Here is a 55962-nt window from a genome sequence, read left to right as displayed (position 1 = left end):
CTTGGCCAGCTCGGCCTCGCGACGATCGCTGATGGCGATCTCGGTCGGGCACTTCATGTCCACGCCGCCGTCGTCGCTCGGGAAGGTGTGGCACGGCAGGTTCTCTACCGCACCGCCAGACTCCACCCCACGGATCGCGGTACACCAGCCGAACTCTTTGAACGAGCGGTTGATGTTGGCGGCCATGGCGTAGGCGGCGTTGGTCCAGGTGTAGTTACCGTGGTTCGCGCCGTCGGTTTCTTCCTCAAAGTCGAACTCGTCAACCGGATTGGTTCGGATGCCATACGGCAGGCGCGCCAGGAATCGCGGCATTACCAGGCCCAGATAGCGGGCATCTTCCGATTCACGCAGGCTGCGCCAGGCGGCGTATTCGGTATTTTGGAAGATCTTGGTCAAATCGCGTGGGTTGGACAGCTCCTGCCAGGACTCCATCTGCATCACGCTCGGTGCGGTACCGGCGATGAACGGGCAGTGGGAGGCGGCACTGATTTTCGCCATTTCGCCCAGCAACTCTACGTCTTGTGGGCTGTGGTCGAAGTAGTAATCGCCCACCAGGCAACCGAAGGGTTCGCCGCCGAACTGACCGTACTCTTCCTCGTACACTTTCTTGAAGATGGGGCTCTGGTCCCAGCCCACACCTTTATGGCGCTTCAGCGTGCGGCCCAGCTCCTGCTTGGAAATGCTCATAAAGCGGATTTTCAGCATTTCATCGGTTTCGGAGTTGTTGACCAGATAGTGCAGGCCATGCCAGGCGCCTTCCAGCTTCTGGAATTCGGCGTGGTGGATAATTTGGTTAACCTGTTGCGACAGTTTTTCGTCGATTTCGGCGATCAGCGCCTGAATGGTGCGATAGGCGTCAGAGGAGACCGTCACGGTGTTTTCCAGCGCCTGCTGCGCCAGGGTTTTTACCGCATTTTCTACCGCTTCCTTGGCCTGATCGGTCTTGGGACGAAACTCTTTGTTCAGCAGCGCGCTGAATTCATCGCTGGAGAAAGCTTCGCTGGTCTGCAGCGCTTTTTGTTGCTGAGGCGAGTTGCTCATCGATTAGTCCTCACGCTGATTGTTGTCGTCCGTGGCGGCCGGTTTCGGCGCATCGGTCAGGGATTGCAGTAAGGCCGGGTTTTGCAGGATTTTGGAGATCAGTTCTTCAGCGCCGTTTTTACCGTCCATATAAGACAACAGGTTGGAAAGCTGGGTGCGGGCGTCCAGCAGGTTGTCCAGCGCGTCCACCTTGCGGGCAATCGCCGCAGGGGAGAAGTCTTCCATGCTTTCAAACGTCAGATCGATATTCAGCTTGCCTTCGCCGGTCAGGGTGTTGTCGACCTGATAGGCAACGCGCGGTTTCAGCGATTTCATGCGTTCATCGAAGTTGTCGATGTCGATCTCCAGGAACTTGCGCTCATCAACGCTCGCCTGTGGATCAACCGATTTCCCCACCAGGTCTGCCATCACGCCCATCACGAACGGCAACTGGATTTTGCGCTCTGCGCCATAAATTTCGACATCGTATTCAATCTGTACGCGCGGTGCGCGGTTGCGGGCGATAAATTTCTGCCCGCTACGGGATTTCGAGTTTGGCATGATTTACTCCATCTAATGGCGATTGGGAACGCGCCTCTTCCGGCTTGGAGAGTCAGGTTCAAATGCGGTTATGAGTATCGTTAAGAGAACAAAGGGGTCGGCGGCTAGTTGTTCTCCTCGTTATCGGGGCGACCTAGAATGGTCTCCAGTTGGTTAAGACCATCGGGTGCCAAATCGCGGATTATTTGCATAAAGTCCAGTGCAATCAGCCGCTGTACCCGGTCGATCATCAGCGGCGCCGGGTGGCTGGGCTCATGAAGACGAAAATAGTGTTTTACCTTGTCCAGCATCAGTTGGGCGTCGTCGCGTGACTGAATTTGCGCACTGCGCCAGTTGAGCGTGGCGGCCGGGGCCGCTGCGGCAGCGCTGGTCGGTGGTACGGCGGCGTCATTTGGCTGTTCGGCTGACTCGCTGGCCGGGGCGCTGTCCTGGCCGAACTGAGCGACCAGGGCGAAAATTTTTGTCAGGTTGTGCATTTCCGGCAGGGCGCTTTCGCCTAAATGGCGAGTGACCGTAGTACGGATGGCCGCGAGGGTTTCGGCGATGCGTATCACTAATTGCGCCTCCGGGCGCTCCGGCTGAGACAGTTCATCCTGCAGGCGCGCACGGCCGCCAGGAAAGGTCGGGCACTCGAGCTTACTGCCGTCGAGCAGGGCCCCGGCGTCGCGCAGCGAGATTTCACCGGTAGCCCCTTTCAGCAGCGGCGCGGCGCGCACGCTGGTGGTCAGCGCGGCCTTGTCGCCGAGATCGGCCAGCACGTTGATGCGAAACAGCGGGTCAGCCTCGCCGTCGAACTCCAGCAACGGCAGCAGCGTGTCCCAGTAGCGCTCCAGCGCCTGGTGGATCAGCATCAGACCGTCGGCGTAACCTTGCAATCCGCGCAGTTGCGTCCAGGCGCGGGTCAGGCACAGCATCACCCGTAAATCTTTGGTACGCATCAGCAACGTGGTCGCGAGCCGTTCCACCTGCACCCAGTCCGGTGCTTCTGCCGGAATGATAGTGCTGCCGAACTGCTGCTCGCTCTTACCGGTCGCAGCCTGCTCCATCGCCAGAAAATCGGTGTCATATTCCAGGTTTTCGCCGCAGGGATTTTCTGCGTCAACCGGGGCTAACAGGGTGTCGATAGCCATAAAATTTCCTTCAACAGGCGAGATTAATCAAACATCTGCGGATATTGACCGCCACGACCGGGGCGCGCCCAGCCATTGGGTTCAAACAGCAGAGAGAACAGTTGCACGGTAAGGTTACCGCTGTGCACATGGGTATAGAGTGGATGTCCATCGGCCTGGTTGGTCCACCAGAAACTGGTGTATTGCGCCGGGTCGAAACAGTCGGCCGCCTGTTGCCAGCCCAGGCCGGGCACGTCCGGATGCTGGAAGCCAATAATCGACAGGATCTCGGAGTCGGCCTCCGCCGGTGGGGTCGGCAGGGCAGGGATCTCCAGCAGCGAACGGTCGAGCTGCTCGGCGGAGAAACCGTTGCGCACGCCATTGAGCAGCCGGTGGCCGAGCTGGTTGTACCATTCCGCCGCCATGTTCAACTGCTGAGTTCGCCAGTCTTGCTGGCAGAACAGGCGCAGGGCGCAGATCGGGTAATGACGTCCCACCCGGTCACGAGCGGGCAACAGGCAGCCCATCTGGACATACTGACTGCCGAGCGTGGCCGGAATGACGAAGTTCCACACGGGCGCATTGCTGAAAGGATTTCCGTTCGGGCCCGGTGGATTGCGCTGCAGATTCACCAGGCCGTTATGGAACCAGTGGGCCCAATTGTTAACCACCATATCCGGCAGACGACGCTGCAGGAAGTCACCGGCGGAAGGGATCTTGCCATACCAGCCAATGCTTGTGGTCGGGATCAGGTCATTGCTCATCATCTTGTCCTTCGGGCCTACGGGCAGGAGAATGCCGGTAACTGGAACGGATTACGGATACTGTTGGGAGTGAACTCCAGCGTTACGCGGTGGCCATCCAGGTTAAAGGTGGCCTGACGACCGAGGCTGCTGCTGCCGGCGGAAGTCTGCGCCATATCCACCAAACGGTTCAGCGCCCAGGGGCCGCTGGTGACCAGGCTGGCGGTGGAGCCGTTGGCCAGCGCCAGCTGCAGGTGCACCTGATTGGTATTACGGGTACCCGGCCAACTGATCACCAGAGGAACCTGCGGCCCGTGGCTGTATTTGAACAGTTGCCCGTCGATATCCAGCGTCAGGTTGAGGATGTCGTTATCCATCCGTACCGGTCGAACGGTCACGCGGTAAGACGGCGTGGCGGTGCCGTTGGCGAAGAAGGCGTCACGAATGCGTTGCGCCTGCTGGAATGAACGCAGGATGCCTTCGCCACCGGGCAGCGTTTTGCCGTCTACGCCGGGAGTGAAACGCCAGTTGGCACGGGTGGTGTCGACCTTGCCCTGCAAATTGTCACGGAAGAAGCTGTCCATCAGCCCGCTGTTCGGCGCAAACATGCGCGCCAAATCGTCTGGCGTCACTTCCTGACGTGCCCGGGCGACCAGAGGATAACGCCCGGCAATCGCCTGGCGGCAGAAGCTGCCGACTTCGACGCTGATGCGTTTCTTGACGTTTTCCATCTCTTTGCGTTGCGTGTCGCTGCTGGCACCAATCGCCAGCGACAGCAGCATCTGTTTGAACGGCACCGGTAAACGACCGGACTCGGCCTGCAAGCGCGGGATGATATCGCTGGGCGGTGCCGACATGCCGCTGTTGGCCGCGCCCTGAACCGCGGTCAGGTAGCTGTACAACTCATCAACCTGTTTCAGCACGCTGTCGAACGGGATCGCCTTGTTGCCTTCTCCCTGACTTTGCGCCAGCTCCAGTAATGCGGCGAAATGCGCCATCACCAGTTGTTCCGGCTGGGCAGAGACATCGCCGTCGGCGTTGGCCGGTCGATTGGTGAACAGGGCTTCCAGTTGGTGGTTGGCACTCTGGCTCAGCCTGTCTTCGGTTTTATCCAGCAGCGAACGGGAATCAGCAGTGCTTTTCTCGTCGCGCAGGGTGACATTTTTGCTGACGTTAACCAGCAGGTTACGCATCGGCGAAGGGTTGCCAGACAACAAGCGTGCGCTGCTGATGCGCTGACTCAGGTTTCCGATATTGGCCAACTGAATATCACCCAGCAGTTCATCCCAGGCGCTGATAAAGTCCTGCATGTACAGTTGGCGAATGGTTTTGATCAAATCGGCGTTTTTCTGATCCGGGGTTTTGCTGTTCAGTACCCAAACATCTTCCTGACGCAGGGTATCGGTCACCGGATCAATATTGTCGTTGAAGGTTTTCCAATAGCCCCGTGAGGTAAACAGACCTGGCACCCCGTCGGTCACCGGCTTGCCGCTTTTGCGCGAAAAGGCCAGTTCGGTCTGCGGGCCGGCCAGGTCAACCAAGCTGACCGGTTTAATCTCGGTTTGCTTAAGCAGCAGGCGTTTCAGACGGCCGTACACCCGCTGCGACAGGGGAGCACGGTTTAGCGCGGCCTGGGCCTGTTCCACCATAGGTTCATCTTTGGCGTAAGGCGAAGCCTGGATCTGCTCGTCGAGCAATTGGCTCAGATGCCATTCAATCTGCTGCAGCTGCTTCTGGGTGCTGCCCTGCGGCAGGTTGCGTTGCAGGTTGAGCATTACCCAGGCGCGCAGGAATTTGCCGTCATACTGTTTCGGCAGATACAGCATCTGGTAGGCCTTCAGCGCTTCGTAGCTAAAATCGGCATCGCCGTGGTTGTCGTTGCGCAGCGTCGTGGCGATCTGCTGTGCCACCTGTGGCAGCAGCAACTCCTTTAGCGTTTTCTGATACAGCGAGTCGCTGGCATCACTGACCTGATCGCCACGGTACAGCCCCATGCGATAGGTGAACGGGGGATCTTCCAGCGAAAAATTCTGACTGTCCGGCAAATGCAGCACGCTGTTGAGGAACGGCAGCAGCGAAAGCATATCGCCATTGCCCAACTGCGTCAGACCCAGTCCCTGGCGTTCTACGCCGGGTACCTTGGCGGCCACTTCAGCCAGATAAGCCTTGTTGTTGCTGTAGCTGGTGAACCAGAAAATCGCCAGGATCGCCAGGCAGGCCGCCAGCAGGATATAGCCCGCCCAATGCACAGCGCGGTTACGGTATTCCCACCAGCGGTTGCTGCCCGCCAACCCGGACTCCTGGAAAATCACCGATTCCAGCGTGTCTTTCAGGAAGAAGCTTTGCCCCTTGCCAGCCGGGATGGGTGCGGCCGGATCCACATGGTTCCAGGCCGGGTTGGCGTGTGGTTGGCTGTTCGCCGTTGGCAATTGCAGGTAACGGTTCAGTTCGCCCATCACCCGATCGAACGGCAGACCTTCCTGGGTGCCGCTGGTGAAGTAAATACCGCGCGGGGTGAAGCGGGTTTCAAAACTGGAGGTGGCAAACACCTGTTCCAGATACTGGCCCAGCAGCGGACGCAGGGCCGCGAATTCCTGCGGGAACAGGTAGCTTTCGGCCCGCTGGCGACCATCATGCTCAACCAGCAAGGTCTCAGGCAGCGCGGCATCCAGTCGCTGCTGCAGCAAAGCATACTGTTGTTCGAAGGTGGCATTCAGATTGAAATCTGGCTGACGCGATGCTTCATAGGGGAAGGTGAACCCCCAGATTTGCTCGCGCTGCGCTTTATCAAAGCCGTTGAAATAGGCCATAAAGCCATTTAGCAGGTCGGTCTTGGTGACCAACACATAAACCGGGAAATGGATCCCCAACTGTTCATGCAGCTCAATCAGGCGTTTACGCAGTGAGCTGGCCTGCGCGGCGCGGGCTTCGCTACTTTCGCTCAACAGGTCGGCGATGCTGATGGTCACCATCACGCCGTTGATCGGCTGACGGGTACGGTATTTTTTCAGCAGGCCGACGAAGCTTTTCCACTCGTCGGCGTCTTCCTCGCGCTGACTTTCCTGCGTGGTATAACGACCCGCGGTATCAAGCAGCACGGCGTCATTGGTGAACCACCAGTCGCAGTTACGGGTACCGCCCACACCGCGCAGGGCAGACTTGCCGAAGCGATCCGCCAGCGGAAAATGCAGGCCGGAGTTGACCAGCGCGGTGGTTTTACCGGCACCCGGCGCACCGATGATCACATACCACGGCAGCTGGTAGAGATATTGGCTGCTGAAGTGGGTCATCCAGCGGTGTTTGCTGTCCCCCTGACCCGGTGCGAAGCGGGCTTTCTTCAACAATTGCGCCGCTTCATCAAAGCGCTGGGCCAACTGCTCATCCTGTTTGGCTACCGGCTTGCCGTTTTCTGCCGGAACTTCTTCGGCGGCACGCAGGTTACTCAGCATGCGGCGGTTGAACCAGGCACTGTAGATGCGTGGAATAATGCGGCACAGGAACCAGATCAGATAGATAGCGCCGATGGTTAACTGACGGTTGAGTGCCGGCTCCAGCGGCCGATAATCGCCGATAGCCACCAACGGGCCGATCATCCAGATGATGAACGCCAGCGCGGTAATGCCGGCAAAGCCCCATAGCAGGCGGCTGGTGATGATGGAGAATAACGTACTGAGCATTACTTTCCGTTTCCTTGCGGCAAGCCGTTGATTTCCGCCTGGGTATTTTCTGGCGCAACCAACAGCGTAATTTCTACCCGGCGATTCAGCGCGCGGTTCACTTTGCTATTGTTCGGTGCGACCGGGTTACTTTCACCGCGGCCTTCCGCCTTCACCCGTTGCGGGTTGTCGAGGTGTTTCTGCAGTTGGGCGCTGACCGCGTCGGCGCGTGCCAGTGACAACTCCCAGTTGGAAGCGAAGCGTGCGCTGCGGATCGGCAGATTATCGCTGTAGCCGGTGACCAGGATCTTGCCGCTGACGCCGTTCATCGCCGCGGCAATGCGGTCAATGACCGGGATATAGTTGCCGCGCACCGTTGTCGCAGCGGAGTCAAACAGGCCATCCCCTTTCAGGATCACCACGCTCTGCTGAGCTTCGTCACGCACCACCACCAGACCTTCGGCGATTTCTTTGCGCAGGAAGCTTTTCAGGCTCAGCGTCGGTGGCGCCGCCGGTGCCGGATTACTGATGGCCACCTGTGGCAGGTTGGTCTGATAAATGGCTGCCAACACCGGACTGGTGCTATCGCCCAGCCGCCAGTTGAGGCCGATAAACAGCAATGACGCCAGAAAACCGGTCAGTGCTACGCAGGCCCACAATGGCACCAGAGGGCGCCACAATTTTTGCTGTACCGGCAGATCCAGTGCGTTGGGGGACAGCGGCGGGGCGTAACCGCCGCGTACCGAACGGATCAGTTGCAGCAGGCGTTGCTTCATGGTTTCCAACTGTGAGCGGCCGTTCTCCATCACTCGATAGCGGCCTTCGAACCCCAGCAGCAGGCAGAAGTTAATCAATTCCAGCAGTTGGATGTGTTCGCGTGGGCTTTGCGACAGCTTGGCCAGCAGTTGGAAGAACTTCTCTCCACCCCAGGTTTCGTTGTGGAAAGTCACTAACAGCCCGCTGCCGGACCAGACGCTGCTGCTGCCCCAGGGCGTTAGCGCGGCGGCTTCGTCCAGCGCGGTACACAGGCAATAACGTGCGCCGATAATCACTTCATACGGCAGGTTGGCGCGCTGACCCTGGAGTTCGAAGTGGCGAACTTTATCGATCAGTTGCTGGCGCAGCTGCGCCGGATTGGCGTGGGTGGCCGATTGGCGGATTTGCGAAATGGCGTTCAGCAAAGGGTTCGCGGCTTCTACCAACGGGTTGCCTGCCGGCGTCATGTTATTTTCCTGAGTCATAGGTTACCGGTCCGTATGGCTGCGAATCGCCCAGAATTCCATATCCAGACCCGGGAAGTCGCCGGCCAGGTGCAGAGCGAAGGCGCTGGATTTTTCCATCTGCTTCCACAGGTCACTGCCTTTTTCCAATTCGAAATAGGTATAACCCGCGTGATAGGGGATCTGGCGTGGTGCCGCCGGCATGGTGCGCAGCCCGATGCCTGGCAGTTGCAACTGCACCAGATCGCGAATACGCGTTACCGGGGCAATCTTCATTTGCGCCGGGAAGTGAGTCAGCAGCACTTCGGCGGCGACATCGGCACGTACCGCCAGCACGAAGCCGAAGTCGCGCATCATTTTGGTGTCTTGTACGGTGGCAATGTTCAGACCATGCGAGCGTTCGACCAGCGTCAGTTGGATGGCGTTGTCTTCCAGTACCACCGACAGCCCCTGGCGCAGCAACAGCATCAATTTGCCGAAACACAGCGCCAGGTTGTCATGGTCGTACACCGGCAGCCGGGCTTCCGGTGTGCGCTGCGCCGAGAAGCTGGCTAGCTCGGTGGCGAACTGCAGCCAGTCGGCGAACAGGCGTTCCGGGTGCAGGTGGTCGAGATGGTAAGCGTGGCTCACCTGGCCGAGATGGCGGTTAATCAGTTGCAGCAGCATGAAATCGACCATCTCGGAACTGCCGCCGCGCCCCGGTTGCAGCAGGCGCTGACTCATCTGCTGGCTACGCTGTTGCAGCAGGCCTTGCAGATCGTTGATAAAGGTTTTCAGCACCGGGCTTCCCTGACAGTTCAGCATCGGCGGAATTTGCACCTGATCGAGACGCAGGCTGGCGTCACCGCGTTTTTCCAGCACCCGGGTTACGCCGAGGGCCGTCCATTCGGCATTGAGTTCGCTTTCCAGCATCAGACGCAGACGCAGCTGACCAAACTGCAATGCCGCGCTGCCGACCGATACGGCGTTCAGGTCGTCGACTTCGTTTTCATAGGCCAGATAACGCGCCAGCGCGTCCGGTGCTTCCTGAAAAATCACGTCTTCACGGCCCGCGCGGTAGGTCGGCAACGCCAGAACCACGTTCTCGCCGGTCTTGTTTTCGGCAATGGCCAGCGGAGCAGGTGCCTGTTGGGCACCGGAAAAACGAAAGGGCGTGCCGTCCGGCATGATGCCACTGGCGGCGTTAAGCGCAATTTTGCCCTGACGCAGCAGGGTTTGATCCAAATCCAGCTGGAGGAAGCCCCAGAAATAGCCCTGGTGGGCCTGGCCCCAATTACGCATGTAGCTTTCGAGATAGTTTTCCGCCTGCTGGAAATGATGAGGGCGTAAAAACATCCCTTCAGTCCAGACGACCTTATGAGCATCTTTCATCGTCACACCTATGGTTACTTCGCTTGGGCACTGCGGCGGGTCAGTCGGGATCTTTCACGGTGCGCAGGCCATTAATGCCTGCCACGATGTGGGCTTCCAGCTCATCCGGCGAGAATTGCCACACCTTGTAGAAATTGGTCTCGGTGGGTTCCGGCAGCGGCAGTGAAATGCGCCAGGCTTTGCCATCGAGGTTCTGATATTCGGCGATGATGCCGATATAACGAGTTTCGAGCGTGCTTTGGCCGCCGAGTTTCTTCCCCCTTTGGCCCGGGGTCAGGAAGAACTGGTCGCTGTCCAGCAGGCTGGCACCGAGCACGCTTTTGGCGTCGCTCTGCAGGCTGAAGAAGTCAGCGTCCATAAATTCCGCATCGGAACGTAGCAGCAGTACCCGAATCTTTATCGGCGCCGGTCGTTGGCCTGCCGCGGCGTTCACCTGGCTGTCGGCATCGAAGACCAGGCTATAACGCGAGGGCACGCTCTTGGCAGAAGACATGCAGCCGTTGAGCACCAATGCGCCCAACAGCAGGAACACTATCCCGCACCAGCGGGAGGTGGTGGGTGTTGTTATCATGGTGAGTCTCGTCAACCAGGGGGAAACTACTGAAGGATCCAGGTGGCAGAACCGCTGTCTTTACAGGCTTTGCTGTCACCGCCGACTTTCACGCAGTCCTGCCGGGTAGCACGATTACGACGCGGTAAATCTTTACGCAGCGTCGATTTGTAGCGTGAAATCGGCACGCCGGCGTTGGCCTGGATGTAGCCCATCAGGTTTCCACCTTCGGCCTCGGTGATCGCCAGCCAATTGTTTTCGACTTCCCCCAGTGCATAAAACGCGGTGGCATTGTCCAGGCTGCCGACGGCGCTGCCGCTGTAACCCGGGCTACTCATGATGCTGGCCGCATACAGGCTGCGGTATTCCTTGCCGATGGGTTTGAACCGTTGCGGGGCCTTGATGGCTGCGCGGTGCTGAAGTTTTACGCCGTCCACTTCACTGCTGATCATGGCGTTGATATCGAGAGCCGGCGGCGGCGGTGGCGGGGTGGAACAACCGGCGAGCGTCAGGGCGACTAGCAGCGTTAGGGCAATCCGTGTTTTCACAATATCCTCTTTGATCTTTTTATGGGCAGAAATGACATGAAGGGCTGTGTAATAAAAACGTCTGTTTCAGGGGGCAAATAGCAATATCTCTGAACGACTGGGCGCGGTGTAGATGCCCAACGCAGTCGTGGAGTTTTGCAGATGGAGATTGGTTTTGAGAATGACGGGCTGAGGATGCCACTGTGTAAGCCGTAGCTCCTCGCTGGCGGGTTGCCGTAGTTCAGGCTCAGGGCGCAGACGCGGGGAAACCCCCATGTCGGTTAGCACCAAAATGGAGACATCCGGGTGATGTTGTTCCTGCCAATGGCAAGAACGATAAGGCACGCTTGGACGCAATGTTTTTATGAGTTTCATTGTGTGTGTCAGGCTTCCTGTAGATATCAGCGAACAGTTGGCTGTGTCGCTCAAAAACAATCCCGTTTTTCGGTTTAATAGATATCAGGCTACTTCACAATCTTGATGTTTTGGTTGCTTGTACGTCGTGGTTTTGTAGCGACGGTGGTCAGGTTTTCAAGACTCAAAAATTCCAGTGAATTTCCCCACCCGGAAGGTCCTTAAACCGCGGCTAAACAGGGTTGAGGGAATTGAGTAATGATAAGGTAATTCGTACTGTTACTGGCTTTAGGCATGGCTACCGCACGAGAGTTGACGCGCGATCCCGATAGCGTATCTGTCACGATTTGAGACATGGACTGACGAAAAACTTAACAAAGTTTACACATAAACAAAGATTCTGCAGTCTACAATAGCCCTGAAAATTTGCAAAATAACCTTCTGGATCAATGTTTAAATCGTTACCTCGCTCACGAATTGTTTTTAATCTATATAAAACATTGAGTTAAGATATATTTGTTGCTGGTGTGGCTTTTAATGGTTCATTGGTAATACCATGAAATAATTATGTAACACTTAAGCCAATGTACTTAAATAACAACTATTTTTTAACGAAAAAAAAGTGACAGGCTGTTTTATGTGCTTACCATTTGCAGGGTAAAGATGATCACATATATAAATAAGCGGAATGTAATTTAGGAGGATTCCTATTTGTCTGGGCGCGAAGCCACTCGCGCTGGGGCGCTTGGCTTGGTTGTTAAAACAGCAGAGTGGATGATTAACGGTGAAAAGAAGGAAGATTTAGCTGGCTGAGAGTGTCGCATAACCATGCCAGCGCAGGATCGCGTTTAACCTGTCGGCCGGCGACACATTCGATAGGGAAGGCAGACATAGCCAATTCACTGGGGAGCGGCAGGAACTGAATTCGTGAAGGATCGGCAAATTGCCGGGCAACGCTGGTGGCAAGGGTGGCTATCAGATCGCTACCCGCCACCACGGCAGGCAGCGCGATAATATGTGAAAACGTCGCGGCGACCCGCCGCGCCAGCCCCATTTCAGTCAACCTCTGATCGATGAGCCCGCGTGCCGAACCGTCGTCCGACGGCGTATAAAGCGCATGGGGCAGGCTAATGTATTGCTGCAAACTCCAGCTTTCGGCCGCTAGCTGTGGGTGATGTCGGCTGGCGATACAGGTGAAACTCTCGTTAAATAACGGCTGCACCAGCATGCCTTCCGGCACTTCAATATGCCCACCCAGGGCCACATCTATCTCTCCACGTTCAAGCTGTTGCACCACCGTACGCCGATCCAGCCGTGATACGCGGATATCAATACCGGGTGCAGCCTGACGCAGCCGACTGATGATGGTGGGTAACAGTGTGATATCCGCATAATCACCGGCTGCGAACCTGAATCGGCGCTGGCTGGCCGTTGCCGGATCAAAACGGGTTGGCGGCGTTAATGCCTGATGGATCTGTTCCAACACCGGTTGTATCTGCAGCATCAGTTGGTGAGCTCGGGCGGTGGGCAGCATGCCGCCGCCGCTGCGGACGAACAAGGGATCGCCAAACAGGGTACGCAGTCGGGACAGTGCATTACTTACCGAGGGTTGAGCGCGGTTCAGGCGTTGGCCGGCGACGGTGACATTGCGCGTTTGGTACACCGCCTCAAACACCACCAGAAGATTAAGATCGACGTTGGATAAATTCATATTATGAATACTCTATATACAGATAATCCATTTCCAGAATCATACCGCGTTGTTTAGGCTGAGAGCACGCTGATTCAATAACAACATAGGTGTGGCGATGGACAGGGTATTAGTGACGGGTATAGAGCCGTTTGACGGCGACGCGATTAATCCTTCATGGCAGGTCGCGCAAGCTCTGGCCGGGGAACAGGTGGCGGGTGCGGAGGTGGTGGTACGTCAATTGGCGTGCGTGCTGGGTTTGTCCAACCAGCAGCTCATTGCCGCGATTGAAGAGTTGCGCCCAAAGGTGGTTATCTGCCTGGGGCTGGCGGGGGGGCGCGGAGAAATCTCCATTGAGCGGGTGGCCATCAACCTGATCGATGCCCGTATTCCTGATAATGCCAGTAAACAACCGATAGATATTCCGGTGGTGGAGGGCGGCCCGGTGGGATATTTTTCCACGCTGCCGGTGAAGGCGATTGTGCATAATCTACGTCAGTCAGGCATTCCCGCGGCGGTTTCGCACACGGCGGGGACCTACAACTGCAACCAGCTTTTTTACGCACTGAGTCACCATATCGCCAGCCATAATCTGGCGATCAAGGGCGGTTTTATCCATATTCCCTACAGCCATGAGCTGGCGGTCAATCATCCGGGAAAACCAAGTATGGCGTTAGCGACGATGGTCGCGGCGGTGCGCAGTATTGTGCATACCGCGCTGACGGTGGGGGAAGATTTAACTGTCACCGGAGGGGCGCTGCATTGAGGGCCGGTAAAGTGTTCAGTGTTTCATGGTAGGGGCCTGCGCCCGCTAGCCTAATCAATGGGGTAAATCGGGTCGAACTCATTTTCGACCCGTAGCGGTTTTAGCGTTATTCGTCGCCGACGCGGATCACCAGCTTGCCGAAGTTCTTGCCTTGCAGCAGGCCGATAAACGCCTGTGGCGCATTCTCCAGTCCGCTGACCAGATCTTCGCGGAATTTGATTTTCCCTTGCTCGACCCACTCGCCCATTTGCTGCAGGAATTCGCCAAAGCCTTCTGCATAGTCATCAAAAATAATGAAGCCCTGCATGCGGATGCGTTTACGTAGAATCAGCCCCTGCAGCATTGGCAGGCGATCCGGGCCGGCAGGCAAGTCGGTGGCGTTGTAGTGGGCGATAATGCCGCACACCGGAATACGCGCCTGGGTATTGAGCAGCGGGATCACCGCATCAAACACCGCACCGCCGACGTTCTCGTAGTAAATGTCGATACCTTGCGGGCAGGCTGCGGCCAGCTGCTCGGCAAAATCAGGCGCCCGGTGATCGACACAGGCATCGAAGCCCAGCTCTTCTACCACATAGCGGCATTTCTCTTTACCGCCGGCCACGCCGACCACGCGGCAACCCTTCAGTTTGGCGACCTGTCCGACGACCGATCCGACGGCGCCGCTGGCGGCAGCAACGACCAGGGTTTCACCGGGTTTCGGCTGACCAATATCCAACAGGCCCATATAGGCGGTGAAGCCCGGCATGCCCAGGACGCCGAGCAGGCGGGAAGGGTGTTTCTGGTCCGGACCGAGATTACGCAAGCCACTGCCGTCAGATAAAGCATAATCCTGCCAGCCGTCATAGCCTAACACCCAGTCACCGGGTTTGAAGTCGGGATGCTGTGACGTAACAACACGCGATACCGTGCCGCCAACCATCACTTCACCGATCTCTACCGGTGGCGCGTAAGAAGGGGCATCGCTCATCCGGCCGCGCATGTAGGGATCCAGTGACAGATAGACGGTACGTAACAGTACCTGGCCAGCAGCGGGTTGCGGCGTCGCCACTTTTTCCAGGCGGAAATTGTCTGCGGTAGGCTCACCATGCGGGCGTGAGGCAAGTAAAAAACGGCGGTTGTGTTGCATAGACTGGGACATCAGACATTCCTTATGCGGATGGAATCACAAGTCTAGTCAATCATTGACCAGAGGAAATAGCCGAATGTGCTCAGCGTTAAAGAGGAATGATCAGTACGTCGATATGGCTGGTATTGATAAAGCGTGCTGCAGAGCAGGAAACCTTGTTCATCATGCTGTCGCTATGATTGCCGCAAACCACCAGATCATAGGTCTGTCGATGGCTGGCGTAGTTGAGGCTGTCACCCAACTCGCCGTGGACGATTAACGTATCAGCTATTGGATAATCGGCCCGCAGGCGTAATTCTTCCATAAACAGCAGCGTTTCTTCCTCCATCAAGGCACGCAGATCGCCTAACATCGGCCCAGCGAAGTTATTGTACATTTCTGGATTGGCGATCATGCTCAGCAGGGTTATTTTGCCGTTGTAGGGGCGCACGATGGAGACGGCTTTTTCAACCAGGCGATGGCTGTCTGCCGCTACGGCGACGGTAACCAAAACGTTTTGATATCCCATCTTCCACTCCTGTTTCCTGTTGTTAGGGGAAAGGGTAGAACCTGGCGAAACTAATAAATGTGTTTTGTATCACGCGCGTCAATAAATCATGGGGCATTGCCGTTATTTAGCCATAAATGATAAACAGGCACGCGCGTGTAATTAAAGAAAATTATAGCACCTGTGCCCACAGCGTTTTGGGTACCTTGCCCAAATCGAACAGTTTTCCGGCAACCAGCTCGGCACGACGGTGATCGGCAGCACGGTACATGTTGCTGATTTCAATGTCATTATCAATGGAGTAGTTAAGTTTGTCGTACACTTTCTCAACGCTGTCCAGGCTGGTGCATTTCCGGAATGTCATCAGGTAATCCAGGGTATCAGTCATGATTAAAATATAACCTGTTAATAGTTGTAGTTGGACGAAGAAACATCACCCTTGTCATCAAGACAGTAGCAAAAGAGTGTGATGTGCGACCTGAAAATTAATTTCAAATAAATAAATTTCAATACGGTAATAGATGGCTGAGTACAGGGTGACCCTGCGCTGCGAATAATAATATGCCCGTGGATTGTCGGCAATGCCTGGCTGTCGATCGGCATACAAAATAGGGAAAGTCTCAGGCTTAAAAAGTCCGGGCGGCAAGGCTGGCGGACACCTTTCCCCCGATTCGTGCAAATGCGGCATGCCTTGCCCCTGGGATCATAGAGAAGGGGGGATGCCAACCCGAGCTTTTTCATTCCCATTAGTGCCAACCTGACAACTCTTCTTCAGCATGAGTGAGCGACTGCCTGGCTGCAACGCGAAATCCACTGGGTATATATGAAACCCGTATAAAATAAAACGAAACTACGTTTTATTTTATACGGGGGATTTTCATGACCGATAAACATGAAGTGAGGTTTCAATCATTATTTAGCTAACGATAAAAAATGATTAAAGTTTTAATTAATACTGCCGATAAATCGTTGTGGGATGGTTTTAGCCAAAAAAAACATCCGAAACCTGCCGCTTTCATTCCATGATCATGAAACATATGGTTACCTCTGCTTTCTTGTTCACAACCTCAGCGAGACATTGTTAACCTGATTGGATCATTAGCTGAAAATTAAAACAGCGAGTGACTCGAATTTTAAGTCAAATCCGAAACAATAAAACCATATAGTTTACGTGAGTTACTTTTCAATGCGGATAGTTTATTCGTCGGAAAATGGTTATTTATACTGTCTTTATCGGCTACGAACAGATTTTTGTTCTGTTATTTTAGTTTGGTGATGCTTTTGTTCGAATTGATCTAAAAACGATATTATTTTGGCTTATATACATTGTTTTTTAGACGTTTTTTTACTTGCGGTGATTTTGCGAGCAAAAATAAGGTCAAAAAAAACACCATAAATGCGATATTTGGCTTAATTATTTTTTATTTTTGTGACGCAGATCACATTGTATTTAAAATTGCCTCTCACTTACATTGTGTGTGCTAATGGTTCGGGGGTAGAGTTGCGCTGCATTAGGAATAATCTTATTAATTTTGTAAAAATAGTTTCACGGTGATTAAACACTGCTGAAGCAAAATGCTGTACATCCATACACGTTGGTTTACGCACGTATCAAATACTGAATGACGGTCCGAATTTAGTGATGTTGAAAAATTTATAACGGTCGTTATTCAGGGATTCATTTGCCAACTTAGGGAACAAACCCAGGTCACGGGCGATAATAATTATCACCCAGCGTATGTTTTTAAACATAGTCTGTCGGGATGGGGAATATGGGTACGTCTGAATTACTTAAGCATATTTATGACATCAATTTGTCATATTTACTTTTAGCACAGCGTCTGATTAATGATGAAAAAGCATCGGCTATGTTCCGTCTGGGCATCGACGAAACCATGGCTGATGCGCTCGCTCAACTCACGTTGCCACAAATGGTCAAACTGGCTGAGACCAATCAGTTGGTCTGCCAATTCCGTTTTAACGATCACCATACCATTGAGCGCCTGACGAAAGAGTCGCGCGTGGACGATCTGCAGCAAATCCATACCGGCATTTTGCTATCAAGCCACTTACTGCAAGAACTATCGGCTAAAGACGGTAGTGCGACGAAGAAAAGAGCTTGAAGATGGCAGAGAAAAGTATTGTTCAGGAAGCCAAGGACATTCAACTGGCAATGGAGCTGATCACGCTGGGCGCCCGTTTGCAGATGCTGGAAAGCGAAACTCAGCTCAGCCGCGGGCGTTTGATCAAACTGTATAAAGAATTGCGCGGCAGTCCACCGCCGAAAGGGATGTTGCCGTTCTCGACCGACTGGTTTATGACCTGGGAACAGAACATCCATTCATCGATGTTTTATAACGCCTACAGTTTCCTGATGAAGAGTGGGTACTGCACTGGCGTTGAGGCGGTGATTAAAGCCTATCGTTTGTATCTGGAACAGTGTCCGCACCAACCGGGGGAACCGCCGTTGTTGGCGTTGACCCGTGCCTGGACACTGGTGCGTTTCGTCGATAGCGGTATGCTGCAGCTCTCTGCCTGCAACTGCTGTGGCGGCACTTTTATCACCCATGCGCACCAGCCGTTGAACAGTTTTGTATGCAGTTTATGCCAGCCCCCATCCCGCGCAGTAAAAAGACGTAAACTTTCGCCGCAACTGGCCGATATTATTCCTCAACTGCTGGACGAGCAGGTTAAACGCGCGATTTGAGCCGGCGACAGCGCCGGTTTATCCAGACTTAAATCGATTTGTGACACGCAAGGTTCGGCATACCGAACTCATCGACGCAGCCCAGACTGCTGCGTCGGTGCGTCTCAAACGCGCGCTTATCCCACCTTCCATCCACATTGTTAATTTAAGGAATGCGTGTGCTAGTTATTTTGGGTTATCTCGTGGTATTGGGTGCGGTCTTTGGGGGCTACCTGATTGTGGGGGGCCATCTGGGCGCGCTTTATCAGCCGGCAGAATTTTTGATTATCGGCGGCGCGGGTATCGGTGCTTTTATCGTGGGCAACAACGGTAAGGCGATAAAATCCACGCTGCGTGCCATCCCCAAGCTGATGCGTCGTTCGAAATACAGTAAAGATTTATATATGGACCTGATGGCGCTGCTCTTCCTGCTGCTGGCCAAATCTCGTCAGCAGGGCATGCTGTCCCTCGAATTCGATATTGATAATCCGCAAGAAAGTGAAATTTTCTCTAATTATCCGCGCATTCTTGCCGATAACACCCTCGTGGAGTTTATTACCGATTACTTACGGCTGATGGTGAGCGGCAACATGAATGCGTTTGAGATCGAAGCGTTGATGGACGAAGAGATCGAAACCTTTGAACAGGAAAGCGAAGTCCCGGCAGGCAGCCTGGCGATGGTCGGTGATTCGTTGCCGGCTTTCGGCATTGTTGCGGCGGTGATGGGGGTGGTGCATGCGCTGGCCTCGGCCGATCGCCCGGCGGCCGAGTTGGGGGCGTTGATCGCCAACGCCATGGTCGGTACCTTCCTCGGTATTTTGCTGGCCTACGGTTTTATCTCGCCGTTGGCCACCCTGCTGCGGCAGAAAAGCGCTGAAAACGTCAAAATGATGCAGTGCATCAAGGTCACTTTACTGTCCAGCCTGAATGGTTACGCACCGCAGATTGCCGTCGAATTCGGCCGTAAAACCCTGTACACCACCGAGCGTCCGTCCTTCGTCGAGCTGGAAGAACATGTGCGCCGGGTGAAAGCGCCGGCACAGCAGGCGACGGAAGAAGAACAGGCATGAAGCAGAATCACCCGGTTGTTTTGGTCAGAAAACGCAAGTCGCATCAGGCCGGCCATCATGGTGGCTCGTGGAAGATTGCCTATGCCGATTTTATGACGGCGATGATGGCGTTCTTCCTGGTGATGTGGCTGCTGGCGATCGCCAGTCCGCAGGAACTGACGCAAATTGCCGAATACTTCCGCACGCCGCTAAAAGTGGCGCTGACCAGTGGCGACAAGAGCAGCTCGGAAAGCAGCCCGATCCCCGGCGGCGGCGATGACCCGACTCAGCAAGACGGACTGGTGAAAAGGCAGATTGATACGCTGGAGAAGCGCGACGAGGAACTGCGCTTGAACAAGCTGCGGGAAAAACTCGATGAGCTGATTGAGTCCGATCCGCGGTTGAAAGCGCTGCGTCCGCATCTGCTGATCAACATGATGGATGAAGGTCTGCGCATTCAGATCATCGATAGTCAGAACCGCCCGATGTTCAAAACCGGCAGTGCGCAGGTTGAAAGCTATATGCGTGACATCCTGCGGGCGATTGCCCCGATCCTCAATGATCTGCCGAATAAAATCAGCCTGTCCGGCCACACCGACGACATTCCTTATGCCACGGGAGAGCGGGGTTACAGCAACTGGGAGCTTTCGGCCGATCGCGCCAATGCTTCACGGCGTGAGCTGATTGCCGGTGGGCTGTCGGAAGGGAAGGTGCTGCGGGTGGTGGGCATGGCTGCCACCATGAGCCTGAAACAGCACGGCGCCGATGACGCCATCAATCGCCGCATCACCGTGCTGGTGCTGAACAAGCAAACCCAGCAGGGCATTGAACACGAAAATGGCGAAAGCAACGCAATCGAGGTCGCTCAGCCGGTCGAACTAAAATCGCTGGCCCCGGCGGCGACGGCTCCGGCCACCCTCATTGCACCGGAGCAGCCGGCGGCTGACCCAGTACCGACTAACAGCGACTCACAGCAGAGGTGATCCCGTGAGCATGGATATTAGTGCGTTTTATCAGACCTTTTTTGATGAAGCAGACGAGTTGCTGGCCGATATGGAGCAACACCTGCTGGAGTTGGATCCGCTGGCACCGGACATTGAGCCGCTGAACGCCATTTTCCGCGCAGCGCACTCTATAAAGGGCGGGGCGGCTACCTTTGGTTTTACGGTACTGCAGGAAACCACCCATCTGCTGGAGAACCTGCTCGATGGTGCGCGGCGTCAGGAAATGAGCCTGAGCACCGAGATTATCAACCTGTTTCTGGAAACCAAAGACATTATGCAGGAGCAACTGGACGCCTATAAGACGTCACAAAAACCTGACGCCGACAGTTTTGAATACATCTGCCAGGCGTTGCGGCAGCTGGCGTTGGACGCACAGCAACAGGATGCCCCCGCAGCGCATCCGGCCACGGAACATGCCGTCGCGGTACCTGCGGCGATCGAAGGCGGGATGCGAATTTGCCTGAGTGGCCTCAAATCCAGCGAAGTCCCGCTGATGCTCGAAGAGCTGGGGAATCTGGGCGAGGTGAAAAACCCGCAGCAGACCGAAAACAGCCTGGAAGTGACGCTGCTGACCTCCGCCAGCGAAGATGACATCAGCGCGGTACTCTGCTTTGTTCTGGAGCCGGAGCAAATCAGTTTCGCTACGCCGTCGCAGGCCGAAGTCGCGCCTGCCGCACCGCTACAGTCAGCGCCTGTCGTCGCCGCACCATCAGCGCCTGTCGTCGCCGCACCATCAGCGCCTGCCGCCGCGACAGCACCGGTGGTCAAACCGGCACCTGCGGCTGTCGAAGTCGCCAAACCACGGGCCAAGGCCAGCGAATCCACCAGTATCCGCGTCGCGGTAGAGAAAGTGGACCAGTTAATTAATCTGGTCGGTGAGCTGGTGATCACCCAATCGATGCTGGCGCAGCGTTCGGGCAGCCTGGATCCGGTGAATCACGGCGACCTGCTCAACAGCATGAGCCAGTTGGAACGCAATGCGCGCGACCTGCAAGAGTCGGTGATGTCGATTCGTATGATGCCGATGGAGTACGTGTTCAGCCGCTTCCCGCGGTTGGTGCGCGATCTGGCCGGCAAGCTGAATAAACAGGTGGAGTTGCAGCTGCAGGGCAGTTCTACCGAACTGGACAAGAGCCTGATCGAACGCATCATCGACCCCTTGACCCACCTGGTGCGCAACAGCCTGGATCACGGTATTGAAGATCCCGATACGCGCGTCGCCGCCGGCAAATCGGCAGTGGGTAATCTGATCCTGTCGGCGGAACACCAGGGCGGCAATATCTGCATCGAGGTGACCGACGACGGCGCCGGTCTGAACCGCGAGAAAATTCTCGCCAAGGCGGCCTCGCAGGGGCTGGCGGTCAGTGACAGCATGAGCGATGAAGACGTTGGTATGTTGATCTTTGCTCCGGGCTTTTCCACTGCCGAACAGGTCACCGATGTGTCCGGGCGTGGCGTCGGCATGGACGTGGTGAAGCGAAATATTCAGGAGATGGGTGGGCATGTAGAAATCCATTCTCAGGCAGGCAAGGGGACCGCGATCCGCATCCTGCTGCCGTTGACGCTGGCGATCCTCGACGGTATGTCGGTCAAGGTGAACGACGAAGTGTTTATTCTGCCGCTCAACGCGGTGATGGAATCACTGCAGCCGCAGGCCGAAGACCTGCATCCATTGGCCGGTGGCGAGCGAGTGTTGCAGGTGCGCGGTGAATATCTGCCGCTGGTGGAACTGTTCCGGGTGTTCGAAGTGGCAGGCGCCAAAACCGATGCCACTCAGGGCATTGTGGTGATCCTGCAAAGTGCCGGTCGTCGCTATGCGTTGCTGGTAGATCAATTGGTCGGTCAGCATCAGGTCGTGGTGAAGAATCTGGAAAGCAACTATCGCAAAGTGCCGGGTATTTCCGCCGCCACTATTCTCGGCGATGGCAGCGTGGCGCTGATTGTCGATGTCTCGGCGCTGCAAACGCTGAACCGTGAACAGCGTCAGACCGACGCGGCCGCATAATAATTAATCTATTGATTTGAAGGGTGAATGACATGGCAGGACTGGCAACCGTCAGCAAACTGGCTGGCGAAACGGTAGGGCAAGAATTCCTGATTTTTACCTTGGGCAATGAGGAATATGGCATTGATATCCTCAAGGTGCAGGAGATCCGCGGATACGATCAGGTTACCCGCATCGCCAACACTCCGGCCTTTATCAAGGGCGTCACCAACCTGCGCGGCGTGATTGTGCCGATTATCGACCTGCGGGTGAAGTTTGCTCAGCAGGATGTGTCTTACGATGAAAACACCGTGGTGATCGTGCTGAACTTTGGCCAACGGGTGGTGGGTATTGTGGTTGACGGCGTATCCGACGTGCTGTCGCTGACCACCGAGCAGATCCGTCCGGCACCGGAATTTGCCGTGACGCTGGCGACCGAATACCTGACCGGCCTGGGTTCGTTGGGTGACCGTATGTTGATTCTGGTGGATATCGAAAAGCTGCTGAGCAGCGAAGAGATGTCCCTGGTCGACAGCGTGGCAAAAAGCGCCTGATCCGCCGATAGCATTCAGCGTAGGGGCGCTGTATACCGCGCCTTTAAGGCGGCTAACATTGCCCGTTATTAGGGAGAGCGTGCCGAAGGGGTCGTAGCAGCTTTAGCTGCCGACCAATTTGCCGGGAGCAAATTGGAACGACTTCCAGTCGGCCCGTAGGGTGGGACACATGGACGTGTCCCATAATGGCCCCTCGGTGCGCTAGGCCCGGGTATCTCAGGCTCAAAGGCAACCTTTGCATCAAAACCCTACATAAAAATAGTTACCTCCCCGCATAAAGTTCTTCCCCGCTGCGCCGATAACTCTGTCAGTCAACGTAATCAGGGCCTGTCCGCGCGGGCGTTTATCAAGGGAAAACATGTTTAATCGTATGAAGGTGGTCACCAGCCTGTTACTGGTGCTGGTGTTATTTGGCGCCTTGCAGCTGGTTTCAGGCGGGCTCTTCTTCTCCTCACTGAAGAATGATAAAGAAAACTTCACCGTATTGCAGACCATTCGTCAGCAACAGTCCGAGCTGAACGAAAGCTGGGTCAACCTGCTGCAGGCGCGCAACACGCTAAACCGTGCCGGTATCCGCCACATGATGGATACCAATAATATTGGCAGCGGTGCTACCGTCGCCGAGCTGCTGGCGCGAGCCAAAAGCAACCTGGTGGTGGCGGAACAACACTATGCCGCCTATGACAAAATCCCTCTCAATGCCCGCCAGGACTTGCAGTCGGCCGAAAAGCTCAAACAGCAATACGGCATTCTTCACGGTGCCTTGACCGAACTGACGGTGTTATTGGGCGAGGGCAAAATCAACGCCTTCTTTGACCAGCCGACGCAAAGCTATCAGGACGCCTTCGAAGATATCTACAACACCTATCTGGCGCAAAACGACAAGCTTTACCAGAGCGCAGTGGAAGACAGTAACCACTCCTTCAACTTCGCTATCTGGACGCTGGCGGTGGTGCTGTTGACGGTACTGGCAGTGATTGTTCTGGTGTGGAGCGGTATTCATCACATTCTGGTGCGTCCGCTGAACCGCATGATCGAACACATCAAAATGATTGCCGCCGGCGATTTAACCCAGCCGATTGCAGTGACCAGCCGCAATGAAATGGGCGTACTGGCCGCCAGCCTCAAGCATATGCAAAACGAACTGATCGACACCGTTAGCGGTGTGCGTCAGGGGGCCGACGCTATTTATAGCGGCGCATCTGAAATTGCCGCCGGCAACAACGACCTCTCTTCACGTACTGAACAGCAGGCCGCCTCGCTGGAGGAAACCGCTGCCAGCATGGAGCAACTGACCGCTACGGTGAAACAGAACGCCGAAAATGCTCGTCAGGCCAGCCAACTGGCGTTGAGCGCCTCCGAAACCGCGCAGAAAGGCGGCAAGGTGGTAGCCAATGTGGTGCAAACCATGCATGACATCGCCGGTAGTTCGCAGAAAATTGCCGACATTACCGGCGTGATCGACGGTATTGCCTTCCAGACCAACATCCTGGCATTGAACGCGGCGGTAGAAGCGGCACGCGCCGGTGAACAGGGCCGTGGTTTTGCGGTGGTAGCAGGCGAAGTGCGCAATCTGGCACAGCGCAGTGCCCAGGCGGCGAAGGAAATCAAAGGATTGATCGAAGACTCCGTCAATCGCGTCGATATGGGCTCGGTACTGGTAGAAAGCGCCGGTGAAACCATGGGCGATATCGTCAATGCCGTCACCCGCGTTACCGACATCATGGGTGAGATTGCCTCGGCGTCCGACGAACAAAGCCGTGGTATCGATCAGGTCGGCCAGGCGGTAGCGGAAATGGACCGCGTCACCCAGCAGAACGCCTCGTTGGTGGAAGAGTCCGCCTCTGCGGCGGCGGCGCTGGAAGAGCAGGCCAGCATGCTGACCCAGTCCGTGGCGGTATTCCGTCTGAAAGCGGCAGGCCAGGACGAATTCAAAATGCCCGTCAGCAGCAAGGCAACAGTGACCCCGGTACTCAATCATAAAAAAATGAACGCCAGCGATCCGCAGGATAACTGGGAAACGTTCTAACCGGCATTGGGCCTCCTGCCTTTCAGGGGGAGGCCGATTCCCCGTTGGCCGATTGGCACAAGGCAGGAGAAACCCCGTTTCCCCGCCTGGCCAGAAATCTGAGCTGGCCACCGGCCGGCTGCAAGGAGGTTCACAGTGTTTAACCGAATCCGCGTCTCTACCAGTCTGTTTCTGTTGTTGATGACTTTTTGTGTTATGCAGTTGGCCACCAGCGGCCTGTCGTACACCGCTTTTCGTTCCGATAACCACAACCTGAATCTGATCACCCTCGGCAGCCAGCAGCGAGATGCCCTCAGCCTGAGCTGGGTATCACTGTTACAGGCTCGCAATACGCTCAATCGCGCCGGAACCCGCGCGGCGCTCAAGCTGCCGCAGGATCAGGTCAATGCGCTGATGGGCAACGCACGCAGTTCACTGCAAAAAGCCGACCTCTATTTCAACCAGTTCCTGGCGGTACCGCGTAACAGCGAACAGGAACAACAGCTGACGGCAACCACCAAGGCCAGCTATGACCGGCTGCGCAATACCCTTCGCGAGCTGATTGGCTTCCTGGAGAACGATAACCTGCAGGCGTTTATGGACCAGCCGACGCAGAAAACCCAGGACCTGTTTGAAGCCGATTTTGTCCAGTATCTGCAACTGGTGAGCGCCAACGTCAGTGAAGCCAATGCGGCGAATCAACGCTCCTTCACCCTGTCCGGCTGGCTGGTGGCCGGTGCGGTACTGATGCTGATCGTAGTCACCGGCAGTGCCATGTGGTGGCTGCGTAACATGTTGGTACGGCCGCTGAATATCATGCGCAGTCATTTTGACCGCATTGCCACCGGCGATCTGGCCACGCCGATCCAGGTTTATGGCCGTAATGAAATCAGTCAATTGTTCGCCAGCCTGCAGCGTATGCAGCAGTCACTGATTGGCACCGTGGGTGCGGTACGCGACGGGGCGGAATCGATCCTGATTGGCCTGCAGGAAATTTCCGAGGGCAATAACGATCTCTCTTCCCGTACCGAGCAGCAGGCGGCCTCGCTGGAGGAAACCGCTGCCAGCATGGAGCAGTTGACCGCCACGGTGAAACAGAATGCCGATAATGCACGCCAGGCTTCACAACTGGCGCGTGACGCTTCTACCACCGCGGCCAAGGGCGGCGAGCTGGCGGGCGACGTTGTTACCACCATGCATGACATTGCCAACAGTTCGCAGAAGATTGGCGCTATTACCAGCGTGATCGACGGCATTGCCTTCCAGACCAATATCCTGGCGTTGAACGCGGCGGTTGAAGCGGCGCGTGCCGGTGAGCAGGGAAGAGGTTTTGCGGTGGTGGCCGGTGAAGTACGCAACCTGGCGCAGCGAAGTGCGCAGGCGGCGAAAGAAATCAAAGGGCTGATCGACGAGTCGGTCAGCCGCGTCAAGCAAGGGTCGGTGCTGGTGGAAAACTCCGGTGCCACCATGCAGGACATCGTGCGTTCGGTCACCCGGGTGACCGACATTATGGGAGAGATCGCCTCGGCGTCTGATGAGCAGAGCCGCGGCATCGAACAGGTGACACAGGCGGTCACCCAGATGGATCAGGTTACACAACAAAATGCCGCATTGGTGGAGGAGGCAGCCTCGGCGGCCGTCGCGCTGGAAGAACAGGCGATTACCCTGGCCGACGCGGTGTCGGTATTCCGCCTGGCGGACGATAACTTCACCGCCCCGGCCAACTCTCAAAACGCAGTTTCACCCGTGGTAAAGGAAGCCCCAGATTGTCAAACCGCATAAGCAGCCCGTTTTTATTGAGTGAGATGGTATGAAGCCGGCACCCTCGACTCCTAACCGAGACCCTGCGACCTTATTGACGCAGATGGTACAGCGTCTGCCGTTGCTGGATGTGCATTTCCGTCGCATCAGCCAGCTGATTTACCAGCGCGCCGGTATCGTGCTGGCAGAGCACAAACGCGAGATGGTTTACAACCGTTTGGTACGACGTCTGCGACTATTGGGCCTGAACGATTTTGGTGACTATCTGGCGCTATTGGAAAGCGATCCGAACAGTGCCGAATGGCAGGCGTTTATCAATGCGCTGACCACCAACCTGACGGCTTTTTTCCGCGAAGCGCATCACTTCCCGATCCTGGCGGAGCATGCGCGATCGCGGCCTAACGGTTATTGCGTGTGGAGCACTGCGGCATCGACCGGCGAAGAGCCTTATTCGATCGCTATCACGCTCAGTGAAGTGCTGGGGCAACGCGCTACCGGTTGCCAGGTGTGGGCCAGCGACATCGATACCCAGGTGCTGGAAAAGGCCGAAGCGGGCGTTTATCGCCAGGAAGACTTGCGCACCCTGACGCCGACGCAGATGCAGCGTTATTTCCTGCGCGGCACCGGGCCGCATCAGGGGTTGGTGCGGGTGCGGCCGGAACTGGCGGGGCGGGTGAACTTTCAGTCGCTCAATCTATTGGCCCCTGAATGGGCACTGCCGGGGCAATTTGACGCCATTTTCTGTCGCAACGTGATGATCTATTTCGACAAGGCGACACAGGAGCGCATTCTGCGTCGCTTCGTGCCCTTGCTTAAACCTGGGGGCCTGATGTTTGCCGGCCATTCAGAGAACTTCAGCCAGATCAGCCGGGATTTCTACTTGCGTGGGCAGACCGTGTATGGCCTGACCAAGGAGAGGTAATGAATAAAATCAGAGTATTGTGCGTGGACGATTCGGCCCTGATGCGGCAGTTAATGACCGAAATCGTCAACAGTCACCCCGATATGGAGATGGTGGCGAGTGCGCCGGATCCGCTGGTGGCACGCGATCTGATCAAAAAATTTAACCCACAGGTGCTGACGCTGGACGTCGAAATGCCGCGCATGGATGGCCTCGATTTCCTTGAGAAACTGATGCGTCTGCGGCCGATGCCGGTGGTGATGGTGTCGTCACTGACGGGCAAGGGTTCAGAAATTACGCTGCGTGCGCTTGAGCTGGGGGCGGTCGATTTCGTCACCAAACCGCAGTTGGGTATTCGTGAAGGCATGCTGGCCTACAGCGAACTGATTGCCGAAAAAATCCGCACGGCGGCCAAGGCGCGGTTACCACAGCGCTCCAGCAGCCCGGCCCCGGCGATCCTCAGTCATGCACCGCTGTTGAGCAGTGAAAAACTGATCGCCATCGGCGCCTCTACCGGTGGTACCGAAGCGATCCGTCAGGTGCTGCAACCGTTGCCGGCCACCAGTCCGGCGCTGTTGATTACCCAGCACATGCCGCCGGGCTTTACCCGTTCGTTTGCCGAACGACTGAACAAACTGTGCCAGATCACGGTGAAAGAGGCCGAAGACGGCGAACGCGTGCTGCCGGGCCATGCCTATATCGCACCGGGCGATCGCCATCTGGAGTTGTCCCGCAGCGGAGCGAATTACCAGGTGAAACTGCACGATGGCCCGGCGGTCAATCGCCACCGGCCTTCGGTGGACGTGCTGTTCCGCTCGGTCGCGCAGTACGCCGGACGCAATGCCGTGGGCGTGATCCTGACCGGCATGGGCAATGACGGCGCGATGGGCATGCTGGAAATGCATCGCGCCGGGGCTTATACCCTGGCGCAGAACGAAGCCAGTTGCGTGGTATTCGGTATGCCGCGTGAGGCGATTGCTACCGGTGGCGTCAATGAAGTGGTGGAGCTGGAGCGCATGAGCCAACGCATGCTGGCGCAAATTGCCGGTGGCCAGGCATTACGTATTTGATTTTGAGTCCTTAATTATACCCGTCGCCTTTCAAGCTGCAGCGTTGTTACCTGCACTCGCTCACCCCAGTCACTTACTTAAGTAAGCTCCTGAGGATGAACGAGCTGGGCGCCTAGCTGCAACTCGAAATTCATAGGGTATATAGAGGAGTTATAGCGAACAGCTGCCGTCAGGCTGGCTGTTGTTTGGGATCGTTTAATGGGAGTGAAAATGGCAGATAAAAGCCTCAAGTTTCTGGTGGTCGATGATTTTTCCACTATGCGTCGCATCGTCAGAAACTTGCTGAAAGAGTTGGGATTCAACAACGTTGAAGAAGCCGAGGACGGCGCGGACGCACTGAACAAACTTCGTGCCGGGGATTTCGACTTTGTGGTCTCCGACTGGAACATGCCGAACATGGACGGCCTGGAGCTGTTGCAAACCATTCGTGCCGACGGCGCGTTGGCGAGCATGCCGGTATTGATGGTCACGGCGGAAGCCAAGAAAGAAAACATTATCGCGGCGGCGCAGGCCGGTGCCAGCGGTTACGTGGTGAAACCTTTTACGGCGGCAACGCTGGAAGAAAAGCTCAACAAGATCTTTGAAAAACTGGGCATGTAAGGAGAGGGGCGATGAGAGACATTCCAATGCCTGCCAGCGATGCGGCAACGGCGGGAGAGATTATCTCCCGCATTGGCCAACTGACGCGCATGTTGCGCGACAGCATGCGCGAACTGGGGCTTGATCAGGCGATCGCCCAGGCGGCAGAGGCAATCCCGGATGCACGCGATCGTCTGGATTACGTGGTCACCATGACGGCGCAGGCAGCGGAACGGGCGTTGAACTGTGTGGAAGCCGCGCAACCGCGCCAGGCATCGCTGGAATCAGAGGCCAAGGCGTTAAAAGGCCGCTGGGACGACTGGTTCGCCGATCCGATTGAGCTGGACGATGCGCGCGAACTGGTCACCGACACCCGTCAATACCTGGAGCAGGTGCCGGAGCATACGTCATTCACCAATGCCCAGTTGCTGGAAATCATGATGGCGCAGGACTTCCAGGACCTGACCGGTCAGGTGATCAAACGCATGATGGACGTGGTGCAGGAGATTGAAAAGCAGTTGCTGATGGTGCTGATGGAAAATATCCCAGAACAGCCGGCGAAAGAGAAAAAGCCGAACGACAACCTGCTTAATGGCCCACAGCTCGACCAGAACGGTGCCGGTGTGATCGCCAACCAGGCGCAGGTGGACGACCTGCTCGACAGCCTGGGTTTCTGAGGTTCTCTGGGGCGCGGCTTTGCTGCGTCCCAGGTATCAGAAAGGGTCCTAACGCTTGGTCATTCACTCATCCCGCAAATAACCCGCCTTTTTCCCCGCTGTTCCATCAATGAAATCCGCGATTTTTTGGCATGCTGGCGGCAATTTTATTCCCTCCCGGCACAGGAAGCGCATCCGTGGCTGAAGACAGCGATCTGGAAAAGAGCGAGGCCCCCACACCCCACCGGGTGGAAAAGGCGCGCGAAGATGGCCAGATCCCACGTTCGCGCGAGTTGACGTCGGTGTTGATGCTGGTGGCGGGCTTATCGATTATCTGGGTGGCTGGCAGCAATATGTCGCAACAGTTGGCGATGATGCTGACGCAGGGCCTGAATTTCGATCACAGCATGGTCAGCAACGATAAACAGATGCTGCGCCAGTTGGGGATGCTGTTACGCCAGGCGGTATGGGCGCTGTTACCGGTGATGGCAGGATTGACGCTGGTGGCCATCACCGCGCCGATGCTGCTCGGCGGCCTGCTGCTCAGTGGCAAATCGCTCAAGTTCGATTTAAAGCGCATGAATCCGCTGTCCGGTCTGAAACGGATCTTTTCCAGCCAGGTATTGGCGGAGCTGCTGAAGGGCATCCTGAAGGCGACGCTGGTGGGTTGGGTCACCGGTTTATATCTGTGGCACAACTGGGCGGCGATGCTGCATCTGGTGACGCAACAGCCGCTCGACGCGCTCGCTAATGCGCTGCAGATGATCATCTTTTGCGGTTTGCTGGTGGTGCTGGCACTAACGCCGATGGTGGCGTTTGACGTGTTTTATCAGCTGTGGAGCCACTTCAAAAAGTTGAAGATGACCAAGCAGGACATCCGCGACGAATTCAAGGACCAGGAGGGCGATCCGCACGTCAAAGGGCGTATTCGCCAACAGCAGCGTGCCATCGCCAGGCGGCGCATGATGGCCGATGTGCCCAAGGCCGACGTTATCGTCACCAACCCAACCCATTACGCCGTCGCACTGCAGTACAACGACAAAAAAATGAGCGCGCCGAAGGTGTTGGCCAAGGGCGCCGGCGAAATTGCGCTGCGTATCCGCGAGCTGGGTATGGAGCACCGCATCCCGATGCTGGAGGCACCGCCGCTGGCGCGTGCGCTGTATCGACACAGCGAGATTGGACAACACATTCCCGCCACCCTGTATGCCGCCGTGGCCGAAGTTCTGGCCTGGGTTTACCAGCTAAGACGCTGGCGGCGCGAAGGTGGGCTGATCCCGAAAAAACCTGAACGTTTACCGGTGCCGGAAGCACTGGATTTTGCTGGAGAAAGTGACACTAATGGCTAATTTGGCCGCCCTGCTTCGTTTGCCGGGCAGTTTTAAAGATACGCAGTGGCAGGTATTGGCCGGCCCGATACTGATTCTGATGATCCTGTCGATGATGGTGCTGCCGTTGCCGGCATTTATCCTCGATCTGTTGTTCACCTTCAATATTGCCTTGTCGATCATGGTGCTGCTGGTGGCGATGTTTACCCAGCGCACGCTGGAATTTGCCGCATTCCCCACCATCTTGCTGTTCTCGACCTTACTGCGCCTGTCGCTCAACGTGGCGTCGACGCGCATCATCCTGATGGAAGGGCATACCGGTTCCGCCGCTGCCGGGCGTGTGGTGGAAGCCTTCGGCCACTTCCTGGTGGGTGGTAACTTCGCCATCGGTATTGTGGTGTTTATCATTCTGGTGCTGATCAACTTTATGGTTATCACCAAGGGTGCCGGACGTATCGCCGAAGTAGGCGCGCGTTTTGTACTGGACGGCATGCCGGGCAAGCAGATGGCGATCGATGCCGATCTCAACGCCGGCTTGATCGGTGAAGAAGAAGCGAAAAAACGCCGTTCTGAAGTCACGCAGGAGGCCGACTTCTACGGCTCGATGGACGGTGCCAGTAAGTTCGTTCGTGGCGATGCGGTCGCCGGCCTGATGATCATGATACTGAACGTGGTCGGTGGTTTGTTGGTCGGGGTGATCCAGCACGGGATGGAAGTGGGGACGGCAGCGGAAACCTATACCTTGCTGACTATCGGTGACGGCCTGGTGGCGCAGATCCCGGCGTTGGTTATTTCGACCGCGGCCGGCGTTATCGTGACCCGCGTGGCGACCGATCAGGATGTCGGCGAGCAAATGGTCGGCCAGCTGTTCAACAATCCGCGCGTAATGTTACTCAGCGCCGCCGTGCTCGGCCTGCTTGGCATGGTGCCGGGGATGCCGAACCTGGTCTTCCTGCTGTTCACCGCCGCTCTGTTGGGGTTGGCCTGGTGGCTGCGTGGGCGCGATCAGCAAGCTCCCAAAGAGCAGGAAGCGCCGATAACGCAGGACAACCCGCAGGCGGTAGAAGCCAGTTGGTCTGATGTGCAGTTGGAAGATCCGCTGGGGATGGAAGTTGGTTACCGATTGATCCCGATGGTAGATTTTCAGCAGAACGGCGAACTGCTTGGCCGTATCCGCGGCATCCGTAAAAAGTTCGCGCAGGAGATGGGTTACCTGCCGCCGGTGGTACATATTCGCGACAACCTCGAATTACCGCCAGCCAGTTACCGCATCCTGATGAAGGGAGTAGAAATCGGCAGCGGCGAAGCCCAACCGGGACGTTGGCTGGCGATTAACCCAGGCAACGCGGTGGGTGAATTGGCGGGGGATAAAACCACCGACCCGGCGTTTGGGCTGGAAGCGGTATGGATTGACAGCGCGCTGCGTGAGCAGGCGCAGATCCAGGGCTTTACCGTGGTAGAAGCCAGCACCGTGGTGGCAACCCATCTGAATCATCTGATTGGTCAATTCGCCAGCGAGCTGTTTGGTCGACAGGAAACGCAGCAGCTGTTGGATCGCGTAGCGCAGGACATGCCGAAACTGACCGAAGATTTCGTGCCGGGCGTGGTGACGCTGACCACGTTGCACAAGGTGTTGCAGAACCTGCTGACTGAACGGGTTTCGATCCGCGATATGCGCACCATTATTGAAACTCTGGCGGAGCATGCACCGACGCAAACCGACCCCTATGAACTGACCACCGTGGTGCGGGTCGCGTTAGGACGGGCGATCACCCAGCAGTGGTTCCCGGGCAACGGTGAAATTCAGGTCATTGGTCTGGATACCCAGCTTGAACGCTTGCTCTTGCAGGCGTTGCAGGGCGGTGGCGGTCTGGAGCCAGGGCTGGCGGATCGCTTATTGGAGCAGGCCAAACAGGCGTTGCAACGTCAGGAAATGCTAAGTGCGCCGCCGGTGCTGTTGGTGAACCATGCGCTGCGGGCCTTGCTGGCACGTTTCCTGCGCCGTAGTTTGCCGCAACTGGTGGTGCTGTCGAATCTGGAAATCAACGACGACCGTCAAATCCGCATGACCTCGACCATTGGGGCAGCATAATGAAATACAGCATGGCGATAATCTGCCTGTTGGCTCCACTGAGCCTGCAGGCGGCGTCCGGTTCCTGGGTAGCCGACAGCGTGGGTGCCACGCTGGAACATGGCGGGGAGCGGGGGGAATCACCGGGGCTGCGTGCACCTAACGAGTTACCGAATGCCAATGCGCGTATTACCAGCGTCAGTTGGCGTTACCGGTTGCTGGCCACCGAACCGGCCGGTATGCAGGTGCAGCTTTGCAGCTTGACCCGTTGCATTGCGCTGAGCGGCGGCAGTGGCAGCAGCACCGGGTTACAGGGCGAACCGGCCAACGCCGAGCTGCGTTTTGTCTACTATGTGCAGGCGCGGGGCAGTTTGAACCCACCGCTGCGGGTGATCAGCAATCAGGTGATTGTCAATTACCAGTAACGGTCTAGGCGAGGATCGCCAGACCGTTGCGGTCGACCAGCGAAAGAAGCTTCATGGCGGCGGAGTTGGGCACGGCTTCGCCACGCTCCCATTTTTGCACCGCCTTTTTGCTGACGTTCAGATGCAAGGCAAACACCGGCTGGCTGACGTTTTCACGCTCGCGCAGGGCGCGGATGTCCGCTGGAGTATATTGTTTGACCGGGCGTAAACACAGCATGTCGAAGGTGCGCATGGTGCTGGCATCAACAAATCCTGCCTGATGCAGTTCTTGGACCTCTTGATGGATCTCAGCAAGGATCTTGCTCATAGGTCAGTCTCCTCAACCTCTTGTCATTAACCAACTGATAAAGCCTGAAAGGCGAATAGTCCAGATAAAGTGCGGCAAGGCGCTTCAACGCCACCAATTCATCACTGGCAATGTTGTCCATTTCATTTTTGGCAAATCCGCGCATGAAAAAAAACCGGTCCTCATCTCGAAAGGCGATCAGCACCCGGTAACCGCCGCGTTTACCGCTACCGGCACGAGCGATTCGTTTCTTATAAACGCAACTGCCCAAATTGGCATCGTACAGTTGGTTTTGTATTTCTCGCGCAGCTTTGATCACCGTGGCGTCGCTAATACGTTCGTGAGTAGCGAATGCCTGGAATGTTCTGGTGAGGTAAATATCAGTCATTCACACTCCCTGTGAAAATATCCCCTTTACGGGTATAGATCAAGTGATTTAAAAACCAACACAGGGTGGGGGAACGGCATGGGAGAGGACAGGCGGAAATGCCAGGTTTGCGTAGTGTTACGAATACAAAATCAGAGGGCTGGATAAAGTGGCAATAGAAGTGCGAGTTGTCTCGCAATGGGGGAGACACACCCGGCGGAACGGTGACATGACCGGGTGAGGTTTGGTTGATCTAAACGCCGATTTTTCGCCCCAGCAGGCTGGCGTTACGCGACTGGCCATCGGGGCCGTACAGCGATTTGTTTTGCTTGCTCAGGATCGCCAGCGCCTGGGCGTTGTGATCGATCTGCTGATTGAGCAGCATGCCGTTATGCTGGTTTTTTTCCCGCAGCAGTTGGCTGAGCGACTGCACCCGTTGCCAGGCGTCTGCCAGGCGCGGATGAGCGGAATAGGGGGCTTGTTGCCCCAATGCACTTTCCAATTTCAGTCGCTGCTGTTCCAGGTAGTTTACCGTAGCCAGCAGTTGGCTCTTGGCGTCGGTGGCACGTTGCAGTGCCACGCCGGGCAATTGGCCGGAGCACAGCAAATGATGTTCTTCCGCTAGCACCGTATCCAGCGCTTGCAGGGTTTCCAGCAGCTTATTAATCAGTTGCGCCAGATTTTCCATTACGATAAATCACCTTTCAAAGAGTTCCGGATGTTTAACCTGGCGGTCAAACCTTTGGCGATGGGTTGCCGTTCGACATCCACTGGGCATCGCTTTGCACGTCCTGCAGCAATGCATCGGCAATTTTGCCGGCATCCATTTTCAGTTCGCCGTTGCGGATCGCCTGTTTGATGGCGTCCACCCGGTTCATATCAATATCCTGCGTTCCCGGTTGCATCAGGCGCGCTTGCGCGTCGCTCAATTTTACCTGGGTGCCGCTGACGGTGCTTTCCGTCTGGGCGGTTTTACGTGGCTGAAGTTGATTCTCCGCCGGCGTCTCACGCGCTTGCACTGTGGGAACGGGTTGCAGCCGCTGGGTGCGATCGATACTCATGGTCAATCTCCATCAATGCCGTCACCTGGCAGGCAATGGCTGATATTTTTTGTGGCCCTGGCGGCCAATAAAATACGGTTTCAGACTGCTGACAAAGCCCGTTATTAGGGAAAGCGTGCTGATGGGGTCGTAGCGGCTTGCCGCCGGAGCGCCCCTCAGTGCGCTAAGCCCGAGTATCTCGGGTTAAAAAGCAACTTTGTCATCAAACTCGCTTATGTTTTTCTTATCGGCAGGTTTACAGAAACCTTTACCTTTTTATAGGGTGATGCGAATCGCCCCGTCGTCACCGACAATGCCGTTAACAATTTGCCCGGAGGCCATGCGCACGCGGACGCTATCTTCTGTGGCGGCGTTGTTCATCGCCTTGCCCGAGCCGCTGATGTTAAATCCGTCCCCCTGTGCGGTCACCTGCACTGCCTGACCGGCCTTGACAGCCCAGGCGCGACGCAGCATGGCCAGGTTCAGTGGCTGGCCAGGGCTGATATTACGCAGGCTGACGGCCCCAAGTGCTTTGCCGGCCTCGGTCAGCGTGCGGGGTGGCAGAGTGTCGAGCCGACCGGTCTTCAACTTTATATCCGCCGCCGTCAGCTTGCTGCCAGCACTGATGCCGCGTGCCGACACCAGGTATTTGCCGATCACCTGAACCTGCGTCTGGATGAAACGCCGTTCCTGACCACAGCGCGCCGAAATACTGATGTTGCCCCAACGGCGGGCATTGGAGGCGAGAGACAGCTGTGGAAATTCGCACGCTGGCCACAGGGCCGCTGGCGTGCGCACCAACACTTTAACCTGTACCGGACTGCCGCTGAATTGACTGGTGACGAAGCTTTCAATCTGCGTCGCCAGATCCTCGGCCCGTGCGTTCAGGCTGCACAGCAGCGCTGCCAACAGCAGCATTCTACCTTTCATCTTCGCTTCCACCACAACCATCAGGATACGCGTAAGTGTACCCGGACTGCGTTCAGGCTAAGCAGATAAATAGCGACGCATTTTGCTCTTATTCCCACGATAGGCTGGCACAAGGGGCGTTTATGCTGTCGGCTCCAAATTCTAACCTCGCGGAGGGAGCATGATCGACAAACTGGACGCTGCTCTGCGCTTTGGTCAAGAGGCGCTGAACCTGCGCGCCCAGCGGCAGGAAATTTTGGCCGCCAACATCGCCAACGCAGACACCCCGGGCTATCAGGCGCGGGACATCGATTTCGCCGGCCAATTGAATAAGGTGCTGGAACAGGGCCGCGTCAGCGGCAGTGGCATTGCGCTGAACATGACGTCTGCGCGCCACATTCCGGCGCAGAACATGCAGCCGCCGCAGCTCGACTTGCTGTTCCGCGTGCCGGATCAGCCGTCCATGGACGGCAACACGGTGGACATGGATCGCGAACGTACCAACTTCGCCGATAACAGCCTGAAATATCAGACCGATCTGACGCTGATCAACGGTCAGATCAAAGGGATGATGTCAGTGTTACAACAAGGATAAGGCGCATGTCGCTACTGAATATTTTTGATATCTCCGGCTCGGCGCTGTCCGCACAGTCGCAACGCCTGAACGTCAGCGCCAGCAACATGGCCAACGCCGACAGCGTCAGCGGCCCGGACGGCCAGCCTTATCGTGCCAAACAGGTGGTGTTTGAAGTCGCCACCGCGCCCGGGCAGCCAACCGGCGGCGTACGCGTAGCACAGGTGGTCGACGACCCCGCTCCGGAGCGCCTGGTTTATCAGCCGGGCAACCCGCTGGCGGACGGCAAAGGCTATGTCCGGATGCCGAACGTGGATGTGGTGGGCGAAATGGTCAACACCATTTCCGCCTCCCGCAGCTATCAGGCCAACGTCGAGGTGCTCAACACCACCAAGTCGATGATGATGAAAACCCTGACGCTGGGTCAATAACCGGAGCTTGCCATGGCCATTGCCGCAACCACCACTGAATCGCTGGATAACAGCGTCATCGGTGCCAACGCCAAAAATAACACCAGCCAGGATCTGAACAACAGCTTCCTGACGCTGCTGGTGGCGCAGTTGAAGAATCAGGATCCGACCAACCCGATGCAGAACAATGAGCTGACCAGCCAATTGGCGCAGATCAACACCGTTCAGGGCATCGAGAAACTCAATACCACGCTGGGCTCGATTTCCGGCCAGATCAACAGCAATCAGTCACTGCAGGCCAGCGCCCTGATCGGTCACGGCGTGATGGTCCCCGGCAGCAATATCCTGGCCGGCAGCAAAGACGGCAAGGTCAGCACCACGCCGTTTGGTCTGGAACTGGAGCGTGCGGCCGATTCGGTGACCGCCACCATTACCGACGCCACCGGTAAAGCGGTGCGCACTATCGAACTCGGCGGCCTGACCGCCGGGGTGCATTCGTTTAGCTGGGACGGTTCGATGACGGACGGCACCGCCGCACCTGACGGAGCCTACAGCTTCACCATCAACGCCAAGGGCAACGGTGAGCAGTTGGTGGCGCGCAGCCTGCACTTTGGCATGGTCAACGGCGTTATCCGCGATGCGAACGGCGCGAAGCTGGATCTGGGCCTGGCGGGCAGTACCACGCTGGAAGAAGTCCGCCAAATTCTTTAATACGATTTTTTATTTCACTCATTCACAGGGCGTTATCGGACGATAGCCTAAACATTATTCGGAGAATGACATGGCCTTTTCTCAGGCAGTAAGCGGCTTGAACGCAGCAGCAACCAACCTGGACGTGATCGGTAATAACATCGCTAACTCCGCCACTTCCGGTTTTAAATCAGGCACCGTTTCCTTTGCCGACATGTTTGCCGGTTCGCAGGTCGGGCTGGGTGTCAAGGTTGCGGGCATCACCCAAAACTTTAAGGGCGGCACCACCACCGGGACCAGCCGTGCGCTGGACGTGGCGATTTCCGGCAACGGTTTCTTCCGCATGCAGGACCAGGACGGTGGCGTTTTCTACAGCCGTAACGGCCAGTTCAAACTGGATGAAAACCGCAACCTGACCAATATGCAGGGCCTGCAGTTGACCGGTTATCCGGCTGCCGGTACGCCGCCGACCATTCAACAGGGCGCCAACCCGGTGCCGCTCAGTATTCCTGAAGGCATGATGAACGCCAAGGCGTCGACATCAGGCACCATGGTAGCCAACCTGAAGTCCACCCATAAGGTACCGGACAACAAGACCTTCGATCCGGCCAAGCAGGATTCTTATAACTACGTCAACACCATCACCGCCTACGACTCATTGGGCAATGCACATAACATCAATGCCTATTTCGTGAAGACTGACGAAAACAAGTGGCAGGTGTATACCCAGGATGGCTCCGCTGCGCCTGTCGATGCCGGCACCATGACCTTCGATACCAGCGGCAACCTGACAGGTACCACCAGTAAACAAGGCACCGCCGCCGAGTTCAGCATGCTGGTCCCGATGTCCGCCAAGGACGGTGCTCCGGCGCAGAACCTCAGCCTGAGCTTTGCCAAGAGCATGCAGCAGAGCGTTAGCGCAGATTCGGTCAGCAAGGTGTCGCAAGACGGCTATGGCGCCGGTGAGTACACCAATTTCCAGATTAACAACGACGGTACGGTCGTGGGCATCTATTCCAACCAGCAGACTCAGGTGCTGGGGCAGATTGTGATGGCCAACTTCTCCAACCCGGAAGGCCTGTCCTCGCAGGGCGATAACGTCTGGCAGGAAACCGGCGCATCGGGCCAGCCGCGTGTAGGTATTGCGGGTGGTGGTGGCTTCGGCAAGTTGACCAGCGGGGCGCTGGAAGCCTCCAACGTCGATCTGAGCCAGGAGTTGGTGAATATGATCGTCGCCCAGCGTAACTACCAGTCGAATGCCCAGACCATTAAAACGCAGGATTCGATCCTGCAGACGCTGGTCAGCCTGCGCTAATAGGATTGATTTATGGATCACGCGATTTATACCGCGATGGGCGCGGCGCGGCAGACGCTGGAGCAGCAATCGGTTACTGCCAACAACCTGGCTAATGCCTCGACGCCGGGTTTCCGTGCTCAGCTTTCGGCGCTGCGTGCGGTGCCGGTAGACGGGCCAAGCCTGCTGACGCGCACGCTGGTTACCGCGTCAACGCCGGGTGCCGACATGAGCCAGGGGGCGCTGAACTATACCGCGCGCCCGCTGGACGTGGCGTTGCAACAGGACGGTTTTCTGGCGGTCAGCCTGCCGGATGGCGGCGAAGCCTACACCCGCAACGGTAATCTTCAGATCTCCTCCACCGGGCAGTTGACGGTGCAGGGCAGGCCGGTAATGGGCGATGGCGGGCCGATTGAGGTGCCGCCGTCGGCGGAGATCACCATTGCCGCCGACGGTACCATCTCGGCACTGAATGCGGGCGATCCGCCGAATACCCTCGCACAGATTGGTCGGCTGAAACTGGTCAAGGCCGACGCGCGCGAAGTGATGCGCGGCGATGACGGTCTGTTCCGTCTGACGCCGGAAACCCAGCAGCAGCGTGGTAATCAGTTGCCAAACGACCCATTGGTACGGGTCATGCCGGGCGTGCTGGAAGGCAGCAATGTCAAACCGATGGAAACCATGGTTGACATGATCGCCAACGCTCGCCGGTTTGAAATGCAGATGAAAGTCATCCACAGCGTGGATGAAAATGAACAGCGCGCCAACTCGTTGTTATCACTGAGTTAAGCAGCAAGGAAATAACCCATGATCCCATCTTTATGGATTGCCAAAACCGGTCTGGATGCGCAGCAGACCAACATGGACGTGATTGCCAACAACCTGGCCAACGTTAGCACCAACGGCTTCAAACGCCAGCGCGCGGTATTTGAAGACCTGTTGTATCAGACCATGCGCCAGCCGGGGGCTCAGTCCTCCGAGCAGACTACGCTGCCGTCCGGTTTGCAGATTGGTACCGGTGTGCGTCCGGTGGCAACCGAGCGCCTGCACAGCCAGGGCAATCTGTCGCAGACCAATAACAGCAAAGACATCGCCATCAAGGGGCAAGGCTTTTTCCAGGTGATGATGCCGGACGGCACCCTGGCTTACACCCGCGACGGTTCGTTCCAGAGAGATCAGAATGGCCAACTGGTGACGGCCAGCGGCTTCCAGGTGCAGCCGGCAATCATCATTCCGGCCAATGCCCTGAGTATCACCGTGGGTCGCGACGGCATTGTCAGCGTCACCCAGCAGGGCCAGACCGCGGCCCAGCAGGTGGGCCAGCTGACGCTGACCACCTTTATCAACGACAGCGGCCTGGAAAGTATGGGCGAGAATCTGTACCAGGAGACCGAAAGCTCCGGCGCACCGAACGAAAGCACACCTGGCTTAAACGGCGCCGGCCTGCTGTATCAGGGCTATGTGGAAACCTCCAACGTTAACGTGGCGGAAGAGTTGGTCAATATGATCCAGACCCAGCGTGCTTATGAGATCAACAGCAAAGCGGTATCGACTTCCGATCAGATGCTGCAAAAACTGACGCAACTGTAATTGACGGGCGCGGCAGCGCCCGTCAGACAGCGAACAACCCTCAAAACAGGGTTGGGAAGGTCAGGATTTGCTAACAAAAACTTAAGGAAAATCAAATCATTGATTTTCGGCTGATAACCACAAAGTGGGGAAAAACCACGCTTTTTCCCCACTTTGTCAACACATTCACGGGCGCGGCAGCGCCCGTAACCCTATTTTGTGAAACAAAGGCGATACCCGTGGTAACCACAACTCTGATGGCAAACGTGCCGCCGCAAGGCAAACGCTGGTTGACGGCGATGGTGATGCTGACGCTGGGCGGCTGTGCTTATATTCCGCATAAACCTCTGGTGGATGGCACGACCACGGCGCAACCGGCTCCGGCGGGCGCACCGGTACCCAACGGCTCGATTTTCCAGACGGTACAACCGATGAACTACGGCTATCAGCCTCTGTTTGAAGATCGCCGCCCGCGTAACGTGGGTGACACTCTGACCATCGCGCTGCAAGAAAACGTCAGCGCCAGCAAAAGTTCTTCCGCCAATGCCAGCCGCAATGGTGCCAGCAAGTTTGGCGTTGCCACGGCGCCGCGCTATCTCGATGGCCTGCTGGGCAATGCGCGTGCCGATATGGAGATGTCCGGCGACAGCACCTTCGGCGGCAAGGGCGGAGCCAATGCCAACAATACCTTTAACGGCACCATTACCGTCACGGTCAATCAGGTGCTGGTTAACGGCAACCTGCACGTGGTGGGCGAAAAACAGATCGCCATCAATCAGGGCACCGAGTTCATTCGTTTCTCCGGGGTAGTGAATCCGCGCACCATCAGCGGCAGTAACTCGGTCACTTCCACTCAGGTGGCAGATGCGCGCATTGAATACGTCGGTAACGGCTATATCAACGAGGCGCAGACCATGGGTTGGTTGCAACGCTTCTTCTTAAATGTCTCACCGTTCTAAGGATTGACCGATGCTGAAAAAAATACTGCTTACGCTGTGGATTGGGCTGGTGTGTTTACCGGCAACGGCGGAGCGCATTCGCGATCTGGTCACGGTGCAGGGCGTGCGTGATAACGCGCTGATCGGTTACGGGCTGGTGGTGGGGCTGGATGGTTCCGGTGACCAAACCATGCAGACGCCGTTCACCACCCAGAGCCTGAGCAATATGCTGTCGCAGTTGGGGATCACCGTGCCGCCGGGCACCAATATGCAGCTGAAAAACGTGGCGGCGGTGATGGTGACCGCCAGGCTGCCGCCGTTTTCGCGTACCGGACAGAATATTGACGTGGTGGTGTCTTCAATGGGCAACGCCAAGAGCCTGCGCGGCGGTACCTTGCTGATGACGCCGCTGAAAGGCGTTGATAACCAGGTTTACGCGCTGGCGCAGGGCAACGTGCTGGTGGGCGGTGCCGGTGCCTCGGCCGGCGGCAGCAGCGTACAGGTCAACCAACTGGCCGGTGGCCGCATCAGTAACGGGGCCACCATTGAACGCGAACTGCCAACCACTTTCGGTGCCGGTGGCGTGATTAATCTGCAACTGAACGATGAGGATTTCACCCTGGCGCAGCAGATCAGCGATGCCATCAACCGCCAGCGCGGTGGTGGCACCGCCTCACCGTTGGACGCCCGCACTATTCAGGTATTGGTGCCGCAGGGCAACAGTTCACAGGTGCGTTTCCTGGCGGAGATCCAGAACATTAACGTCAGCGTCGGGGCGATGGATGCCAAAGTGATCATCAACTCACGTACCGGGTCGGTGGTGATGAACCGCGATGTGATCCTGGATTCTTGTGCGGTGGCACAGGGCAATCTGTCGGTGGTGGTCGATCGGCAAAATACCGTCAGCCAACCAACGACGCCGTTTGGCGGCGGGCAGACCGTGGTGACGCCAAATACCCAGATTTCGGTGCAGCAGCAGGGCGGTTCGCTGCAGAAGGTTAATGCCAGCGCCAATCTGAACAACGTGATCCGCGCGCTGAATGCTCTGGGGGCGACACCGATCGATCTGATGTCGATCCTGCAGGCAATGCAAAGTGCCGGCTGTCTGCGTGCCAAGTTGGAAATCATCTGATGGCCGGCGATCTGATGGCGATGTCGGGTGCCGCTTATGATGCGCAGGCGCTAAACGGGCTTAAGCGTGACGCGGCGAGCGATCCGCAGGGCAATCTGAAACAGGTGGCGCAACAGGTTGAAGGCATGTTCGTGCAGATGATGCTGAAAAGTATGCGTGCCGCGCTACCCAAGGACGGGGTGCTGAGCAGCGATCAGTCGCGGCTCTATACCTCAATGTATGACCAGCAGATTGCCCAGCAGATGTCACAGAAGGGGCTGGGGATGGCCGACATGATGGTTAAGCAGATGAGCAATGCCAACGCGGTGCCGAGTGAGACGGCGGGCATGTCGCCAATGGCGCTGGACCTTCTTTATCAGGACAGCGAGGTGCTGCAAACGCTGCCAAATCAGGCGCTGGAGCAAATGATCCGTCGTGCGGTACCGAAAGCGCCTGCCGCGTCGCCGCTGTCGCTCAATAACGGCAACTTTGTCGCCAGGTTGTCCATTCCGGCACGGGTTGCCAGCCAGCAGAGCGGCATTCCGCATCAGTTGATTGTGGCCCAGGCCGCGCTGGAGTCGGGCTGGGGCCAGCGTGAGATCCCGACCGCCAACGGTTCGCCGAGCTACAACCTGTTTGGCATCAAGGCCGGCAGCAGCTGGAACGGGCCGGTTACCGAGGTCACCACCACCGAGTTTGAGCAGGGGGCCGCGAAGAAGATCAAGGCACAGTTCCGGGTGTACGGCTCTTACGTTGAAGCCATTGCCGACTACGTCAAGCTGTTGACCAATAACCCACGCTACGCCGAAGTGGCCAATGCGCGCAGCCCCGAACAGGCGGCACATGCGTTGCAGAAGGCCGGTTACGCTACCGATCCGCAATACGCCAACAAGCTGGTCAGCGTGATCCAGCAGATGAAAAACACCGGCGAGCAGGTGGTTAAGGCTTATACCCATGACCTGAAGGATCTGTTCTAAATCCCCGTCATTCTTGACGCTGCAGCTGTGTTGGCTGCACAAGCTCACCCCGGTCACTTGGCAGACCAAGCTTCCGGGGACTCCCTTGCTGGCCGCCGTGCTGCAACGCCAATTATTTTGGGGATTTGCGAATGTCATAAATCATGAATAGGGCTAGCAATTTGCTATCAAGTTTCCCTGCTTTTTGCCGATAACCAACACAGGCTGGGCGAGTGGGTTCAGCAGATTAATTGACTTCTGTGGGCCAGCGGCGCCGCAGCAAAAGGAACTTTTATGTCCAATAGCTTAATCAATACCGCGATGAGCGGGCTGAATGCGGCTCAGGTGGCGCTCAGCACCGTCAGTAACAACATCTCCAATTACAACGTGGCGGGCTATAACCGCCAAACGGCAATTCTGGCGCAGAATGGCGGTATGAGTACCATGAATGGCTTTATTGGCAACGGCGTTACCGTCACCAGCGTCAACCGCGAATATAATCAGTTCATTACCAACCAGCTGCGTGGCGCGCAGAGCCAGGCCGGGGCGCAGAACGCCTATTTCGAGAAAATTTCGCAGATCGATAATCTACTGGCCAGTAAAACCAATACCCTGTCGACCAACATGCAGGACTTCTTCAGTAACCTGGAGAATCTGGTCAGCAACGCCGGTGATGACGCAGCGCGTCAAACGGTGCTGGGCAAAGCCAATGGTCTGGTCAATCAGTTCAATAACACCGATAAATATCTGCGAGACATGGACAGTGGCGTTAATCAGCAGCTCAGTGATAGCGCGACGCAGATCAACAGCTACAGCCAGCAGATTGCCAAACTCAATGATGAAATCACCCGCCTGCGTGGCAGTGGCGGTGAGCCGAATGCCTTACTGGATCAGCGCGACCAGTTGGTCACAGAGCTAAACCAGGTGGTGGGGGTGCAGGTGACCCAGCAGGACGGCGATGCCTATACGGTCTCTTTCGCCAACGGCCTGACCCTGGTGCAGGGTAATAATGCCTACCAGGTTGAAGCCATCCCCTCCAGCGGCGATCCTGCCCGTTTGACCATCGGCTATAACCGCGGCAACGGTGTCAGCGAAGTGCCTGAAGGGCAAATTACCAGCGGCAGCGTTAGCGGCGTGTTGAAATTCCGCACGGAATCGCTGGATGGCGCTCGCAACCAACTGGGGCAGTTGGCGCTGGCGATGGCCGACAGTTTTAACCAGCAACACCGTGCAGGGTTTGATCTCAACGGCGATGCCGGGACCGACTTCTTCAACTTCGGTGGCGGACGCGTGGTGGAAAACAGCCGCAATACCGGCGATGCGGCGCTGTCGGTGTCCTATACCGATACCGGCAGGGTAAAAGCCAATGACTACCGGGTAGAGTTTGACGGCAGCAACTGGCAGGTGAGCCGTCTGCCGGACAACGTGAAGGTGAATGCCACCGCGGGTACCGATGCCGATGGCAAAGCGACGTTAAGTTTTGACGGCCTGAAGGTCGGCATCGAAGGTAACGCGCAAAAGAATGACAGTTTCACCGTGAAGCCGGTCAGTGACGTAGCGGGCAGCCTGAAGGTCGCCATCACCAACTCTTCAAACATCGCCGCTGCCGGTAAGGATGACAGCGGCCGCGGCGATAACGAAAACGCCAAAAAGCTGCTCGATCTGCAAACCAAGAAGCTGGTTGACGGCAAGGCCACCTTCAGCGGTGCTTACGCCAGCATGGTTAGCAGTGTCGGTAACCAAACGGCATCGGCCAAGGTTTCGGTGACCTCACAGAACAATATCGTCAAGCAGCTGACTATCCAACAGCAGTCGGCTTCCGGCGTTAACCTGGATGAAGAGTACGGTGAACTGCTGCGTTTCCAGCAGTATTACATGGCTAATGCGCAGGTGATCCAGACCGCCAGCTCGATGTTTGATGCGTTACTGAATATCCGTTGATTTTCATTTTGACAGGGGCCGCATTGGCTCCGGTCACCGATTTTGAGGAATCTGCACCATGCGTATGAGCACCAGCATGATGTACCAACAGAACATGTCCGGTATTACCGACAACCAATCACTGTTTATGAAGGCGGCACAGCAGCTTTCCAGCGGTAAAAAGGTCAGTAATCCGTCCGACGATCCGCTGGCGGCATCACAGGCGGTGATGCTGGCCCAGTCCCAGTCGGAAAACACCCAGTATGCCCTGGCGCGGACCTTTGCCCGCCAAAGCGTGTCGATGGAAGAGACGGTGTTGGGCGGGGCAACCAGTACCATCGCCGATATGAAGGCGCTGATCGTCAATGCCGGCGGTACCGAAAGCGATAACGACCGCGATTCGCTGGCGACCCAACTGCAGGGGCTGAAAGACCAACTGCTCAACCAGGCCAACAGCACTGACGGCAACGGCCGCTACATGTTTGGCGGCTTCGTCAATGACAAGCCCCCGTTTGTCGATAACGGCGGTTCAGTCAGCTACGCCGGCGGTAACAAGGCCGTCGAGCAGAAAGTGGATGCCAACCGCACCATGACCATTGGCCATACCGGCGATACGGTGTTCATGTCATTGACCAGCAACCCGAAGCCGGAGCCGGATGGCAGCGCGCCGGTTTCTAACGTGTTTGAAAGCATTGATATCGCGCTGAAGGCGTTGAAAACCCCCTTGAAGGATGCTGACGACGCCACCAAGCAACAGGTGAACGATGCGCTGGCCAAGGCCAACCGTGGCCTGGACAACTCCTACAACAAGGTGCTCAGTGTGCGTGCCGAACTGGGTAACCAACTGCAGGAAATGGATACGCTGGACAGCATTGGCAAAGATCGCGACATGATCAACCAAACGCAGATGAGTGCTTTGGTGGATGCCGATCTGGCCGAGTCAATTTCCAGCTACTTTATGCAGCAGGCGGCCTTGCAGGCGTCGTATAAAACCTTCGGTGATATGCAGGGGATGTCGCTGTTCCAGATGAACCGCTGATACCCTTCGTCTTTCAAGCTGCAGCGTTGTTACCTGCACTCACACACCCCAGTCACTTACTTAAGTAAGCTCCTGGGGATGCGTGAGCTGGGCGCCTAGCTGCAGCATGAAATCCATAGGGTAAGTCAATAACAGGTACTCCCCCGCAGTGAAGCTATGGCGGGTATTATTTTGGGTGTGCTTAGAAAACTCTATCTCTGTAGAGCATTCTTGAAACCGGGCGCACTTTTTTGGCACGTCACTCTTTCCCCCACGAAGGTTCGAGTGACGTGCTTTTTTTTCGCCTGATTTAACGGTGGGAAACGTTTAAATATTCAGGCGGGAAGGGAGGTAACACCAGAGGCTATATTTTATTTATAGCCTGGCTGTTATTTTTTCTTTTTCACCATGGTCCATTTTTCACCGTTCGGTGAAGAGGATAGTGAAATTTGAATACGGTTGGTTGCCCAGTGCGCCATGCCTAAGGCTCTGCGTGCTCTTCGGTTGGTTTTCGCTTTCATTTCTGTGCTCCTGAGGGTAGAGGTAAAACCGCAGATAATAAATATGCCTGTCCCGCCGGCTGACCCCGGTGAGAAAGTATTTTTATCCCTGCAGATGATGGATGTCAGAGTTTTTATTTAACTTCCCTGTGCGTTATTTAATATTTAAATTCACTCCTTTATTTTATTTTTCGACGGCTGTTTTTACTGATGGCTTTATATTTAACAAGGCCATTCTAAGGTGGGTATTTTATTATTCAAGGCAATAACAATAATCGAAGCCAAATCGTGTTAATTTGGTTTTTTCAACTTTTTATAGCGAGAAAGGGATTTTACTGCCAGTTTGTCCGGCGAGGTGCGGCCGTTAAGCCGCACTAATGGGGTAACGCTAGGGGGTCATGCTGCCAATCACATCGGCCAGCCTGTCGAAGAACTCACCAAACAGGTGCTCACAAAACGGCGCCAGCATCGGCATCATCATGCCAATGGTCATAATGCCGATGGTCATGGTGACCGGGAAGCCGATGACGAATACCGACAGTTGCGGCGTCATACGGTTGAGCAGGCCGAGCGCCATGTTCAGCGTCAGCAACAGGCAAATCAGCGGCAGCGCCAACATCATACCGTTGATGAAAATCAGCGAACCGGCCTGGGTCAGTGCCAGAAAACCGTTGCCGTTGAGCGGCTCGGCCTGGATAGGCAGGGTATGGAAGCTGTCGACCAGCAGGGAAATCAACCACAGATGGCCGTTAAAACTGAGGAACAGCAGCATTGCCAGCAGGTTGAGCAGCCGCGCCAGCACCGGGGTGTTTGGCCCGCCGCTGGGGTCAAAGAAGGTGGCGAACGACAGACCCATCTGCATGCCGATCACTTCGCCTGCCAGGCGTATTGCCGCGAAAGCGAACTGCATGGTCAGCCCCAGCGCCACGCCGATCAGGATTTGCTGGGCGGCCAGCCATAGCCCGGCGGCGGAGAAGATAGGGACGGTACTGACGGGTAAACCAGGGGCGATCAGGATCACGATCAGTCCGCCAAGACCGATCTTCACCTTCTTGCTGATTTGTTTTTCGCTAAACACCGGCGCGGTGCTGATCAGCGCCAGAATGCGCAACAGCGGCCAGAAATATTGGCTAAGCCAGACGCCGAACTGCGCGCTGTCAAATGTGAGCATGGTTAACCAATCAGATTCGGCAGGTTGGTGAACAGCGTGCGCATATAGTCCAGCAGCAGGTTGAGCATCCAGGGGCCGGCAATCACGATGGTGGCGACCACCGCCAGAATCTTGGGGATAAACGACAACGTCATTTCGTTGATCTGGGTGGCGGCCTGCAGCAGGCTGACCACCATACCGCTGATCAAGGCAGCGAGCAGCATCGGGGCCGCCAGCGCCAGCGCCACTTTCATCGCTTCGGTGCCCAGCGCCATTACGGATTCAGGGGTCATTGGCGGCTCCGGTTATGAATAGAAACTTTGTGCCAGCGAGCCAAGCAGCAACTGCCAGCCATCCACCAACACAAACAACATCAGTTTGAACGGCAGCGAGATAGTTGCCGGGGGCACCATCATCATCCCCAACGCCATCAGCACGCTGGCGACCACCAGATCGATAATCAGGAACGGAATAAACACCGTGAAGCCAATTTGGAATGCGGTTTTCAGCTCGCTGGTAACGTAAGCCGGCAGCAGAATACGCATCGGCACCGCTTCCGGCCCGGCCAGTGGCGGCAGGTTGGCGAGCTTGGCGTACAGGGCCAAATCGGTTTCACGCGTCTGGCGCAGCATAAATTCGCGCAGTGGCTGCGAGCCTTTATCCATTGCCACGTCCAGGCTGATTTTGTCCTGGCTGAACGGCAGGTAGGCATCCTGATAGACCTTGTCGAATACCGGCGACATGATGAAAAAGGTCAGAAACAGCGCCAGACCCAGCATCACCTGATTCGGTGGAGCGGAAGGGGTGCCCAGCGCGTTGCGCAATAGCCCGAGTACGATGATGATACGGGTGAAACTGGTCATCATCAGCAGCATCGCAGGCAGGAAACTGAGCGAGGTCAGCAGCACCAGCGTTTGCACCGGCAGCGACCAGCTTTGGCCGCCGCCCGCCAGTGGTTGGCTGATAAGCCCAGGTAATTGCGCGAAAGCCGCTGGGCTTGCCAGCAGCAGGACAGTGGCCAGGAGGTGTTTTCCCCTCACCCGGCAGGAGAGGGGAAAGATGGTGGCCTTCTGGCAATCCGCGCCGAGGGGGGCAATAGCCGGGGATGCTGATTGTTGAGTGTGAGTCATGCCGATTTTTCCGGACGTTTCAGAACTTTTTGCATCAGTTGGCGAAAATCAGCCGGCGCTGCGTTGTCGCTTGTGCTGCTATCTTGCGCTGGCGCTGGCGCTGGCGCAGGGACAGGCATGGTATGCAGCGGGGTGATTTGCTGGGCGGTGACGCCCAGTACCAGCAAGGTGTTGTCCACCTCGACCACCACCACGCGCTCACGCTGACCGACCTGGCAACTGGCCCGCAGGTTTAACAGTTTGCTGTTGCGTGCCTGTGGGGCGAACCCCAATCGGCGAAACAGCCAGCCCGCCAGCAGGATCAGCAGCAGGATCCCGCCGAGTGCGGTACTGACCTGTGTCAGCACCGAACCGGCCGGTAACGCCGGCGTGGCGGGTTGCAAGGTGCCCTGACCGGGCGCGGTGGCGTTTGGGTTCATCAGCGGCTCAGGCGGCGCATACGTTCGGATGGGGTAATGATGTCGGTGATGCGCACGCCGAACTTGTCGGCCACCACCACCACTTCGCCCTGGGCAATCAGATAACCGTTGATCATGATATCCAGGGGTTCACCCGCCAACCCGTCCAACGCCACGACAGAGCCTTGCGACAGGCGCAGCAGCTCCTTGATGGTCATTTTGGTGCGGCCCAGTTCGACGGTCAGTTTGACCGGGATATCCAGGATCAGATCGATATCCTGCAGGCTACCGCTGGCATCCTGCGGTTCCAGCGATTTGAATACCGCGTCGCTGGCAGAGGTTTTGTCGGTGGCAAGCTGCTCGTTAAACGCGTCAGCCCACAGGTCGTCCACGGATTCCTTTCCTTCGCCAGACGGTTGCTTAGGATCACTCATTTGGGCTGTTCCTCACTCAGGGCATTCAAAATAGGGTTAATCAAATGTTCAACACGCAGGGCGTACTGCCCGTTTAACGTGCCGTATTGGCTGGTTAGCACCGGTACGCCATCCACGTGGGCGATCAGGCGATCCGGTTTATCAATCGGTAATACGTCACCCGGCTGCAGCTTCAGGATTTTTGACAGCCGCATCGGGATATCGACGAAGTTGGCAATCAGCTCCAGTTCGGAATGCTGCACCTGTTTCACCAGCGTTTCGCGCCAGTGGCTGTCCTCCTGCCGTGAATTTTCCAGCGGCGGGTTGGTCAGCAGTTCACGCAGTGGCTCGATCATCGCGAACGGAATACAGATGTTGAATTCACCGCTCAGCGCGCCGATCTCCACCTGGAACGGCGTGGTGACCACAATGTCATTCGGCGAAGTGGTGATATTGGTGAATTTCACCTGCATTTCGGCGCGCACGTATTCCACGTTGATCTTGTAAATCGCGCTCCAGGCATCGCCGTAAGCATCCAGCGCCAGACGCAGCATGCGCTTGATCACCCGCTGCTCGGTGGGGGTGAATTCGCGACCTTCCACTTTGGTCGGAAAGCGGCCGTCGCCACCGAACAGGTTATCGACCGCGATAAACACCAGGCTCGGCGCGAACACGAACAGCGCGGTACCGCGCAGCGGGTTCAGGTGCACCAGGTTGAGGTTGGTGGGCACCGGCAGGTTGCGGGCAAATTCGTGGTACGGCTGAATTTTGATCGGGCCGACGGTAATGTCCGGGCTGCGACGCAGCAGGTTGAATAACCCCATGCGGAACTGCCGGGCAAAACGTTCGTTGATGATTTCCAGCGCGTGCAGACGCTCGCGCACCACGCGGCGCTGGGTAGTCGGATCGTACGGCTTGACCTCGCTCTCGTTGCTGGTGACCGCGACGGGTTCATCTCCCGCGCTGTCGCCGTTGAGCAAGGCGTCGATCTCTGCCTGTGAAAGAATGCTGTCGCCCATAGTGATTACCGCAGTATGAAGGCGGTGAACAGCACGTCGCTGACCACCTGCTTCGGTTGTCCTTTAACCAGCGGCGGGCTAAGTACGTCCTTAATCTGCGCCACCAATTGCTGTTTCCCTTGTTCACTGCTCAACTGACCCGCCTCCTGACGGGACAGCAGCATCAGCAGACGGCTGCGCACCTCCGGCAGAAAATCGTTCAGTTGGCGGCGGGTGTTCTCGTCCGGCAAGCGTAATGTCAGGCCGATGTACAACACGCGATCGGGGTTGTTATCCGGCGTCATCAGATTGACGGTAAAGGTGTCCAGCGGCATAAACACCGGTGCGGCCGGAGGTTGCGGTTTGTCTGCGGGCTGTGCGCCATTCTGGTGCTGTTTAAGCTGCCACCAGCTGTAGCCGGCTGCGCCGCAGGCGAGCAGGGTAATCAACACCAGCAGGTAAGCCAGTAGCGGACGTTTTTTTGAGGCTGTTGGAAGGGAGTTCTGAGACATTGCTAAGCCAAATTCCTGTTTTCTGCGTACATGAAAACCGCACGCATGACATGTAGCGGTATTATCCCGTCTATTCCGGCGTGCAATAGCCAGAATAGGCGGGGAAAAGCGTGCCAGCTTGGGCGTTTGCGCTCAGTCAGGCGAAAATATCAACGCCGCTGACGGCTCGAGCCATCGCCTGCAATGCCTGTGGAGCACTGAGGGCCTCTGCGCCCGGTTCGTTGCCGGTGTGGCTATCGCGATAACCTGGTTGGCCCTGTTGCCCGGCGTTTTGTTGTTGCGCCTGTTGCTCCTGCGGCATGGACTCACTGCCGACGCTGCTTTGTCCCAGATTGATGCCGCTCTCTGCCAGCGCATGGCGCAGTTGCGGCATGGCGGCTTCCACGGCGGCACGTACCTGACCGTGGGCGGAGGCAATATGCAACTGTGCCTGGCTGTCATCGAGCTTAAGGGTGATCTGCAATGCCCCCAACTCCTGCGGATGCAGGCGCAGTTCTGCGTTTTGCTGGCCGTTGCGATGGAACATCAGTACCTGCTGATTCAACGCCTGTTGCCACTCGGGGCTGCCAAGCTGAGCATTTAGCTGTGGCGTCGGCGGGGCGGTAACCAGCGAAGAGGCTGGAGCGGCTGCCACCGTCGGGCTGGAGACAGGCGGTGCCATCAGGTGATTGACCGCTGCCGGCGTATCGGCGCCGAATTTCAACGCGGTAGCATCCGGCTTATCCTGAGTGGCCGCCGTCTTTTGTGGCGCGTCGCTGCCGCTTTCCGTGCTGAGAGGATCTGTGCTCAGGGTCGGCGGGTTTTTCTGCGTGTCCGTTATCGGGCTACCGGAGGCGTCCGAGGGGCGGCCCAGCGTGGCGCTCAGCACAGTTGCGGGTTGTGTCGTACCCGGTTCGCCTTCAATGCTCAGTTCCCCGGCGCCCGCCGCGGTGGCCGGCATCACTGGCGTTACGGCGATCGGTAGCATGGCAAACAGCGCCTGTAAGGTGGCCGCGTCGATTTCACCGGCGGGGCGCAGAGCCGTATTTTCCGCAGTTTGATCTTTCAGCTGCTCTTCCCCCGGCGCGACGGTCGCCTGCTGACCGCTGCTTAATAGCGAGGGTGCCAAAAGTCCATCTCGTTCGCCGAAGGTGGCCAGTAGCTGGGTTAGCTGATTGCGGCTCAGCGGCGCGGAGTCCTCGTCGGTACTCAGCGTCATCGGCGACAGCTTGCCTGTAGCCTTATCGGCCGGCAGCACACGTGCACCGAGCAGTTGAGCAAAGGCGGACGAAAGAGAGGATTCATCCAGCGGCAACTGCGCGTCCGGCAGTACTCCGCTGTCGCCTGGGGTCGACAGACCTGACAATAGGTTGAGGTTCATGGGTGGATATTCCTTTGTGCACTGCGTTGAGCAAACTCATCCATCAGTTTTTGATCCCGTTTATTCTCCAGCTGCAGTTGCGCACTTTGGGCACGGGTATGCAGGGTTTCGAAGGCATTCAGCCGTTGCTGTTTGTCCTGCCAGTGTTTCACGGCGCTCTCGACCTTTTCCCCCCACTGCGTCAGTTGCTGGCGATGCTGGGTGATGGCCTGCTCCAGCGTGCCGATAAACTGCTGGTAGTTCTGCCAGTTGGACGATTCCATACCGCCGCTCAGTTGATTATTCAGCTTCTGGCGGTACTCATCCTGATAATTGAGCAGCATGGAAAGCTGCTGCTCTGCCGCCTGTTGTGCCTTGCGCACCTGGCCCAACTGCTGCGTCGCCTGTTCCACTGCGTCCTGCGCCAAATCGCGCAGGGTAATCAGGGGGGACTGTGATTTCATCGGATTTTCGCCTTTGGTGACGTTAAACGATCAACTGCTGTAACTGTTGGCAGGCGTCGTCATAACCGCTGCGTTCAAAAATGCCCTGTTGCAGATAGGCTTCCATCTGCGGGTAAAGTGTCATCGCCTTGTCCAGCAAAGGATCGCTGCCTGAGACGTAGGCACCGACGCTGATCAAATCTCGGTTGCGTTGATAGCTGGCCAGCATCTGTTTGAAGTTACGTACCCGGCGGTAATGTTCCTCATCGATCAGTGAAGTCATGGCACGACTGATCGAAGCTTCAATGTCGATTGCCGGGTAGTGACCTGCCTCTGCCAGCCGTCGCGACAGCACTACGTGACCATCGAGGATGGCACGCGCCGAGTCGGCAATCGGATCCTGCTGGTCATCGCCTTCGGTCAGTACGGTATAGAAGGCGGTAATTGAACCGCCACCGCTGATGCCATTGCCCGCGCGTTCCACCAGTGCAGGTAATTTGGCGAACACTGACGGCGGATAGCCTTTGGTGGCCGGTGGCTCGCCGATGGCCAGGGCAATTTCACGCTGCGCCATGGCATAACGGGTCAGCGAATCCATAATCAGCAGCACGTGCTGACCGCGATCGCGGAAGTCCTCGGCGATACGTGTGGCATAGGCTGCCCCCTGCATGCGCAGCAGCGGCGAGACGTCTGCCGGTGCGGCAATCACTACCGAGCGTGCCCGGCCTTCGGGGCCGAGGATGTTTTCGATAAAGTCTTTGACCTCGCGGCCACGTTCGCCGATCAGCCCGACGACAATCACGTCGGCCTGGGTATAACGCGCCATCATGCCCAGCAGCACGCTTTTACCGACGCCGGAGCCGGCGAACAGCCCCATCCGCTGGCCACGGCCGACGGTTAACAGACCATTAATGGTGCGCACGCCGACATCCAGGACCTGTTCGATCGGCGTACGCTGCAACGGATTGAACGGGGCGGTGATTAGCGGCGCACGATAGCCGGTTTCCGGTGCGGGCAGGCCGTCGAGCGGCTTGGCGCTGCCGTCCAGCACCCGACCCAGTAATGCCGGGCCAAGCGGTAGCTGTTTGCTGGCGCTTTGTCCTTCCGGCGAGACGCGGGCATAAACCCGTGCGCCGGGCACAATGCCTTCCACTTCTTCCAGCGGCATCAGGAACAGCCGTTGGCCGTTAAAACCGACCACTTCGCTCTCGACTTCCTGCACTTCACCGCCGTCGTGACGTTCGATCAGGCAGGTAGCGCCGATCGGCAGTTGCAGCCCGGTGGCTTCCAGCACCAGCCCGGTAGCCCGCGTCAGGCGGCCGTAACGACGAACCGTCGGGGCGTGCGTAATGCGTTTTTCCAACGTATCGAGTGAGGTCAGCCAGCGGCCGAGTCGAAGCGTCATTACACTTCTCCCGGAGCCGCCAGGCGGCAGAGTTCGTGCCAGCGGGTTGCCAGACTAGCGTCGAGGTCGCCTTCATCGGCGCTGACCTTGCAACCGCCAGGGTGCAGTTGGCCATCTGCCAGCAGTCGCCAGCCGTGCAGGCTGAGCGTCGCGCCCAGTTGTTGTTCAATACGCTGATAATCATCCGGATGTACACGCAGCTGGGGTTTGCCGCTGAACATCGGCTCCTGCTGGATCAACTGTTGGATCTGCGCCAGCAGGGCGGTGCCGTCACACACCGGTGGTTGACCGAGCACCTGTTTGGCGGCGGTTAACGCCAACTGCATCAGGCGCGAGGCGATCACGCTGTCCAGCGCGTCCAGCGTATGCTGGAATTCCGTCACCAATTGTTGCCAGTGGGCGGTCAGCGGTTGTTGTTGCTGTTGCGCCTCCAGCAAGCCCTGTTGACGGCCTTCTTCCATGCCGGCCTGGAACCCGGCTTCGTAACCTTTTTGCTGGCCGTCGGCATAGCCCAACTGTTGGCCTTGCTGCTCTGCCTGCAGGCGCAATTGGGCCAGTTGCTGTTCCTGAACCACGGTGTCGTCCAGTGGTGTGCCGAAAGATTCCACCGGCGGCAACGGCAGCGGCTCGACCACCGTTTTCGGCTCGGTCAAATCGTTAAGCGACCAGGGCTGCCAGGGCAGGGTGTTAATGCGATCAGACATAGGTGTCCTCGCCACCGCCAATAATCATTTCGCCGCTTTCCGCCAAACGACGGACGACCAGCAGGATGGCTTTCTGTTCGTTTTCGACCTGCGACATGCGTACCGGCCCACGGTTGGCCAGGTCGTCGCGCAGAATATCGGCGGCGCGTTGCGACATATTCTTGAGGAACTTCTCGCGTAGCGGCTGTTCCGCGCCTTTGAGCGCCACCAGCAAGGATTCGCCTTCCACTTCCTGCAACAGGCGCTGGATGCTGCGGTCGTCGACCTCCACCAGGTTTTCGAACAGGAACATTTCGTCGATGATCTTCTGCGCCAGCTCGCCGTCGTATTCGCGCATGGCGTCGATAACCGCTTCTTCCTGCTGAGTTTTCATCAGGTTGATGATCTCGGCTGCGGTGCGTACCCCGCCCATTTTGCTGCGCTTGAGGTTCTGGCCGTCGAGCAGGTTGTTCAGCACTTCGGTCAGTTCCGCCAGCGCTGCCGGTTGCACGCCGCCGAAGGTGGCGATACGCAGCATCACGTCGTTGCGCAGGCGTTCGTCGAACAGCGCCAAAATATCCGCCGCCTGGCCACGTTTCAGGTGGACCAGAATGGTGGCGATGATTTGCGGGTGTTCGTCGCGGATCAGA

Annotated in this window: 59 protein-coding genes (2 of these 59 only partly in view); 27 read left to right on the top strand and 32 right to left on the bottom strand. The window is 56.9% G+C overall.

All coding sequences use genetic code 11. The annotated features are described in order from the left end of the window. The 11 genes from tssC to SERS4_RS0116030 all read right to left on the bottom strand — a co-directional run. On the bottom strand, positions 1 to 1041 hold the 5' portion of the coding sequence (tssC, locus tag SERS4_RS0116075; protein WP_012145726.1) for a type VI secretion system contractile sheath large subunit. The gene continues 465 nt to the left of window position 1, outside the view; 1041 of the gene's 1506 nt are visible here — the first part of the coding sequence; its start codon is at positions 1039 to 1041; the stop codon falls past the left edge of the window. Positions 1042 to 1044: 3 nt separating this feature from the next. Next, positions 1045 to 1581: a type VI secretion system contractile sheath small subunit gene (tssB, locus tag SERS4_RS0116070; protein ID WP_012145725.1), complete on the bottom strand. Its 537-nt coding sequence runs from the start codon at positions 1579 to 1581 to the stop codon at positions 1045 to 1047. A gap of 104 nt (positions 1582 to 1685) precedes the next feature. Beyond that, entirely contained in the window at positions 1686 to 2711 is a 1026-nt protein-coding gene (gene tssA, locus SERS4_RS0116065) for a type VI secretion system protein TssA (protein ID WP_012145724.1), read from the bottom strand. Between the two features lie 23 nt (positions 2712 to 2734). Continuing rightward, entirely contained in the window at positions 2735 to 3454 is a 720-nt protein-coding gene (tagF, locus tag SERS4_RS0116060) for a type VI secretion system-associated protein TagF (protein ID WP_017893252.1), read from the bottom strand. Between the two features lie 17 nt (positions 3455 to 3471). Further along, the gene (gene tssM / locus SERS4_RS0116055; protein WP_017893251.1) at positions 3472 to 7110 is read right to left on the bottom strand and encodes a type VI secretion system membrane subunit TssM; all 3639 of its coding nucleotides are present in this window, start codon (positions 7108 to 7110) and stop codon (positions 3472 to 3474) included. Next, the gene (locus tag SERS4_RS0116050) at positions 7110 to 8312 is read right to left on the bottom strand and encodes a DotU family type VI secretion system protein (protein WP_017893250.1); all 1203 of its coding nucleotides are present in this window, start codon (positions 8310 to 8312) and stop codon (positions 7110 to 7112) included. Before SERS4_RS0116050 ends, tssM begins: the two co-directional genes overlap by 1 nt. Positions 8313 to 8333: 21 nt before the next feature. Next, on the bottom strand, positions 8334 to 9680 hold the full coding sequence (gene tssK, locus SERS4_RS0116045) for a type VI secretion system baseplate subunit TssK (RefSeq protein ID WP_026142431.1): 1347 nt from the start codon (positions 9678 to 9680) through the stop codon (positions 8334 to 8336). Positions 9681 to 9720: 40 nt separating this feature from the next. Beyond that, on the bottom strand, positions 9721 to 10251 hold the full coding sequence (gene tssJ, locus SERS4_RS0116040; protein ID WP_051071213.1) for a type VI secretion system lipoprotein TssJ: 531 nt from the start codon (positions 10249 to 10251) through the stop codon (positions 9721 to 9723). Positions 10252 to 10277: 26 nt separating this feature from the next. After that, complete coding sequence (locus SERS4_RS0116035) at positions 10278 to 10778, bottom strand: hypothetical protein (RefSeq protein WP_017893247.1); 501 nt, start codon at positions 10776 to 10778, stop codon at positions 10278 to 10280. Positions 10779 to 10844: 66 nt separating this feature from the next. Continuing rightward, positions 10845 to 11132, bottom strand: coding sequence for a hypothetical protein (locus tag SERS4_RS27020; RefSeq protein WP_156816655.1), 288 nt, complete (start codon positions 11130 to 11132; stop codon positions 10845 to 10847). A 757-nt stretch (positions 11133 to 11889) separates the two neighbouring features. Next, positions 11890 to 12822, bottom strand: a complete 933-nt coding sequence (locus SERS4_RS0116030) for a LysR family transcriptional regulator (protein ID WP_017893246.1) — start codon at positions 12820 to 12822, stop codon at positions 11890 to 11892. A gap of 97 nt (positions 12823 to 12919) precedes the next feature. Between SERS4_RS0116030 and pcp the strand changes: the two genes are divergently transcribed. Then, positions 12920 to 13567 carry a pyroglutamyl-peptidase I gene (gene pcp / locus SERS4_RS0116025; protein ID WP_026142429.1) on the top strand — a complete coding sequence of 216 codons (648 nt, stop codon included), beginning with the start codon at positions 12920 to 12922 and terminating at the stop codon, positions 13565 to 13567. A gap of 106 nt (positions 13568 to 13673) precedes the next feature. Here pcp and SERS4_RS0116020 read toward each other — a convergent pair whose 3' ends face one another. The 3 genes from SERS4_RS0116020 to ydgT all read right to left on the bottom strand — a co-directional run bounded on the left by SERS4_RS0116020 (position 13674) and on the right by ydgT (position 15571). Then, on the bottom strand, positions 13674 to 14708 hold the full coding sequence (locus tag SERS4_RS0116020; RefSeq protein ID WP_017893244.1) for an NADP-dependent oxidoreductase: 1035 nt from the start codon (positions 14706 to 14708) through the stop codon (positions 13674 to 13676). A 76-nt stretch (positions 14709 to 14784) separates the two neighbouring features. Further along, complete coding sequence (gene uspC / locus SERS4_RS0116015; RefSeq protein WP_012145713.1) at positions 14785 to 15204, bottom strand: universal stress protein UspC; 420 nt, start codon at positions 15202 to 15204, stop codon at positions 14785 to 14787. 151 nt (positions 15205 to 15355) lie between these two features. Continuing rightward, positions 15356 to 15571, bottom strand: a complete 216-nt coding sequence (ydgT, locus tag SERS4_RS0116010) for a transcription modulator YdgT (protein WP_012145712.1) — start codon at positions 15569 to 15571, stop codon at positions 15356 to 15358. 1384 nt (positions 15572 to 16955) lie between these two features. Here ydgT and flhD point away from each other — a divergent pair. The 15 genes from flhD to SERS4_RS0115930 all read left to right on the top strand — a co-directional run bounded on the left by flhD (position 16956) and on the right by SERS4_RS0115930 (position 33259). Beyond that, on the top strand, positions 16956 to 17306 hold the full coding sequence (gene flhD / locus SERS4_RS0116000; protein WP_017893242.1) for a flagellar transcriptional regulator FlhD: 351 nt from the start codon (positions 16956 to 16958) through the stop codon (positions 17304 to 17306). Positions 17307 to 17308: 2 nt separating this feature from the next. Next, complete coding sequence (gene flhC / locus SERS4_RS0115995; RefSeq protein ID WP_017893241.1) at positions 17309 to 17890, top strand: flagellar transcriptional regulator FlhC; 582 nt, start codon at positions 17309 to 17311, stop codon at positions 17888 to 17890. 158 nt (positions 17891 to 18048) lie between these two features. Continuing rightward, positions 18049 to 18939 (top strand): flagellar motor stator protein MotA, encoded by an 891-nt coding sequence (gene motA / locus SERS4_RS0115990; protein WP_017893240.1) that lies wholly within the window; start codon positions 18049 to 18051, stop codon positions 18937 to 18939. Beyond that, the gene (gene motB / locus SERS4_RS0115985; RefSeq protein WP_017893239.1) at positions 18936 to 19901 is read left to right on the top strand and encodes a flagellar motor protein MotB; all 966 of its coding nucleotides are present in this window, start codon (positions 18936 to 18938) and stop codon (positions 19899 to 19901) included. Before motA ends, motB begins: the two co-directional genes overlap by 4 nt. Positions 19902 to 19905: 4 nt before the next feature. Next, positions 19906 to 21927 carry a chemotaxis protein CheA gene (gene cheA / locus SERS4_RS0115980; RefSeq protein ID WP_026142428.1) on the top strand — a complete coding sequence of 674 codons (2022 nt, stop codon included), beginning with the start codon at positions 19906 to 19908 and terminating at the stop codon, positions 21925 to 21927. Positions 21928 to 21959: 32 nt separating this feature from the next. Next, entirely contained in the window at positions 21960 to 22460 is a 501-nt protein-coding gene (gene cheW, locus SERS4_RS0115975) for a chemotaxis protein CheW (protein ID WP_012145706.1), read from the top strand. Positions 22461 to 22818: 358 nt separating this feature from the next. Beyond that, positions 22819 to 24489: a methyl-accepting chemotaxis protein gene (locus tag SERS4_RS0115970; protein WP_012145705.1), complete on the top strand. Its 1671-nt coding sequence runs from the start codon at positions 22819 to 22821 to the stop codon at positions 24487 to 24489. A 135-nt stretch (positions 24490 to 24624) separates the two neighbouring features. Beyond that, entirely contained in the window at positions 24625 to 26250 is a 1626-nt protein-coding gene (locus SERS4_RS0115965; RefSeq protein ID WP_017893237.1) for a methyl-accepting chemotaxis protein, read from the top strand. Between the two features lie 28 nt (positions 26251 to 26278). Beyond that, complete coding sequence (gene cheR / locus SERS4_RS0115960; protein WP_026142427.1) at positions 26279 to 27151, top strand: protein-glutamate O-methyltransferase CheR; 873 nt, start codon at positions 26279 to 26281, stop codon at positions 27149 to 27151. Further along, positions 27151 to 28200, top strand: a complete 1050-nt coding sequence (locus SERS4_RS0115955) for a chemotaxis response regulator protein-glutamate methylesterase (RefSeq protein WP_012145702.1) — start codon at positions 27151 to 27153, stop codon at positions 28198 to 28200. The genes cheR and SERS4_RS0115955 overlap by 1 nt, the downstream gene beginning before the upstream one ends. 210 nt (positions 28201 to 28410) lie before the next feature. Beyond that, the gene (gene cheY / locus SERS4_RS0115950; RefSeq protein ID WP_012145701.1) at positions 28411 to 28800 is read left to right on the top strand and encodes a chemotaxis response regulator CheY; all 390 of its coding nucleotides are present in this window, start codon (positions 28411 to 28413) and stop codon (positions 28798 to 28800) included. Positions 28801 to 28811: 11 nt separating this feature from the next. Then, positions 28812 to 29456 (top strand): protein phosphatase CheZ, encoded by a 645-nt coding sequence (cheZ, locus tag SERS4_RS0115945; protein WP_012145700.1) that lies wholly within the window; start codon positions 28812 to 28814, stop codon positions 29454 to 29456. Positions 29457 to 29632: 176 nt separating this feature from the next. Beyond that, positions 29633 to 30784, top strand: a complete 1152-nt coding sequence (flhB, locus tag SERS4_RS0115940) for a flagellar biosynthesis protein FlhB (RefSeq protein ID WP_017893234.1) — start codon at positions 29633 to 29635, stop codon at positions 30782 to 30784. Beyond that, entirely contained in the window at positions 30777 to 32855 is a 2079-nt protein-coding gene (gene flhA, locus SERS4_RS0115935) for a flagellar biosynthesis protein FlhA (RefSeq protein ID WP_017893233.1), read from the top strand. The genes flhB and flhA overlap by 8 nt, the downstream gene beginning before the upstream one ends. Beyond that, positions 32855 to 33259: a flagellar protein FlhE gene (locus tag SERS4_RS0115930; protein ID WP_012145697.1), complete on the top strand. Its 405-nt coding sequence runs from the start codon at positions 32855 to 32857 to the stop codon at positions 33257 to 33259. Before flhA ends, SERS4_RS0115930 begins: the two co-directional genes overlap by 1 nt. A gap of 4 nt (positions 33260 to 33263) precedes the next feature. On the opposite strand, the gene SERS4_RS0115925 is transcribed toward SERS4_RS0115930, so the two are convergent. From SERS4_RS0115925 to flgA, 5 genes are all read right to left on the bottom strand, one after another. After that, positions 33264 to 33566, bottom strand: coding sequence for a DNA-binding transcriptional regulator (locus SERS4_RS0115925; RefSeq protein ID WP_012145696.1), 303 nt, complete (start codon positions 33564 to 33566; stop codon positions 33264 to 33266). Continuing rightward, positions 33547 to 33933: a type II toxin-antitoxin system RelE/ParE family toxin gene (locus SERS4_RS0115920; RefSeq protein ID WP_017893232.1), complete on the bottom strand. Its 387-nt coding sequence runs from the start codon at positions 33931 to 33933 to the stop codon at positions 33547 to 33549. The genes SERS4_RS0115925 and SERS4_RS0115920 overlap by 20 nt, the downstream gene beginning before the upstream one ends. A gap of 232 nt (positions 33934 to 34165) precedes the next feature. Then, on the bottom strand, positions 34166 to 34600 hold the full coding sequence (locus SERS4_RS0115915; protein ID WP_017893231.1) for a flagella synthesis protein FlgN: 435 nt from the start codon (positions 34598 to 34600) through the stop codon (positions 34166 to 34168). A gap of 46 nt (positions 34601 to 34646) precedes the next feature. Then, the gene (flgM, locus tag SERS4_RS0115910; protein WP_017893230.1) at positions 34647 to 34973 is read right to left on the bottom strand and encodes a flagellar biosynthesis anti-sigma factor FlgM; all 327 of its coding nucleotides are present in this window, start codon (positions 34971 to 34973) and stop codon (positions 34647 to 34649) included. 255 nt (positions 34974 to 35228) lie between these two features. Further along, a complete protein-coding gene (flgA, locus tag SERS4_RS0115905) occupies positions 35229 to 35882 on the bottom strand; it encodes a flagellar basal body P-ring formation chaperone FlgA (RefSeq protein ID WP_026142426.1) in 654 nt (217 codons plus the stop codon). 160 nt (positions 35883 to 36042) lie between these two features. Between flgA and flgB the strand changes: the two genes are divergently transcribed. From flgB to flgL, 11 genes are all read left to right on the top strand, one after another. Further along, positions 36043 to 36456, top strand: coding sequence for a flagellar basal body rod protein FlgB (gene flgB / locus SERS4_RS0115900; RefSeq protein ID WP_012145692.1), 414 nt, complete (start codon positions 36043 to 36045; stop codon positions 36454 to 36456). Positions 36457 to 36461: 5 nt separating this feature from the next. After that, entirely contained in the window at positions 36462 to 36866 is a 405-nt protein-coding gene (gene flgC / locus SERS4_RS0115895) for a flagellar basal body rod protein FlgC (RefSeq protein WP_017893228.1), read from the top strand. A 12-nt stretch (positions 36867 to 36878) separates the two neighbouring features. Further along, positions 36879 to 37556, top strand: a complete 678-nt coding sequence (flgD, locus tag SERS4_RS0115890) for a flagellar hook assembly protein FlgD (RefSeq protein ID WP_012145690.1) — start codon at positions 36879 to 36881, stop codon at positions 37554 to 37556. 70 nt (positions 37557 to 37626) lie between these two features. Further along, positions 37627 to 38850, top strand: coding sequence for a flagellar hook protein FlgE (gene flgE / locus SERS4_RS0115885; protein WP_012145689.1), 1224 nt, complete (start codon positions 37627 to 37629; stop codon positions 38848 to 38850). 12 nt (positions 38851 to 38862) lie between these two features. After that, complete coding sequence (locus tag SERS4_RS0115880) at positions 38863 to 39618, top strand: flagellar basal body rod protein FlgF (RefSeq protein ID WP_017893227.1); 756 nt, start codon at positions 38863 to 38865, stop codon at positions 39616 to 39618. An 18-nt stretch (positions 39619 to 39636) separates the two neighbouring features. Continuing rightward, the gene (flgG, locus tag SERS4_RS0115875; RefSeq protein WP_012145687.1) at positions 39637 to 40419 is read left to right on the top strand and encodes a flagellar basal-body rod protein FlgG; all 783 of its coding nucleotides are present in this window, start codon (positions 39637 to 39639) and stop codon (positions 40417 to 40419) included. A 236-nt stretch (positions 40420 to 40655) separates the two neighbouring features. After that, on the top strand, positions 40656 to 41357 hold the full coding sequence (gene flgH / locus SERS4_RS0115870) for a flagellar basal body L-ring protein FlgH (protein WP_017893226.1): 702 nt from the start codon (positions 40656 to 40658) through the stop codon (positions 41355 to 41357). Between the two features lie 10 nt (positions 41358 to 41367). After that, positions 41368 to 42468 (top strand): flagellar basal body P-ring protein FlgI, encoded by a 1101-nt coding sequence (locus tag SERS4_RS0115865; RefSeq protein ID WP_012145685.1) that lies wholly within the window; start codon positions 41368 to 41370, stop codon positions 42466 to 42468. Further along, entirely contained in the window at positions 42468 to 43424 is a 957-nt protein-coding gene (gene flgJ, locus SERS4_RS0115860) for a flagellar assembly peptidoglycan hydrolase FlgJ (RefSeq protein ID WP_017893225.1), read from the top strand. Before SERS4_RS0115865 ends, flgJ begins: the two co-directional genes overlap by 1 nt. 273 nt (positions 43425 to 43697) lie before the next feature. Further along, a complete protein-coding gene (gene flgK, locus SERS4_RS0115855) occupies positions 43698 to 45344 on the top strand; it encodes a flagellar hook-associated protein FlgK (protein WP_017893224.1) in 1647 nt (548 codons plus the stop codon). Between the two features lie 58 nt (positions 45345 to 45402). Continuing rightward, positions 45403 to 46362, top strand: coding sequence for a flagellar hook-associated protein FlgL (flgL, locus tag SERS4_RS0115850; protein WP_012145682.1), 960 nt, complete (start codon positions 45403 to 45405; stop codon positions 46360 to 46362). A gap of 368 nt (positions 46363 to 46730) precedes the next feature. Here flgL and sra read toward each other — a convergent pair whose 3' ends face one another. The 13 genes from sra to fliG all read right to left on the bottom strand — a co-directional run. Next, positions 46731 to 46862, bottom strand: a complete 132-nt coding sequence (sra, locus tag SERS4_RS27245) for a stationary-phase-induced ribosome-associated protein (RefSeq protein ID WP_017893223.1) — start codon at positions 46860 to 46862, stop codon at positions 46731 to 46733. 367 nt (positions 46863 to 47229) lie between these two features. After that, positions 47230 to 48012 carry a flagellar biosynthetic protein FliR gene (fliR, locus tag SERS4_RS0115840; RefSeq protein WP_012145681.1) on the bottom strand — a complete coding sequence of 261 codons (783 nt, stop codon included), beginning with the start codon at positions 48010 to 48012 and terminating at the stop codon, positions 47230 to 47232. Positions 48013 to 48014: 2 nt separating this feature from the next. Then, positions 48015 to 48284, bottom strand: coding sequence for a flagellar biosynthesis protein FliQ (fliQ, locus tag SERS4_RS0115835; RefSeq protein WP_017893222.1), 270 nt, complete (start codon positions 48282 to 48284; stop codon positions 48015 to 48017). A gap of 12 nt (positions 48285 to 48296) precedes the next feature. Then, a complete protein-coding gene (gene fliP, locus SERS4_RS0115830; protein WP_253275391.1) occupies positions 48297 to 49121 on the bottom strand; it encodes a flagellar type III secretion system pore protein FliP in 825 nt (274 codons plus the stop codon). Beyond that, positions 49118 to 49540, bottom strand: a complete 423-nt coding sequence (fliO, locus tag SERS4_RS0115825) for a flagellar biosynthetic protein FliO (RefSeq protein WP_017893220.1) — start codon at positions 49538 to 49540, stop codon at positions 49118 to 49120. The genes fliP and fliO overlap by 4 nt, the downstream gene beginning before the upstream one ends. After that, complete coding sequence (gene fliN, locus SERS4_RS0115820; protein ID WP_012145677.1) at positions 49540 to 49953, bottom strand: flagellar motor switch protein FliN; 414 nt, start codon at positions 49951 to 49953, stop codon at positions 49540 to 49542. Before fliN ends, fliO begins: the two co-directional genes overlap by 1 nt. Beyond that, entirely contained in the window at positions 49950 to 50951 is a 1002-nt protein-coding gene (gene fliM, locus SERS4_RS0115815; protein ID WP_012145676.1) for a flagellar motor switch protein FliM, read from the bottom strand. Before fliM ends, fliN begins: the two co-directional genes overlap by 4 nt. Positions 50952 to 50956: 5 nt before the next feature. After that, a complete protein-coding gene (gene fliL, locus SERS4_RS0115810) occupies positions 50957 to 51442 on the bottom strand; it encodes a flagellar basal body-associated protein FliL (protein WP_017893219.1) in 486 nt (161 codons plus the stop codon). Between the two features lie 136 nt (positions 51443 to 51578). After that, positions 51579 to 52802, bottom strand: a complete 1224-nt coding sequence (locus SERS4_RS0115805; protein WP_017893218.1) for a flagellar hook-length control protein FliK — start codon at positions 52800 to 52802, stop codon at positions 51579 to 51581. Then, a complete protein-coding gene (fliJ, locus tag SERS4_RS0115800; protein WP_012145673.1) occupies positions 52799 to 53245 on the bottom strand; it encodes a flagellar export protein FliJ in 447 nt (148 codons plus the stop codon). The genes SERS4_RS0115805 and fliJ overlap by 4 nt, the downstream gene beginning before the upstream one ends. Positions 53246 to 53267: 22 nt before the next feature. Continuing rightward, on the bottom strand, positions 53268 to 54629 hold the full coding sequence (fliI, locus tag SERS4_RS0115795; RefSeq protein WP_017893217.1) for a flagellar protein export ATPase FliI: 1362 nt from the start codon (positions 54627 to 54629) through the stop codon (positions 53268 to 53270). After that, complete coding sequence (fliH, locus tag SERS4_RS0115790; RefSeq protein ID WP_012145671.1) at positions 54629 to 55333, bottom strand: flagellar assembly protein FliH; 705 nt, start codon at positions 55331 to 55333, stop codon at positions 54629 to 54631. Before fliH ends, fliI begins: the two co-directional genes overlap by 1 nt. Further along, positions 55326 to 55962, bottom strand: the 3' portion of a protein-coding gene (fliG, locus tag SERS4_RS0115785; protein ID WP_012145670.1) for a flagellar motor switch protein FliG. It continues 356 nt past the right edge of the window; 637 of the gene's 993 nt are visible here — the last part of the coding sequence; its start codon lies off the right edge, out of view — the gene reads right to left on this strand; its stop codon occupies positions 55326 to 55328. Before fliG ends, fliH begins: the two co-directional genes overlap by 8 nt.

Origin of the sequence: Serratia sp. S4 (assembly GCF_000347995.1) — a bacterium.
In the GTDB taxonomy this organism is placed as follows: domain Bacteria; phylum Pseudomonadota; class Gammaproteobacteria; order Enterobacterales; family Enterobacteriaceae; genus Serratia; species Serratia quinivorans.
Note: the sequence above shows the minus strand (reverse complement) of the source record. Positions and strands in the feature narration are given on the sequence as shown.

Bases quoted from the DNA above. Each gene is read 5' to 3' on its own strand.
- flgD (WP_012145690.1), top strand. From the start codon at position 36,879: ATGGCCATTGCCGCAACCACCACTGAATCGCTGGATAACAGCGTCATC.
- fliP (WP_253275391.1), bottom strand. From the start codon at position 49,121: ATGACTCACACTCAACAATCAGCATCCCCGGCTATTGCCCCCCTCGGC.
- flgM (WP_017893230.1), bottom strand. From the start codon at position 34,973: ATGAGTATCGATCGCACCCAGCGGCTGCAACCCGTTCCCACAGTGCAA.
- fliL (WP_017893219.1), bottom strand. From the start codon at position 51,442: ATGTCTCAGAACTCCCTTCCAACAGCCTCAAAAAAACGTCCGCTACTG.
- SERS4_RS0116020 (WP_017893244.1), bottom strand. From the start codon at position 14,708: ATGTCCCAGTCTATGCAACACAACCGCCGTTTTTTACTTGCCTCACGC.
- flhA (WP_017893233.1), top strand. From the start codon at position 30,777: ATGGCTAATTTGGCCGCCCTGCTTCGTTTGCCGGGCAGTTTTAAAGAT.
- fliO (WP_017893220.1), bottom strand. From the start codon at position 49,540: ATGAACCCAAACGCCACCGCGCCCGGTCAGGGCACCTTGCAACCCGCC.
- fliH (WP_012145671.1), bottom strand. From the start codon at position 55,333: ATGTCTGATCGCATTAACACCCTGCCCTGGCAGCCCTGGTCGCTTAAC.
- cheY (WP_012145701.1), top strand. From the start codon at position 28,411: ATGGCAGATAAAAGCCTCAAGTTTCTGGTGGTCGATGATTTTTCCACT.
- ydgT (WP_012145712.1), bottom strand. From the start codon at position 15,571: ATGACTGATACCCTGGATTACCTGATGACATTCCGGAAATGCACCAGC.
- fliJ (WP_012145673.1), bottom strand. From the start codon at position 53,245: ATGAAATCACAGTCCCCCCTGATTACCCTGCGCGATTTGGCGCAGGAC.
- flgK (WP_017893224.1), top strand. From the start codon at position 43,698: ATGTCCAATAGCTTAATCAATACCGCGATGAGCGGGCTGAATGCGGCT.
- SERS4_RS0115920 (WP_017893232.1), bottom strand. From the start codon at position 33,933: ATGACTGATATTTACCTCACCAGAACATTCCAGGCATTCGCTACTCAC.
- uspC (WP_012145713.1), bottom strand. From the start codon at position 15,204: ATGGGATATCAAAACGTTTTGGTTACCGTCGCCGTAGCGGCAGACAGC.
- tssA (WP_012145724.1), bottom strand. From the start codon at position 2,711: ATGGCTATCGACACCCTGTTAGCCCCGGTTGACGCAGAAAATCCCTGC.
- SERS4_RS0116050 (WP_017893250.1), bottom strand. From the start codon at position 8,312: ATGACGCCGGCAGGCAACCCGTTGGTAGAAGCCGCGAACCCTTTGCTG.
- SERS4_RS0115955 (WP_012145702.1), top strand. From the start codon at position 27,151: ATGAATAAAATCAGAGTATTGTGCGTGGACGATTCGGCCCTGATGCGG.
- flgA (WP_026142426.1), bottom strand. From the start codon at position 35,882: ATGAAAGGTAGAATGCTGCTGTTGGCAGCGCTGCTGTGCAGCCTGAAC.
- sra (WP_017893223.1), bottom strand. From the start codon at position 46,862: ATGAAAGCGAAAACCAACCGAAGAGCACGCAGAGCCTTAGGCATGGCG.
- cheZ (WP_012145700.1), top strand. From the start codon at position 28,812: ATGAGAGACATTCCAATGCCTGCCAGCGATGCGGCAACGGCGGGAGAG.
- fliN (WP_012145677.1), bottom strand. From the start codon at position 49,953: ATGAGTGATCCTAAGCAACCGTCTGGCGAAGGAAAGGAATCCGTGGAC.
- flgB (WP_012145692.1), top strand. From the start codon at position 36,043: ATGATCGACAAACTGGACGCTGCTCTGCGCTTTGGTCAAGAGGCGCTG.
- tssB (WP_012145725.1), bottom strand. From the start codon at position 1,581: ATGCCAAACTCGAAATCCCGTAGCGGGCAGAAATTTATCGCCCGCAAC.
- flgJ (WP_017893225.1), top strand. From the start codon at position 42,468: ATGGCCGGCGATCTGATGGCGATGTCGGGTGCCGCTTATGATGCGCAG.
- SERS4_RS0115925 (WP_012145696.1), bottom strand. From the start codon at position 33,566: ATGAGCAAGATCCTTGCTGAGATCCATCAAGAGGTCCAAGAACTGCAT.
- SERS4_RS0116030 (WP_017893246.1), bottom strand. From the start codon at position 12,822: ATGAATTTATCCAACGTCGATCTTAATCTTCTGGTGGTGTTTGAGGCG.
- flgE (WP_012145689.1), top strand. From the start codon at position 37,627: ATGGCCTTTTCTCAGGCAGTAAGCGGCTTGAACGCAGCAGCAACCAAC.
- flgC (WP_017893228.1), top strand. From the start codon at position 36,462: ATGTCGCTACTGAATATTTTTGATATCTCCGGCTCGGCGCTGTCCGCA.
- fliM (WP_012145676.1), bottom strand. From the start codon at position 50,951: ATGGGCGACAGCATTCTTTCACAGGCAGAGATCGACGCCTTGCTCAAC.
- SERS4_RS0115805 (WP_017893218.1), bottom strand. From the start codon at position 52,802: ATGAACCTCAACCTATTGTCAGGTCTGTCGACCCCAGGCGACAGCGGA.
- cheW (WP_012145706.1), top strand. From the start codon at position 21,960: ATGGCAGGACTGGCAACCGTCAGCAAACTGGCTGGCGAAACGGTAGGG.
- flhC (WP_017893241.1), top strand. From the start codon at position 17,309: ATGGCAGAGAAAAGTATTGTTCAGGAAGCCAAGGACATTCAACTGGCA.
- tagF (WP_017893252.1), bottom strand. From the start codon at position 3,454: ATGAGCAATGACCTGATCCCGACCACAAGCATTGGCTGGTATGGCAAG.
- tssM (WP_017893251.1), bottom strand. From the start codon at position 7,110: ATGCTCAGTACGTTATTCTCCATCATCACCAGCCGCCTGCTATGGGGC.
- pcp (WP_026142429.1), top strand. From the start codon at position 12,920: ATGGACAGGGTATTAGTGACGGGTATAGAGCCGTTTGACGGCGACGCG.
- flgG (WP_012145687.1), top strand. From the start codon at position 39,637: ATGATCCCATCTTTATGGATTGCCAAAACCGGTCTGGATGCGCAGCAG.
- tssJ (WP_051071213.1), bottom strand. From the start codon at position 10,251: ATGATAACAACACCCACCACCTCCCGCTGGTGCGGGATAGTGTTCCTG.
- SERS4_RS27020 (WP_156816655.1), bottom strand. From the start codon at position 11,132: ATGAAACTCATAAAAACATTGCGTCCAAGCGTGCCTTATCGTTCTTGC.
- fliI (WP_017893217.1), bottom strand. From the start codon at position 54,629: ATGACGCTTCGACTCGGCCGCTGGCTGACCTCACTCGATACGTTGGAA.
- flhD (WP_017893242.1), top strand. From the start codon at position 16,956: ATGGGTACGTCTGAATTACTTAAGCATATTTATGACATCAATTTGTCA.
- fliR (WP_012145681.1), bottom strand. From the start codon at position 48,012: ATGCTCACATTTGACAGCGCGCAGTTCGGCGTCTGGCTTAGCCAATAT.
- SERS4_RS0115865 (WP_012145685.1), top strand. From the start codon at position 41,368: ATGCTGAAAAAAATACTGCTTACGCTGTGGATTGGGCTGGTGTGTTTA.
- motB (WP_017893239.1), top strand. From the start codon at position 18,936: ATGAAGCAGAATCACCCGGTTGTTTTGGTCAGAAAACGCAAGTCGCAT.
- flgH (WP_017893226.1), top strand. From the start codon at position 40,656: ATGGCAAACGTGCCGCCGCAAGGCAAACGCTGGTTGACGGCGATGGTG.
- tssK (WP_026142431.1), bottom strand. From the start codon at position 9,680: ATGAAAGATGCTCATAAGGTCGTCTGGACTGAAGGGATGTTTTTACGC.
- SERS4_RS0115880 (WP_017893227.1), top strand. From the start codon at position 38,863: ATGGATCACGCGATTTATACCGCGATGGGCGCGGCGCGGCAGACGCTG.
- cheR (WP_026142427.1), top strand. From the start codon at position 26,279: ATGAAGCCGGCACCCTCGACTCCTAACCGAGACCCTGCGACCTTATTG.
- fliQ (WP_017893222.1), bottom strand. From the start codon at position 48,284: ATGACCCCTGAATCCGTAATGGCGCTGGGCACCGAAGCGATGAAAGTG.
- SERS4_RS0115970 (WP_012145705.1), top strand. From the start codon at position 22,819: ATGTTTAATCGTATGAAGGTGGTCACCAGCCTGTTACTGGTGCTGGTG.
- flgL (WP_012145682.1), top strand. From the start codon at position 45,403: ATGCGTATGAGCACCAGCATGATGTACCAACAGAACATGTCCGGTATT.
- SERS4_RS0115930 (WP_012145697.1), top strand. From the start codon at position 32,855: ATGAAATACAGCATGGCGATAATCTGCCTGTTGGCTCCACTGAGCCTG.
- SERS4_RS0115915 (WP_017893231.1), bottom strand. From the start codon at position 34,600: ATGGAAAATCTGGCGCAACTGATTAATAAGCTGCTGGAAACCCTGCAA.